Source organism: Rhodopseudomonas infernalis (assembly GCF_022271405.1).
Lineage (GTDB): Bacteria > Pseudomonadota > Alphaproteobacteria > Rhizobiales > Xanthobacteraceae > Rhodopseudomonas > Rhodopseudomonas infernalis.
This window is the reverse complement of the sequence record NZ_JAJNAL010000002.1, coordinates 286,692-343,318: the sequence shown is the minus strand read 5'-3', so window position 1 is coordinate 343,318 and position 56,627 is coordinate 286,692. Positions and strand designations below refer to the sequence as shown.

Genomic DNA, 56,627 nt, shown 5'->3' with positions numbered 1-56,627 from the left:
GCGTCCATCGGTGCGCCTTGGGCGCCTGCGATGGGAATGAAATGCCTGAGTTCGTGACGCTAACTCCCGAAAATGCCGACGCCAAACTTGTGGGGCTTCCCCGCGTGGTGCGGATGGCGCTGGCCTTCGGGGCGCGGCTGCGGCGCGGCACGCTGGATGTCACACTGCCCGATGGCCGCCGCTTCCGGATGGGCGGCGCCGAACCTGGCCCTGTCGCCGAGATGCGGCTGCATAATTACGCGTTCGCGGCCCGGCTGATCAACGGCGGCGACATCGGCATCGCCGAAGCCTATCTCGCCGGCGACTGGGATACGCCGGATCTGACCCAGTTCCTTTATCTGTTCTGCGTCAATCACGAGCTGATCCAGGCGATGCTCGGTGACAACCCGTTGATGCGGTTCGTCCAGATGATGCGGCACTGGTTCAACCGCAACACCAAGCGGCAGGCCCGCAAGAACATCTACGCCCACTACGACATCGGCAACGCCTTCTACTCGGCCTGGCTCGATCCGAGCATGACCTATTCGTCGGCGCTGTTCGAGGACCACACCCACGACCTCACCGCCGCGCAGATCAACAAATATCAGCGACTCGCCGAGGCGATCGATCTGCGGCCCGGACAGAAGGTTCTGGAAATCGGCTGCGGCTGGGGCGGCTTCGCCGAATACGCCGCCAAAAATTTCGATGCGCACGTCGTCGGGCTGACGATCAGCAGGGAGCAGCGCGATTTCGCCCAGGAGCGGATGCAGCGCGCCGGTCTCGCCGACAAGGTCGAGATCAAACTGCAGGACTATCGCGACGAGCGCGGCCGCTACGACCGGATCGCCTCGATCGAGATGATCGAGGCGGTCGGCGAGCAGTTCTGGCCGCGATATTTCTCACAACTGCGCGACCGGCTGCTGCCCGGCGGGCTGGTCGGCATCCAGGCGATCACCATCCAGGATCGTTTCTTCGAAGCCTACCGCCGCGAGGTCGATTTCATTCAGCGCTATGTGTTTCCGGGCGGCATGCTGCCGTCACCCGAGATCCTGAAATCCCTCGGCGAGAAATTCGGCGTGCCTGTCATCCGCGAGCGCATTTTCGGGGAAGATTATGCCAAGACACTGGCGACCTGGAGAGACAATTTTCGTGCGGCGTGGCCGACGCTGACGCCGCTCGGTTTCGATGATCGCTTCCGCCGGCTGTGGGAGTACTATCTGGCGTATTGCGAGGCCGGCTTCCTCTCCGGGAACATCGACGTCCGACAGGTGGTGTTCGCAAAAACGAACTGATCGCAGCGTTCACCACGCACGGCGCGGCTGCACGACAATGCGGCAGCGTGCCTTGTCTCGCGCCTTCCCCTCTCCTAGGTTGAGGGCCCGCAACCGACCTGCATGCTTTCGGACATCATGATCATCAAGAACGACGTCGTCGACGCCATCGGCAACACGCCCCTCATCAAGCTGAAGCGCGCGTCGGAAGCGACCGGCTGCACCATCCTCGGCAAGGCCGAATTCATGAACCCCGGCCAATCGGTGAAGGACCGCGCGGCGCTGTTCATCATCAAGGACGCTGTCGCGCGCGGCGCGCTGCGCCCGGGCGGCGTGGTGGTCGAAGGTACCGCCGGCAACACCGGCATCGGTCTCGCGCTGGTCGCCAACGCGCTCGGATTCCGCACCGTGATCGTGATCCCGAACACGCAGAGCCAGGAAAAGAAGGACATGCTGCGGCTGTGCGGCGCCGAGCTGATCGAAGTGCCGGCGGTCGCCTACGCCAATCCGAACAACTACGTGAAGCTGTCCGGCCGCCTCGCCGAGCAACTCGCCAAGGCAGAGCCGAACGGCGCGATCTGGGCCAATCAGTTCGACAACGTCGCCAACCGACAGGCGCATATTGCCACCACGGCGCCGGAGATCTGGCAGCAGACCGGCGGCAAGATCGACGGCTTCGTCGCCGCGGTCGGGTCCGGCGGCACGCTCGCTGGCGTCTCGATCGGATTGAAGCAGTTCGACCCGCGGATCCGCGCCGTGCTGGCCGACCCGATGGGCTCGGCGCTGTACAACTACTACAAGCACGGCGCGCTGAAGTCGGAAGGCTCATCGATCACCGAGGGAATCGGCCAGGGCCGCGTCACCGCCAATCTCGACGGCGCGATCGTCGACGACGCCTACCAGATCCCGGACAACGAGGCCGTCGCCATCGTCTACGACCTGCTCGAACACGAAGGCCTCTGCCTCGGCGGCTCGAGCGGCATCAACATCGCCGGCGCCATCCGCCTCGCCAAAGACCTCGGCCCCGGCCATACCATCGTGACCATCCTGTGCGACTACGGCAGCCGCTATCAGTCCAAGCTGTTCAACCCGGACTTCATGCGCAGCAAAAACCTGCCGGTGCCGGAATGGATGGAAACGAAGAGCAAGATCGACGTGCCGTTCGAAACGGTGTGAGCGGGAAAGCCCGTCCCGTAGCCTCGATGAAGCGAAGCGCAATCGAGGGCGGGCGGAGTAAACGGGTCGCTAGCGTGTGCAAGACCGCGCGCATCGTCCCGGATTTCGCTCCGCTCCATCCGGGCTACAACGCACCAGCCGAACGGCAGTGCGGCGAGTTTGACGTCGATGCACGATTATTGCCGGCAAGCGATGCATTCTCGAAATCAGGTTAACTGAACGCGAACCGCGTTCGAAACACCAGCCGCGCCATCAACCCAGCCTTCATCGCTGCCGACGTTTCCTTGTCCCAACAAGGAGCGCGTGATGCCCGTCTTCAGATACTTCGTCTCGGTCGGACCGGCCTTGCTGGCGCTGCTGGTGATCGTCGATGCGGTGTTCGGCGAAGGCCCGCCGCGGTTCAACGACGCCATCTACAACAGCGCCCTGTACGCGCCTCGCACGGCATTGAATGGCGCCCGGCAGCCGATCGACTTCGCCGATGTCACGCCAGCCGATCGCGTGAGAAAAGTGTTCGGGCAGTTCTCGGCGATCGATAGCAAACGTTTGAAGCGCTACTCGTCGGCCTCCACCGCGATCTGACGGGCCGGCGGCTCGGGCCGCTCGCAACTGTTCGGCGTCACCGCAAAATCTGACTCAGGAACAACTTCGTCCGCGCATGCTGCGGATGGGCGAAAAATTCTTCCGGCTCGTTGGCCTCGATGATCTGCCCGGCGTCCATGAACACGACGCGGTTGGCGACCTCGCGGGCAAAACCCATTTCGTGGGTGACGACCAGCATGGTCATGCCCTCTTCGGCGAGGTCGACCATGGTGTCGAGCACTTCCTTCACCATCTCCGGATCGAGCGCCGAGGTCGGTTCGTCGAACAGCATCACCTTCGGATTCATCGACAGCGCGCGGGCGATCGCGACGCGCTGCTGCTGGCCGCCGGAGATCTGACCCGGATACTTGTCCGCCTTGTCGGGAATCCGCACCCGCTCCAGGAACTTCATCGCGGTGGCTTCGGCGTCCTTCTTGGGGATGTTGCGCACCCAGATCGGCGCAAGCGTGCAGTTCTCCAGCACGGTGAGATGCGGAAACAGATTGAAGCTCTGGAACACCATGCCGACTTCGCGGCGGATGTCGTCGACGTGCTTCAGGCTCGGGCCGAGGTCGATGCCATCGACCACGATCTCGCCTTCCTGAAATTCCTCGAGCGCGTTGATGCAGCGGATCAGCGTCGACTTGCCCGAGCCCGACGGACCGCAGATCACGATGCGTTCGCCGCGGCCGACGTCGAGGCTGATGTCGCGCAGTACGTGGAAATCCCCGTACCACTTGTTCAGACCCGCGATCGAGACGATCGGTTTCTCGGCCATTGAAGTTCCTCTGTCAGGTGCGCCGGTGCGCATTGAGCCGATGCTCGACGAACAGCGAGTAGCGCGACATGCCGAAGCAGAACACGAAGTACACCAGCCCGGTGAAGGCGAAGCCGGTGAACAGCGTGGTCGGCGTCGACCAGTTCGGATCGGCGAAAGCGGCGCGGAGCTGGCCGAGCAAGTCGAACAGCGCGACGATCGACACCAGCGAGGTGTCCTTGAACAACGCGATGAAGCTGTTGACGAGGCCGGGGATGACGTGGCGCAGCGCCTGCGGCAATACGATCAACCCCGTCGTCTTCCAATACGACAGCCCAAGCGCGTTGGCGGCCTCCGCCTGCCCGCGCGGAATCGCGTTAAGACCGCCGCGAATGACTTCGGCATTGTAGGCGCCGGCGAACAGCGCGATGCCGATCAGCACGCGCACCAGCCCGTCGACGGTGAAATTGCCGGGCAGGAACAGCGGCAGCATGTAGGTGGCGAAGAACAGCACGGTGATCAGCGGCACGCCGCGCCAGAACTCGATGAAAGCGACCGAGAACACGCGGATCAGCGGGATCGACGAACGCCGCCCGAGCGCCAGCGCGATGCCGATCGGCATCGACCCGACGATGCCGGTGACGGAAACGACCAACGTAATCAGCAGGCCGCCCCATTGCCGCGTGCCGACGATCGGCAGCCCGCCGCGATCGAGCCGGAACAATGCGATCACCAACGCGATGCCGACGAACAGCCCCGCCACGACGACCAGCGGCCGCACGCCGTTGCGTAGGCCGCCGCTGAGCAAGAACACCAACACCAGCGTAACCACCGCCGTGAGGCCGAGATCGATCCACACCGGTTGGCCGGTCGCGGCGATCCAGTCGCGCAGCCAGATCAGCGGCGCGATCAGCCAGGACAATGCGGTCGCCAGCCACAACACCGGCTTGCCGATCGTCACCGCGACTGCGCCGCCGCGCGCGAGCTTGTCGCCGGCCTCAGTGAGGTTGCCGATCAGGCCCGACAGCAGATCGGCGGTCCAGGTGACGGCGAAGCCGTTCACCCCGCCGCCGTGCAGCAGGAAGAACGCGACGACCGGGAATGCGACAAAGAACAGCCCGGCGTTCAGCGTCTTCGCCGGCGCGCGCGGGATCAGCAGCGGCAGAAGCAACAGCGCGGCGATTGCGAAGGTCAGATCGACGCGCCAACGCTCCGGTTGCGGATAGAAGCCGTAGACGAATTGCGAGAATTTCGCCTGCACGAACGGCCAGCAGGCGCCGACGTCGCGCTGCAGCGTCTCGGCGAGGCACGCGGTGCGATTGCTGCCGGTCCACACCGCATCGACCAGCATGAATTTCAGCAGCGGCACGACGATGAAATACAGCAGCAGCACGCCGATCAGCGTCAGGACGATGTTGGTCGGCGAACTGAACAGCCGCGCTCGCACCAGCGCGACGAAGCCGGTGGTGCGCACCGGCGCGGGACGCGCCTGCACTTCCTGATCGCGCACGAACGCAGGCGTCATCGAACCGAGCTCGCTCATGCGCCCATGCTCCGGTTGATCCGCCAACTGTACAGGCTCATCAGTCCGCTGGTGATCAGCGAGATCACCAGATAGACGCTCATGGTGATGGCGATCACCTCGATCGCCTGCCCGGTCTGGCTCAGCGTGGTGCCGGCGAACACCGAGAACAGATCCGGATAGCCGATCGCCACGGCGAGCGACGAGTTCTTGGTCAGGTTGAGATACTGATTGGTCAGCGGCGGCAGGATCACGCGCATCGCCTGTGGGATCACGATCAGCCGCAGCGTCGCGCCGCGCGTAAGGCCGAGTGAGGCCCCCGCTTCCATCTGGCCCTTGTGCACCGACAGGATGCCGGCGCGCACGATTTCAGCGATGAAGGCCGCCGTGTAGGTCGCCAGCGCCAGCGTCAGTGCGACGAATTCCGGCGCCAGCCGCGAGCCGCCGGCAAAATTGAAGCCCTTCAGCACCGGGATCTCAAAGCCGAAAGGCCTGCCGAAGATCAGCATTGAGACCAATGGCAGGCCGACCAGCGCACCCACGATCCACGGCCACACCGTCATCGGCTTGCCGGTCGAAAATAGCCGCCGCCGCGCATAAATCGGCAGGACGATTGCGACCACGATGCCGATCAGCAGCGCGATCAGAAAGCCGTCGAGCCCGGCTTCGCCGACCGGGCGCGGCACGACAATGCCGCGATTGGACAGGAACACGCTGTCCAGCACCGACACGCTCTGGCGTGGACCGGGCAGCGCGCCGAGCACGGCGAGATACCAGAACAGGATCTGGAACAGCAGCGGCAGGTTGCGGATCAGCTCGACATAGCCGCCGGCGATCCGCGAGATCAGCCAGTTCGGCGACAGCCGGCCGAGCGCCACCATAAACCCCAGCACGGTGGCGAAGAAAATGCCGACCACCGACACCAGCAGCGTATTCGCCAGGCCGACCAGAAACACCCGCGTGTAGCTGTCGGATTCCGAATACGGGATCAGCGTCTGGCTGACACCGAAGCCGGCGGTCTGCGACATGAAGCCGAAGCCCGAGGCGATGCGCTGGTTGGCGAGGTTGTCGCGCGCATTGTCGACGATCGCATAGCCGATCCAGCACAGCGCCGCGACGAACAGCAGCTGGGCGATCAGCCCTTTCCACCCGGATCGTCCGCCGAGCGCGTGTCGCAGTTTGGCGGCGAGCTGCGCCGGCGGTCGTCGAGGCTCGATCGCCACGGCTGCGATCCGCGCGTCAGCGGATCGGCGGCGCGTACATGATGCCGCCCTTGTTCCAAGGCTTGTTCAGGCCGCGGGCGATCTCCAGCTTCGAGCCCGCGCCGACATTACGCTCGAAGGATTCGCCGTAATTGCCGGTCGCCTTGATGATGCGGGCGACCCAGTCCTTGGTGAGGCCGAGCTGTTCGCCGAGGTTCCCGTCAGTGCCGAACACCCGCTTCAGCTCCGGCTTGTCGGATTTGGCCTGCTCGGTGACGTTGGACTGGGTGATGCCGAGCTCCTCGGCATTGATCATCGCGAACAGCGTCCATTTGACGATATCGAACCACTGATCGTCACCGTGGCGAACCAGCGGGCCGAGCGGCTCCTTGGAGATGACTTCCGGCAGCACGACGTGGTCGGGCGGTGTCGTGAGCTTCAGCCGCATCGCATAGAGCTGGGAGACATCGGAGGTGAACACGTCGCAGCGGCCGGATTCGTAGGCCTTGATGGCCTCGTCCGCATTGGCGAACGCGATCACCTCGTACTTCATGTTGTTGCCCTTAAAGTAATCGGCAACGTTCTGTTCGTTGGTGGTGCCGGTCTGCACGCAGATCGAGGCGCTGTTGAGTTCCAGCGCGGAGTTGACCTTGAGGGCCTTCTTCACCAGGAAGCCCTGGCCGTCGTAATAGCTCACCCCGACGAAGTTGACGCCGAGCGAGGTGTCTCGCGACAGCGTCCAGGTGGTGTTGCGCGACAGCACGTCGATCTCGCCGGACTGCAGGGCGGTGAAACGATCCTTGGCCGACAGCGGCACGAACTTCACTTTGGTCGGATCGTCGAACACCGCCGCCGCGACGGCGCGGCACAGGTCGACGTCGAGACCGGTCCAGTTGCCTTTGTCGTCGGGCGACGAGAATCCCGGCAGCCCCTGACTGACGCCGCAGGACAGCAAACCACGGTCCTTGACGGTCTTGAGGGTCTGCGCATCCGCGCTCTGGGCCGCGAAGCAGGCGGCGAAAGCGAGGGCGACAAGGGATACGCGTTTCATGAAAGAACCTTTCAAGGGATGACCTGCCGCGTCAGTCGGCACTGATGGGATGTTGGCTTGTTGCGTCCTGCGGCGGAGCTGCCGTTGGATCGGCGCTTCACGTCCACTGGACCATCGCTGCGGCTCCGTCCGGGATGAACCCGAGGTCGACATCGGCGCGAGTCCCTCCGCACGGCGTCCAGATCAGCGTTGTTTGCATCACAGAACGAGTTGCGCGCCGGGTCAAGGGGTTGACGGCCATGTTCCCAAGGCTGCTATTAGACATATCGTCCCGCCGCCGCGGCGCCGATCCCGCGCAGATTCGGCGGCGGCCCCTCATCAGCGAGCCTGTTATGGATTCTTCGGATCACGGCGAGACCACGTCGCCCCTCAGCACACAGACCCTGCTGGTCACCTCGGGGCGCGATACCAGGGCACAGAAGGGCTTCGTCAATCCGCCGGTGGTACGCGGCTCTACGGTGCTGTACCCGACTGCGGACGATCTGCACGCCCATCGGGGCGAATTCTCGTATGGCCGTCACGGCACGCCGACCACCCAGGCGCTGCAGCAGGCGCTGATGACGCTGGAGGGCCCGCAATGCGCCGGCGTCGGGCTGACGCCATCGGGCGTATCGGCGATTTCGACCGCCCTGCTCGCGGTGTTGAAAGCCGGCGATCATCTTCTTGTGTGCGACAACTCGTATCGGCCGACCCGGCTATTCTGCGAGCAGACGCTGAAGCGTTTCGGCATCGAGACGACCTATTTCGATCCGCTGCTCGGCGCCGGCGTCGACGGCTTGTTCCGGCCAAACACCGCCGCCGTGATGGTCGAGGCTCCGGGGTCGCAGTCATTCGAGATGACCGATATTCCGGCGATCGCCGCAGTGGCGCATGCGCGCGGCGCGCTGGTGATCGACGACAACACCTGGGCGACGCCGCTGTATCATCGCTCGCTGGAGCAAGGCGTCGACATTTCGATACAGGCCGGCACCAAATATATCGGCGGCCATTCCGACATCATGTTCGGCACCATCGCGGCCAACAAGGCGGCGTGGCCGATGATCGCCGAAGGCATTCGCCAGCTCGGCGTCTGCGCGGGCCCGGACGATGTATTCCTGGCACTGCGCGGCCTGCGCACGCTCGCGGTCCGGCTGGCACAGCATCAGCAGTCCGGGCTGGAGATGGCGCGCTGGCTGGATCAGCGGCCGGAAGTTCAACGCGTGCTGCATCCCGCGCTGGAAAGCGATCCGGGCCACGCGATCTGGAAGCGCGACTTCACCGGCGCCTCCAGCCTGTTCTCGATCGTGCTGCAACCCGCGCCGCAGAAAGCCGTCGACGCCCTACTCGACACAGTCCGGCTGTTCGGCATGGGCTATTCGTGGGGTGGCTTCGAGAGCCTGGTGATCCCGTTCGATTGCGCCACCTATCGCAGCGCGACCAAATGGAATCCCGGCGGCCCGACGCTGCGGCTGCATATCGGGCTGGAAAGCACCGACGATCTCAAGGCCGATCTGGAGCGCGGCTTCGCGGCGTTCAACGCGGCGCGGTGACCTGACGAGCCACTTCGTATCCGCTCCGCCATTGCGAGCGAAGCGAAGCAATCCAGCGCAGTGCACGCCGCTCTGGATTGCTTCGCTCCGCTCGCAATGGCGTTGAGAGTTTGTGCTTGATCCGGGAGGTGAGCCGCGTCGAGAGAGCCTGCGCCCCAAGCGCTCAGTTCGGCAGACTCTCCGAGCCACGCGAGTGGTTCTTGATGATCAGCATGATGTTGCGGATGTAGATCACCGTGGCCATCGCCTGGCCGAGGATGATCACCGGCTCGCGCTTGGCGATGCCGTAGACCAGCGTCATCAGCCCGCCGCCCATCGAGAAGAACCAGAACGCCATCGGCACCACGCTCTTTCCGGCACGCTCGCTGGAGATCCACTGCACCAGGAAGCGCGCGGTGAACAGCAGCTGCGCCACCAGGCCGAAAGCGAGCCAGAAATCGAACTTGGCGACGAACACGTCGTACATGTAGTCGCCGAGCGCCTGGCCGTAAGAAATCAGCATCAAATCACCTCGGTCGCGGCCGATACGGCCTTCTTGCGGCGGATCAGCCACCAAACGCCGGCGAGATCCAGCAGCCCGACCCACAGCCGATCGAAGAAGCCGTAGTTCGAAACGCCCGACAGCCGCGGCCGGTCGGCGACGTCGACATAGGCGACGTCGTAGCCCTCGCGGCGGACGAGCGCCGGCAGGAAACGATGCAAGCCATCGAAATACGGCAGCGCCAAGAACACGTCGCGGCGGAACGCCTTCAATCCGCAGCCGGAGTCGCGGGTTCCATCCTTCAGGATGGCGCCGCGCACCTTGTTGGCGACCTTCGATTGCAGCTTCTTGAAGCCGGTGTCCTTGCGGCCGACGCGCTGACCGGCGGCCAGCCCGACGCGTTCGCCGCCCTGCTCGATCGCCCGGATCAGATCCGGAATGAAGGCCGGATTGTTCTGTCCGTCGCCGTCCAGCGTCGCGACGATCACGCCGCGCGCGGCGCGGACGCCGGTACGAACCGCGGCGGACTGGCCGCAGGATTTGGCGTGCCGTATCTGGCGCAGATTGGGGCACTGGCTGCGCAGGTCCGTCAGCCGTTGCGGCGTCGCGTCGGTCGAGCCATCGTCGACGTAGACGATTTCATAGTCCCAGCGGCCGTCGAGCGCGGCGGCGATCTCGGTAATCAGCGGCGCGACATTGTCGGCCTCGTTGCGCACCGGCACCACGATCGACACCGCCGGCGCCGCGCCGGATTTGGGCAGGATTTCAGGCATGGTTCGGAACAATCCGGGGGCCGACGGGAACTCGCGGCCGGCGCTAGGCGCGACCGCTTCTTATGGGGCCCGGTGACGCTGGGCAACCCCTTTGAGGCGGTCCCAGGACGGTCCGGGCAGCGGTTCGATGGTGCCGTCACGGCGGATCGTGAAACCCAGCCGGCGGGCGGCGAACCAATAGCGCACCGTCATGGCGCCGATCGTTCCGACCATGGCGCCGGCGACGACGTCGCTGGCGTGATGGGCGAGCAGCACCAGCCGGGTCAGCGCGATGATGACCGCATAGGCCAGCATCAGCACCCGCAACCGGGGAAACAGCGCGCCGATCGCGAATGCCAGCGCAAACGCAGTGATGGCGTGCCCCGACGGCAGGCTGGCATAGGCTTCGCTCCAGGCGAAGGTCGAGAAGTTGAACGGGTTGGCGTCGCCGCCCACGAACGGCCGGCCGCGTCCGATAACGCCCTTCAGCACCTCACCGGCGCAGACCGGCACCAGGACAGCCAGAAACACGAACTGGATCCGCGTGCCGACGCCGATCAACACCACCCGCGATACGCCCTTCACCAACGGCAGCAGCAGCGCGACGATCACCAGCAGCGCGATCAGCGTCCACAGCACATAGGACGACTTGCCTAAATCGGTCAGAATTCGAAGTGGCCACAGGCTGGCGGTGCCGCGCGCCGGCATCAGGTTGATCTCATAGGCGTCGATCAAGACCATCAGGATCACGACCGCGACGGCCAGCACGGCCGAGATCAGCAACGTCGCCCGCGCCCAGCGTCGCCCCGCTTCGGCCCGCAGCGAATGGCTCGGCTCGCGCACCAGCCGTGCCAGCGACTGGCCGATCAACGTCGCGAGTTCGGCGGGATAGCTGCGCGTCCCGGCGCGATCATCTGGCTTCATCTTACTGCGTGCCTTCCGACCGGAAGATCGCGATCGAAACCGGCTTGCCCTGCGAGAAGTTGTAGCCGTCGATGCGCAGCGCCACGTTGTAGCGCAGCCCGATCGCCTCGGCGCGGGCCGCGAAGGCGCGTTCGCTACGCGCCTCGATCAGCGCGAACCGGCAGCTGCCGCCGAGCAGGAAGTCGGCGGCGCCCGATCCGTCGGTCAGCAGCGTATCGGTGCCGACCATGAACACCAGGCTGGGCTCGTGATAGCCGACCGCGGCCGCCTTCGGACCGACGCACACCACCTTGCGCAGCGCCCCGGCGATCTCGACGCTGGGAAACACTGGTCGCAGCTTCGGCACCACGACGCCGAGCGTCGCCGTCATCAGAAACAGCGAGGCCAGCACCGCATTCAGCAGCGACGCCTCGGCGCGGTTCTCGTCGAACAGCCGCCAGGCGAACAGCCCGAAGATCAGCGAGGCCGCGATGAAAGGCCACGCCAGGAACACCGGCTGCCGCGTCAGAATGATCGCGCCGACGATCGCCAGCGACAGCAGCAGGACCGGGATCGCGAACCACCACGCCGCGCCCTTGGCGAGCCAGGACCGCGACAGCACGCTGCGCTCGATGGCACCGGCGGTCATGATGGCGATCGCCGGATACAGCGGCAGCACGTAGTGCGGCAGCTTGGTGATGACGATCTCGAACACAATCCAGGACGGGATCAGCCAGGCCAGCAGGAACTGCGCGCCCGGCTCGCGCCGCGCCCGCCACACCGCCGGCGCCGCCATCGCAGCAAGCGGCGCGCCGGGCCAGAACGTCACCCAGAACAGCAGGAAGTACATGCCGGGCGGCGCGCCGTGCGACTCTTTCGGGCTGGCAATCTTGCTCAGCATGTCGCCGCCGACGGAGTCGGCGAAGAAAGTGTCGCCGGCGCGCAGGAAGATGGCGATGAACCACGGCAGCACCAGCAGCAGCAGCCACGGAACGCCGATCAACGGCTTCAGCCGCCACAGCCATGCCGCCGAGCGATCGATAATCGCCAGCGGGATCACCGTCAGGGCGATGAACATCAAGATCAGCGGGCCCTTCAACAGGATGCCCGCCGCGAGCGCGGTCCAGAAGATCGCGGGTGTGAACCAGGATGTGGAACGATCGTCGCCGCGCTGCCAGGCGAGATAGACATGCGCCATCGCGCCCATCGCGGCGGTGACGGTGAACAGAAGGAACGCGTCGGTCTTGGCCAGCCGCGCTTCGACCCCGAGTAGAATGCAACTACACAGCAACAGGCCGGCGACCACGGCTCCTCGCCTGCCGACAAAAGCAAGCGCGGCCCAATAGGTCATCAGCACGGCGCCGATCGCGCCCAGCATCGACGGCACGCGGTACAGCCAGATCCGGACTTCGGCGCGCGGCAGGCCGAGCTTCGATGCGCCGTCGACGACTGCCGCCTGCAGCCAATAGATGCCGACCGGTTTCTTGTAGCGAACCTCGTCCTGGAACCGGATATCGATGAAGTCGCCGCTCTCGACCATCTGCTTGGTCGCCTGCGCGAAACGAGCTTCGTCGCGGTCGATCGGCGGGATGTTGAAGAAGCCCGGCAGGAAGAATACCAACCCGACCAGCGCCAGAAACGCCACCGCACGCAGATGGCTGACCGAGACGAAATCCAGCACGGCCACGAGCCCGCGACCGGGGTCCATGGTTGCTTTAGGCTCGCGCGGGGCGCCGAAGCGGGGTGATGCGGAGGACTGAATCATCGGCTTCGCATACGCTGAAACCGACACCCGGACAACCACTTGGCCGGGCTGCTACTGGATTCTCACAACGACTGTGTCTGCAGCGCCGACCGCGTCCATCACGGTGACGCGGACGAAGCCCGGGCCCGGCGGCGCGACCAGCCGCTGGCGTCGGCCATCGATCTCGCCGGCCGCGATGCCGTTGACCATTACGGTCATCGGCAGCACACCGCCCGCGACCTTGACGGGCAGCGCCCCGGTCGAAGCCTGGCTGATCGCATCGATCCGCGAGCCGTTCAGCGGAAACTGGATCCGCAGCGCCTGCTCGCTGCCGGTGCGGACGAGATCTCCCGCAGCGCGGAAGCGGCGCAGCGGCAGAGGCAGCTGGGCATTGCTGGCCATCAGCGCGCCGCGCGGCGGCTTCGCTAGCGGCGCTCGCAACTGCCCGGTGCGGGCGAAGGCGTCGAACAGCACCGGCGCGGCGGCGACACGGCCAATCAGGCCCGGCACCGGTGCCCCATCGGGCCGGCCCACCCAGACGCCGATCGTGATCTTGCCGTCGAACCCGACCGACCAGGCGTCGCGGTAGCCGTAAGAGGTTCCGGTCTTGAACGCGATCTGGTTGCGCGCGGCGTTCTCGGGCGGCGGCGTGCCGAGCAGAACGTTGCCGACCTGCCAGGCCGCGACTTTATCCATCAGACGCAGAGTCTCGCGTTCCGCTTTGGAATAGCTGGCGATTTCCCGGAGCGGCACGACCTCGCCGAGGCGCGCGACGCCGCTGTAGAGCTGCACCAGGTCGGCCAGCCGGATGCCGACGCCGCCGAGGCCCATGGCCAGGCCGGGCGCTTCGTCCTTCGGCAACACCAGCCCGGCACCGGCCTGTTTCAGCCGCGACGCCAGCCGGCTCGAGCCGACACGGTCGAGCAGTTCGATCGCCGGCACGTTCAGGGACAATTGCAACGCCTTGCGCACTGTGACGGTGCCCTGGAACGTCATGTCGAAATTCTCAGGCGCGTAGGCGCCGAACCTCACCGGCCGGTCGTCGATCAGGCTTTCCGGATGAACGAAGCCGTCCTCGAAGGCGAGCCCGTAGATGAACGGCTTCAGCGTCGAGCCGGGTGAGCGCACCGCGCGGGTCATGTCGACCTGCCCGGCGCGGCGGTCGTCGAAATAGTCCGCCGAGCCGACATGGGCGAGCACATCGCCGGTCTCGTTGTCCACAGCCAGGATGCCGATCGAGATGTCCGGGCCGAGCGCGAGCGCCCGGTCGCGCGCCAGCGACTCCAGCGCGCGCTGGATGCCGGAGTCGAGCGTCAGCCGGATCAGCGGCGTGTCCTTCACCGCTGAGGTCGCCTGATCGGCGGAATGCGGCGCCAGGATCGGCATCGGCTTGCGCTGGCGATGCACCGGCACCGCCCTCGCCTGCGCGGCATCCTCGGCGCTGACCACGCCGTCCTCGACCATCCGGGCCAGCACGCGGTTGCGCGCCGCCTGCGCGGCTTCGGGATGACGATCGAGCCGACGCGTCTCCGGCGATTGCGGCAGCGCCACCAGCAGCGCGGATTCGGACAGCGACAGCCGCTTCGGCTCCTTGCCGAAATACGCAATCGAGGCCGCGCGAATGCCTTCGAGATTGCCGCCATAGGGCGCGAGCGCCAGATACAGGTCGAGGATCTGCTGCTTGCTGAGCCGGCGTTCCAGTTCGACCGCGCGCACCATCTGGTGCAGCTTCGCGGTCAGCGAGCGCTCGCGCCGCGGCTCCATCAGCCGCGCCAGCTGCATGGTGATGGTCGAGCCGCCCGACACAATGTGCCCGCGGGTGACGAGCTGCAGCGCGGCGCGCCCGACCGCGAGCGGATCGACGCCGTGATGCGACCAGAACCGCTTGTCCTCATAGGCGAGCAGTTGCTGCAGGTAGCGCGGATCGACGCCGGTGGTCGCATCGACCGGCAGCCGCCACCGCCCATCCGCCATCGCATAGGCGCGCAGCAGCTTGCCGTGGCGATCGACCACCGTGACCGACGTCTTCCGCGCCTCGTCGAGCGGCAGCGGCCCGAGCGAAGCGACATAGGCCGCGAGGCCGCCGATCGCAGCAATGATCAGGACGGCCGAAACGATTGCGGTCGTCTTGATCCACCACCACCCTTTCCACCCGTCATTGCGAGGAGCGAAGCGACGAAGCAATCCACGCCGCGCGCGCGGCGCTGGATTGCTTCGCTGCGCTCGCAATGACGGAGGCGGTGTGGTGCCTTCTTGGCTCATTTCGCCGCCCGCACCTCGACGGTTCCGGTGTTGGTGCGGCCGTAGCGGGACGGGTTGTACATGTCCTCGACGACCGCTTGCGGCAGCACATATTTGCCGGGCGAGACCGCGCGGACCACATAGGCGACGGTGAACACCGCCTTGTCTTCGGCCTTGCGGTCGAGCGCGGCGGTGAAGCGGTCATCCCGGAATTCGGTGTTGACCGGCTCTTGGCCGTTCTGGATCCAGTCCAGCGTGCCGGCGTCCCCGGACGACACCAGATGCGGATTGTCGATCTCGAGGCCGGCGGGCAGATAGTCCGCCACCATCACATGCGCGAACTCCGGCTTGGCTTCGGTGATCGTCAGCACCACCGCGAAGCGATCGTTCTGCTTCGCCTTGGTGATGTCGGCCGGCTCGCCGGCGAGCGTGAAGTAAGCACGCTCGATCTTGAAGCCGTTGCTGGCAGCCGGCTCCGGCGTCACCGGCGAACCACTGACCGTCACCACCGCCTGCACCGGCGCATCGCCGGCATTGGCGATCCTGACCGGCTCGGCCCGAACCTCGTCGGCCTTGTAGCTACGATACAGCGCGGTCTTGATCGCACTGCCGTTGAGATCAAGGCTGATCGGCTCCTTGGCGAGCGCCCGTGCCGCCAGCACCAGCCACGCATTCTCTTGCGTCGAGGTGTAGGGCGTCAGGCCGCGCGCAGCTTCGACGCGCTGCACGGCGGTCGTCAGTGTCGCCTTCGGGGCGTTGCCTTCGCTGGCGAGCGACACCAGCGCGGCGGCGTCGCGCAGCGCCGAGCCGTAGTCGACGCGGCCGAACTGGATCACCGGCTTCGGCGCGAGGTCGCCAGCCGCTGCCGCATAGACCCGCTCGGCGCGGGTACGGTCGCCGACCAGCGCCAGCGCCGCCGCGAGCTGCGACTTGGCGATCGGCGTCGCCAGCTTGTCGAGCTTGGTGTCGGCGAGATAGCGCAGGTCGCCGATCGGAGCCGCGCCGTTGCGGGCCAGCACATACAGCCCGTAGGCGAGGTTGCGGCCGCCGTCCTTTTCCGGCTCCTCGGCGTTGACCACCGCGTTGCGGATGCGGTCGAGCGCGCTGCGGAAGGCTACGTCGGGCACGACGAAGTTCTTCTCGCGCGCCCGGGTCAGGAAGTCGGTGACATAGGCGTCGAGCCAGGCGTCGTCGCCGCCGGTCGACCACAGCCCGAAGGAGCCGTTCGAACCCTGACGGGCCAGCAGTCGGTCGATCGACGTCCTGATCCGCTCGTCCGCCGCCGTGTCCATCGCCAGATGCGCGCCGGCGGCGAGATCGTTGACGTAAAGCAGCGGCAGCGCGCGGCTGGCGATCTGCTCGGAGCAGCCGAACGGATAGCGATCGAGCGCCTTGAGGATCGTCGCAGCGTCGAGCGCGGTCGACTGGCTGACCGACAGCGACACGCCACCCGTGCCCGGCACCAGGTCGGAGAACATGTCCGCCGTCAGCGTCAGGCTCTCCTGCTTAGCGAGGGTCCGGATCGAACGCCGCGCCAGCGTCTGGTTGGCCGGCCGGACGTCGAGCGCGTAGTGCCGCGCCAGCGCCAGACCATTCGGACCGCTGATCGCCACGTCGAGCGCCGCGGTGCCGGCGCCTCCGGCATCGATCGCCAGCTGCGCCGAGCCGCGCTGCTTGGCGGCAAGCTTCATCGTGGTCGAAGCCGGCCCCGACAGCTTCACTGGACCGGTCGCGGTCACCTTGATGGTGAAGTCGCCCGGCGCGCCTTCGACATTGTCGAGGTCGAACGCCATGGTGCCGCGATCGCCGTTGCGCAGGAAACGCGGCAGCGTCGTGGTCAGCACCACCGGGTCGCGGACCGTGACGTCGACATTCGCGCGGCCGACCTTGGTGGCGGTCCACGCCACCGCCATCACCCGCGCGGTGCCGGCGAAGTCCGGAATGTCGAAGCTGATCTCGGCACTGCCGTCCGCACCGACGGTGACGATGCCGGAGTACAGCGCCAGAGGCTTCTGCGTGGGCGGGCTGCCCTGCAGCTCGGCGCCGGCGGAGTCGCCGCCCGACCGGATCTGGCCGCGGGTGCCCTGCATGCCGTCGATCAATTGGCCGTAGAGGTCGCGAAGCTCGGAGGTCATGCGGCGCTGGCCGAGATAGTAGTCGTCCGGCGCCGGCGGCTTGTAGCCGGTGAGGTTCAGGATGCCGACGTCGACCGCGGCGACCACGATCTTGGCGTCCTCGCCGGGCGCGAGCCCGCCGAGCTTGACCGGGAGCTTCATCGTGGTCGACGGCCGTACCAGCGCCGGCGGCGACAGCGTCACCGCGAGCGTGCGAGCCTTCTTGTCGATCGACACCCACTGCACGCCGATGGCGCGGCCGGGCATGCGTTGCGCCGCCGTGTCGAGCGGCCGGCGCAGCGTCGTCACCACATAGGCGCCGGTGCCCCAGTCCTTGCCGACCGGCAGCTTGACCTGCGACGAGCCCTGCTTCACCGCCACCGACTGCGTGGTCAGCAGACGATCACCGAGCACGTTGACGGTCAAGAGCCCCGCGGTCCGCGCGTTGACGGTCACCGTCATGGTGTCGCCGGAGGCGTATTCGGGCTTGTCGACCGAGGTCTCCAGCAGGTCCGGCGTGTCGGCCGAACCGTCCGAATACCAGCCGACATCGAACTGCACCGAGGTGATCGGGCCGTCGGCATCAGCGGTCTTGACGTCGAGACGATAGCGGCCGCTCTCGGTCTGGAACGACAGTTGGCCGGGCTTGCCGGGCGCCACCGCCACGTCACCGTCGGCGACGCGCTTGGTCGACTTCACCGGCTCGTAGTCCCAGGACGAGTTCTGCCGGTACCACTGATAATGCGACTCGATCTTGAGCAGTTCGTAGCGCAGGCCGGAGCGCGCCAGCGCGGTGCCGTCCGGGGCCACGAAGGCGACTTCGAACTTGGCGTTGTCGCCCTCGGCGACGTTCTTCTCGGTGAACAGCGGCTTGACGCCGATCATCGGGGAGGACGGCGCGATTGGCAGCACCAGCTTGCGCTCGACCGCACGGCCGCCGGCCTCGCGCATCCGGATGAAGATCTGCGCCTCCTGCGGCCGCGTCGAGGACGGCGGCTTCGGCAGGATCAACGGGAAGGTCGCACTGCCGTTGTCGTCGGCTTCCGGCAGGTTCTCGAGCGGCGTGCGCTCGTTGCTGGTGGTCTCCTCGTCGGCGACGCCGAACTGATAGCCGGCATAGCCCGGGCGGCCATCGGCCGGCGCGACCAGCAGGTCGCCTTCCAGCGCGAGGCCGGAGGCCGGCGCGCCGTACAGGAAGCGGCCGTCGACCTTAAGTTCCACAGGAGCATCAGCTTTGATCTGCTTGTCCTTGGTGGAGATATCGAATTCGATCCGGTCGGGGACGTAGTCCTCGACCATGAAGGTGGTGTCGCCGATGCTGGCGCCCTTCGGATCGGTGAAGGCGCGGACCCGCCAGGTGCCGGTCGGCACCGCCGAGTTCAGCGCCACGTCGAGGCTGCGGCCGCCGCTGCCCTGGTCGGACAGCACGGCGCGGCGGTATTCGACACCGTCCGGCCGCTCGACCACCAGCGTCATCGGTCCGCCGACCAGTGCATTGCCCTGGCCATCGCGCAGCAGCGCGGTGAGATGCACGGTCTCGCCGGAGCGATAGACGCCGCGCTCGGCATAAACGAAGGCGTCGGCCCCGGCCGGCACCGCGCGGCCGGAGACGCCGCGGTCGGACAGATCGAACGCGCTCGTTTTCAGGCTGAGGAAGGCGTAGTCGGCCTTCTCGCCGGTCACCGTCAGCAGCGCCGGCGACATGCCGCCCTCGCCGCGCGCCAGCCCGGCCTCGAACAGCACATGGCCGCTGTCGTCGGTTTTGCGGGTGGCGAGGATTTCGTTGTTGCGGGCGATCAGCCGGACCTCGGCCTTGCCGACCGGATCGGTCGAGGCCAGCGAATTGACGAAGACGTGGATGCCGTCATTGCCGGAGAACGCGGTGACGCCGAGATCGGAGACGATAAACCACTGCGTTGCGAGCTGGCCGTCGTCGTCCGAATTGGCGACCGGCCCCTTCGGCGCCGCCGTCATCACATAGACGCCGGGCTGCAGATCGCCGAGCACCTGGTCGACCGCGAAGGCCGTCGTCACGTCGGCATTGAGCGCCGCCGGCGCGGTGTCGAGCTCGCCCGACCACACCTTGGCGCCGCGCTGGCTGCCGAGATCGTCGAGCTGGTAGCGGCTCAGCGTACGCTGGAAGTCGCTGTCGACCACGGTGTTGATCAGGTTGCGGTCGCCGATCCGGAACACCTGCACGGCGACCGTCGGGGTGTTGACGCTGACCAGCGGGATGCCGCGCTGGCCGGTGCGCGGCAGCACATAGGCGCGGCCGGTGAAGCGCACTAGCGGCTTGCGGTCGCGGACGTAGATGTTGAACTCGGCCGATTTCGGCAGCGTCTCCTTGACGGTCGACGGCAGGCCGGCGCGCAGATTGATGTTGTAGCGCTCGCCGTGCTTGAGCCCCTCGACGCAGAGCTGCTTGTCTTCCGAGGTCAGCGCCGGCTTGTCGGTGCCGGCCAGCGCCAGATACGGCGCGAAGTCGGTGCGCTTGGCGAGGTCTTCGGAAAACTGGAAGCAGGCCCGCGGCGACGCCGAGTCAGAATCCACGGTGTAGTCGAGCAGACGGAAGCCGTGATCATCGCGCAGCTTCTCGTAGCGGCCGCGGACGTCCGCGACCTCGCGCAGGTCGAGCGACAGCCGCAGCGTATCGAGCGCCGGACGCCACAGCCGGCGGTCCGCCAGCGAACGGCCGAGCACCGCGAGCGCGTCGGCCTCCTCGCCGGCATTGCCGGCGCGCTGATAGGCGATGTAGGCGGCGGTCGAGGCCCGCTCGAGCAGGAACGTCTGTTCGGAACTGGTTGGTGCCTTGATCTGGAACACGGCCTTGGCGAGCCGCAGCCAGTTGCTGCCGTCGGCCGGATCGACCGCCGCGATCTGGCCCATGATCTGCAGCCCGCTGCGGTAATCCCCGCGCCGCAACGCGGCATCGGCATCGGCCCTCAGGCTCGCCGCCGGCCTGGCGACCGCCCCCGCCTCGCTCTTGATCTGGGCTTCCAGCTTGATCGCCGAATCCGCCAGGTCGTCCCGCTTGAAAGCCTTGTCGGCGGCGAAGGCGGAGGCGCTGCCGAGCGCCAGCGCCGTGCACAGCGCAATGGTGCGAACCCAACCGATCATGTCGAACTCCCCTGCCGCGGACGTGCGCCGCGTTCCGAGACGAAAGCAAATGCCTGTAAAATGACGCCCTGATGGCGCGGCCCACGGCGCGCCCGGCGTGCCGGTCTGCGCGCGCGGCCGTGACACTCAGACGTCGGTCGCCAATCCATCAGATTCGCATCTTCGCGTGCCGCGGCGCCGAACACAACGCACCGCCCCGGTTGGACGCGGCAGCGCGGCAAATGGTTCGGGGATGGGTCCGGGATTTCGGAGACGGCGATGGAAACGGCAATGGGAGATGTTGTCTCAGGGGCGGATTTTTTGTATCCGCGGTGCTAGAAAGCCCCCAACGGTCCCATAGCTCAACTGGATAGAGTAGCGGATTTCTACTCCGCGGGTTGCAGGTTCGAATCCTGCTGGGATCGCCAGTATCCGTGCTCATGCTCCTGTTGCACGAATTCATAATTACCATTTTTTCTCAAGTTCAGTCCTCCTCGGTTGATCAGGCTCGATCGATGCCGAAGATAATCCTCCGCTGCTTGCTGAATCATTTTAAACGAGAAGCCGCCCGAGTTGCCGGATAGGCGCTTTGCGAACGCGATGGCGAGCAGACCGCGATGGCCCCTCTCCTAACACGGCCATTCTCCTGACAAGTCACGCAGGCGCCTGGCCCAATTGATCACGGGGGCGCCCACCGAGATACCGCTGAATCCGCAGCAAAATACGCCATACCAACTGAACCGCCGATCGCAGTACTTTCACCGCACTTCACAAATCTAAGAGTATAAGCATAATCACAACTTAAAGTTCAAGGACACGCAGCTGAGTCTTGCGCTGCTTAGTCCCTTCGTAGATTGATTTCCACTCACACGAAGGAAAACACATTTGCTACACTCTACTACTAATTGGAAAGGTGCAGATAAAAGATGAGCAAGAACAAATTCCCGCAGCAGCGCGGTGCTATTTTTGTATCGCCTGGCAGTATTATGCACGACTTCACCATCATAAATAGCACATCGATCGGCGGACCAATGTTAGTCGCCGAGGGCGCCACGATTACCGGCTTAACGATGTCGTTCAATAAGGTCTATGGTGCGGAAAATGCCATTCGCCTAGGAGACGTATTTGGCGCAAAGATCGAGGGCCTTTTTCATGACACCCGACTACCGACGGGGCTAGTCAAAGAAATCGTCGAAGCGGGCTCCGCTGATGACACGAAAGCCGGCTTTCGCGCACGCCTAAAATCGATGATTGCAGAACCGGCGCAATTGGCGGCGTCGTACGAACTGGCGGAGAAGATTTGGCAAGCAGGTAAGCCTCTGATCGGACTTTGATTGCGGTAATGACATGCGACCCCAGCCCAACATTATCAACGAACCTTAGAATAGCTTTAGAAGTTGACGTGCCTTCGCTTTATCGAAGCCACAACTGACGCACTCGTACAGTTTCTTGATGACCGTGGCGCAGCGATCTATTCTCAGCTGATCAATTTTCACCGTCTGGTTCGGACGTGCCAGACTGATGTCCAAGTGCTTCCACTTGCCCTAATGATGTCGTCTTGGACCCATAGTCGCCATATCTAATACTGCACCGGGCTAGGGGTACGCGACCTGTTGCCGGTTAGGTGGAATGCCCTAGGGCAGGACCTCGTATCGATCCAGTTGAGGCACTCCTCTCCGCGTGTCGCTGACTCACTGCCTGGGGAGCCCTCACCCCAGCCCTCTCCCGCAAGCGGGAGAGGGAGCGCGCTGCGATCCGGTGTTGGCTTCTCGCTAGTCGCATCTATTTTTGTCTTCGTGCTTTCGGGACGGTTTCACACCGCGGCTAAACTCGGAGTTCCGCCCCCCCGCAACAACCGTCCGGTGCTAGACGCCTGTGCGGAAGAGACGCATAAGGATACCTTTCCGCGTCACGGAAGCTGCCAGTGAGCCGATCGCCACACGCGTGAGATGGTCGGCGCCGACGCTCCGCAAGCTCAGGGCCTCCTCATGTCGCAAAGCGAAACGCCGTCTCACCCGCACCCGATCGAGCTCGCGGATGCAAAGCGGCGCATCAAGGCTATCTTTATTGGATCCGTCGGCAATCTGGTCGAATGGTACGACTTCTACGCCTACACGGCCTTCGCGCTGTACTTTGCGCCGCAATTCTTCCCTTCGGCTGACCCGGTTGTGCAGCAGCTCAACGCGGCGACGCTGTTCGCCGCCGGGTTCATCGTGCGGCCGATCGGCGGCTGGCTGTTCGGGCATCTGGCCGATCGCTACGGGCGGCGGCTGTCGCTGACGCTGTCCGTGCTGATGATGTGCTTCGGCTCGCTGATCATCGCCTTTACGCCGACCTACGCCTCGATCGGTTTCGCCGCGCCCGCGCTGCTGGCGCTGGCCCGCATCATCGAGGGCCTGAGCCTCGGCGGCGAGTACGGCGCCAGCGCGACCTATCTCACCGAGATCGCCCACCCGGAGCATCGCGGCTTCTATTCGAGCTTTCAATACGTCACGCTGATCGGCGGGCAGCTCACGGCCATCCTCGTGCTCCTGCTGCTGCAAAACGTCTTCCTGACGCACGAGCAGTTGCTCGACTGGGGCTGGCGCATTCCGTTCGTGATCGGCGCCCTGCTGGCGGTGATCGCGCTGTTCATGCGCCGCCACATGGAGGAAACCGAGTCGTTCCAGCAGGCGAAGGGCGCCGGCAAGATCAAGCGCGAAAGCTCGCTGCGCGGGCTGGTGCGCTATCCGCGCGAGGTCGCGATCGTGGTCGGCCTGACGGCCGGCGGCACCGCGGCGTTCTACACCTTCACGACCTATATGCAGACCTTTGTCCGGCAGACCGTCGGCCTGTCCGACATCACTACGACCTACGTGATCGCCGGCTCGCTGATCTTCGCCTCGATCCTGCAGCCGATCTACGGGGCGATTTCGGACCGGATCGGTCGCAAGCCGGTGCTGATGTTCTTCGGCATCGCGGGCGCGCTGCTGACGGTGCCGATCCTGACGCTGCTGGCCGGCACCAAATCGCCCTGGATCGCCTTCCTGCTGATCTGCGGCGCATGGCTGTTCACCGCCGGCTACACCTCGATCAACGCGGTGGTGAAGGCCGAACTGTTCCCGACCGCGATCCGGGCGACCGGCGTTGCCGTCCCCTACGCGCTCACGGTGTCGATCTTCGGCGGGACAGCGCCGGCGATCGCGCTGTATTTCAAGCAGCAGGGCCACGAACAGTGGTTCTACTACTACCTTGCGGGCATGATCTTCATCTCGCTGCTGGTCTACACCACAATGCGCGACACCAAGCACCGCTCGGCGATCGACCGGCACGAGTGAGAAAACCGCGCGTCAGGGCGTCAGTCGAGCAACCATCGCAGCGAGCGCCGCAATCGTTCGGTGCCGCCCGAGTCGTACCAGCGGCCGTGGGCGAAGATGACGCGTTCGGGGGACCATGCCAGCATGTGCTGCGCGGCGGCTTTGACGGCGGCGCGACGGCGGTTCATGGCGAAGCGGTAGTGCGCCGGGGCCATACCGTCGGGTGCCGTGGCGCCGGCTAGCCTGGCGAGCGGGCGTGCCACCGGGCCGAGCTTGTCCGGCTCGAGGTTCTCGACGAAATCGGTCAGGATCAGCGTCCTGCTGGCGCGGTAAAAGAACGCGACCTCGGTGACGCCGAAGCCGCCGGCGATCAGCAGCTGGTCGAGCTGATCGGCCCATGCGGCGGGCGGCGATGCGCCGAGGTCGTGATCCAGCACCACGCCGGACTTGATGACCGGGGCGCGGCTGCGCAGGCCCGGAGCGGCCCATGTGGTGGCTTGCGGATAGTGGTCTTTCCAGTCCTTGACGAACTGCCAATGCGCGATGTTCGGCGCGACCAGATGCGCGATCGGGCCGAGACGTTCGAGCTCGATCCGCAGCCGATCGGAATAGCCTGTCGGCGAGTGCAGCCAGATCTCACCCGACCGCAGCCGGACCACGGTCATCCGCACCGGCACACTCAGACCCATGGCGCTGAGCGGCCCGCTGTCCACGATCCACACCCCGTCCGCCACGGATTTAAGGGTGTCGGTCGGAACGTAAGCGACATTGTCAGTCGAGGTCATCGCAAACTCATCCTGAAAGATCGTGATCAGCGTCGATCACCGCTGCATGGCGGCAAAGGGTCAAAGCCGACAAACTCTCGATCGTTCCTAATAGGGCAGACGCCACTCAGCGTGATCATGGTTTCTGGATTAGCCGGCGAGCAGCACGACGATCGACGTCGTCCGAAACACGTCGCTCGGAACGGGCTGGCGGAGTTGCTCTGCCTCAAAGACAGACTCCAGATTCATAAGGAACACTGCCGCCGCGCTGTGCTGATGGTCCAGCAGTCTGCTCCACTGTCAATCGCGTAGCTGATCAAGACACTGATCGCAGGTCTGGAGCGGAGTCCATCGGCGAACACTGCGAATGCAAATCGTCTGGCGCTTTGCCTGTGTGACCAGACTCAGACCGATGGACAGACATGTGAGCGACGCCGAAGACAACGCCCAGTTTCGCACCGCATTCTACTGGCTCGGTCTCGCTGCGATGGTGGTTGCGATCGTGATGCAGTTCGGATGGCTCGGCGTTCTGTTCTGCGTCGGCCTCATCCTGTTTGCCGCGGGCGCCAGCTGAGATAGCTGCATGGCCTTTCTCAGTGAAACAATGATGCACGTATTGTATTGCGATCGCACCGCGTCCGTTGTCGCTGGACGAGGTCAAATGCGTTCGCCGCTGATCAGAGCGACTCAGCAAGCGGTAATGACCTCGGCTCGCGACGCATATCGCGTGTCTTGCTGACCGTCCGGCCAACGACGGCGGCGTTTGGCCGCATGTTAGGATTGCGCCAGCGTGCCGGCCAATGGGCGACCAGTCCCGCGAAATACGCAGTCACGATCCCGGCGGTGATCGTCGCCGCACTCGCGTTGCTCGCAGTCCGAACGCCCGACGCTTTTCTCAACCCTCAATTCTGGGCAGAAGACGGCGTGATCTTCTGGCAGCAGATGGCGGATCACGGCGGCTGGGCCGCTGTCCAGATGCCATATGCGGGATACCTTCACGCCGCCCCGCGGCTGACCGCGCTTGTGGCGTCGTTGTTCGACCCTGCCTACGCGCCAAGGCTATACGCTTCCGCGGCGATCCTGCTCACGCTGTGGTCAGCCGCCACCGCTGCGACATGCGTTGAAGATCAGAGGCTCGGCTTCCTTCTCGGCGTCGGGCTGTTGCTGCCTCCCATGGCGGACGGTGAGATCTTCGGCAACATCACCAACATTCAGTGGCTGCTCGCACCAACCCTGGCGCTCTTGCTGGCGGCGCCGCCGTCGATAAACCGTGCTGCGTTCGCCGTTGTCGCCGGGCTCTCCGGACCGTTCAGCATCTTGATCGCACCGATCGCCGCCGTTCGCGCTGTCATCAAGCGCGACGTCGTCGCGGCGCTGATCGTCGTTACGGCATGCGTTCAGACATACATCCTGCTCACCTCGACGGCCGCGCCGATCATCGACGGACAACCCGATCTGCCGCACCTGCTGAACGTGGCTGTCTCCAGATCGTTCTCATCGCGGAAGTTGAGCATTCTGCTCGGAGTCGTCGTCATCGCCTATGCGCTGTGCTGGTCGAACTACCGCTGGCTACGCATATGCGTGCTGTTCCTTGCAGCGGGTGTGCTCGCGGGCATGATCCAGCGGTACTACCACGTACCGCACGGCCTCGACCTTGAAAGCAACGGGCCGCGCTACTTTTACGTCCCGCGCGTCGCCTTGCTCTGGTGCGCTGCGACGCTATTCTTCAAGGGCGACACCAAGGCGGCGGTCGTAGCGGCAGCTTTTCTCGCAGCACCATCCTACGAGACCGCGGGAGAGTTCATCAAGCCGATACAGCCCGAGATGAATTGGGCCGCCAAGATTCGATCTGGTGAAGAACGGATCACGGTTCTGCCCGATGGCGGATGGGTCGTGATCGTCCCGCCGCGTTTCAGACCCTGAAGAAGTTGCGTGCTGCTGCAGTTAGCCGCGCCGCCCCCTGACGCGCGATCGTCCCCGGCCAGGAACCACGCTGCTTCATCCGGGTTCCTGCTGAGGAACAGGAGAGCCCAGCATGTCGATCGATGACTTCCAGAACACATCCCCGGAGTTTTTGCCGGAGGAGTTTTTCAACGGCCGTTTGGAAGGCTGGGGCGTGGTCGAAAGCCTGATCGGCGGCTTGCAGAAGCGCAGCACGATCCAGGCCGAAGGCAAATGGGACGCGCAGACGCAAACGGTGCACTTCACGGAGACCTATCGGTTCGACGACGGACACGTCGACACGTTGCAGTGGACCATCCGCAAGCTCGGGCCGGGAAAATACAGCGGCGCCGAGCCAGGGCTCGACGGCGAAGCCGCCGGCGAACAGGCCGGCTGCGCCTTCCATTGGCAGTACACGCGCGAAACGCCACAGCCCGATGGCTCCACCACCAAGCTGAATTTCGACGACTGGTTCTACCGGATCGACGCGACAGGCTGCATGGTCCGCGGCAGCGCCGGCCGCGCCGGCCTGCCGTTCGCCACCGCCCACGTCACCTATCGCAAGCTGACCTGAGCGGACATGCGTTGCTAAGCGCTATGGCGCACCGAAGGCGCCCGCCCCCTGCCCGTCACCGCTCGCCGCCTGCAGATGCGGCGCCAGGATTTCTTTCACCACACGTCGCTTATCGCGCATGATCTCGGGCTCACCCATCTGGCCGACTTCGTGCAGCCAGCTGCCGCACCATTGCAGTGGGCCGTCATAGGTGGCGAGACCGTCGCGGTACGGCACGAAGCGAGACGGCGGCTTCTCAAGGAGATCGAGCGCGTAGTTGCTGTACACCGGCCCCCAATTGGCGCCGCCGGTGTCGAGTCCGATGAACCAGTCCTGACCGAAATCGAGATCGAGCTCGCAGACCGCGGCGAACCGCATCATCGTGTAGCCGGCCCATAAAAACCATCGGCCGTTGTCCGGTTCGGCATAGCGGACGTAGCCATAGATCTCCTGGCGCTGCAGCGGCGCGAAGGGATCTTCTGGCGCGGTTGGAAACAGGTCGTGATCGAGCAGCCCGAACGCCAGCGGCGCGCCGGGCCGGATGATGCTGGCCCAGATCCAGTTGAGCGCGATGCCGTGCGACCGGCTGCTCTTCTGCCACGGGTTCGGGGGCGCCCGCAGATACGGCACGCCGTGCGAGGCGGCGACGCGCGCGATCGCCTGCGCCGCCTCGTCCTCCGGCGAATTGTCGACGACGATGTAGGGATAGTCCGGAAAGAAATGCCGCAGCAGCGTCGCCTGCAGGTCGATCGCCTCCGGGTCCATGTAGGCGACGGTGATCAGCACGTTCTTGCCGCGGATCGCCCGTGCCGCCGCGGCCGGATCACCGACCTGCGCCGGCACGCTGCGATAGCGGCGGTCGATCCGCCGATAGCGCGCCGTCTTCAGCGCATGCGACAGCGGACGCAGTCGGCGCCAATCCGCCCAGGTGTATTCGCTCAGCGGTTTCGGCATGTCCGTCTGCTGTTCTTGTGATGGTTAGTTCGCCGCGCCGCGCCGCGGACGCTCGATCAGTTCGGCGGCGCGGTCGAGCCCGTCATACAGGCGCTCGGCGGCGCCGTAGGCGATGCCGTTGCGGCTCCAGCGGTTGCGCTTGCCTGCAGAGGTCGCGGCGCCGAGCGCGGCAGTCAGCGCCTCCTGCTCGAACGGGCTCGCGATCACGACGCCGGCGTCGGCCTTCACCACATGCGGCGCGTAACCGCATTCGGCCGTGGTGATCACCGGCAGGCCGTTGACCAGGCTTTCAACGATCACAGTGCCGGTGGTGTCGTAGCGCGCCGGATGCACCAGCAGGTCCGCCGCCGCCATCAGCTCGGGAATGTCAGCGCGGAAGCCGAGCATCTCCACGCGGTCGGCAACGCCGATGCCGCGCGCCCAGCCGCGCACCTGTCCGGCCTGCTTGCTGTTGGGCGGGATGCCGGCGATCGCCAGCCGCGCCTGCGGGATGCCCTTCATCGCCACCAGCGCACGGTCGATCCCCTTGACGCTGGGCTGGTTGGCGATCGCCAGCCACAGCAGATCCTGTTCGGCCATCCCGAGACTTTCGCGCAGCCGCTCGCGGGTGCCGTCAGTGCGAAACTCCGGATGCCGCCGCGCCTTGTCGATGGTCGGCGGCAGCACCTCGATTCGCTTCGGCTCGGTCGACCACGCGGTGCGGAAGTCGCGAGCCTGATTGGCGCTGAGCAACACGCAGGTCGTCTTCTGCCCCGGCTTGAAGCTTGCCGCCTCGAGCTGCATCTTCGTGCGCCGGCGCGATCCCCATTTCGCCAGCAAGCCGACACGGCGCGCCGCGAGGCACGGATCGGCGCAATAGATCACGTCGAGGTCGAGTAACTTGCCGAAGCCGACCAGGCGGTTGAACTCGCCGGCACAGCGCTTGGCGACCGCCTCGGCAAATTTCAGGTCGCGCTTGTGATTGCTGACCGCCCAATTCGGCAGCAGTTCGACCTTGAGGTCGGACGGGAGTTCGCCCTTCCGTCGTTCGGCAAAGATCGTCACGTCGTGGCCGCGCGCCGTCAGTCTGGCCGCCAGGGCCATGCAGTCGCGCTGCAGCCCTCCGGCCGAGAACAACGTCACGATGGCGAAGGCGATCTTCATGAATTCACTCTCGGAACCGCCGCGGCGGCAACGCCGCCACCCTTGCTCAGAACTGCCGGCTCCGCAACAAATAGGCCGGGATCGCCAGCCCTGCGCCGATCGCGCCGACGATCGACACCACGCGGATGAAGGCCTGCGCCGACGCGACCAGTTGGCCCATCGATTGGCCCGACGTATCGGCCGCGACCGACATATAGCCGAGCATCGCCTGGCCGAAGAACGCGCCCGGCACCATCGGGATGCAACCGGCCAGGGCGATCGCGTTGCAGGCCGGACCGAGCCAGCGCCGCGACAGGATCGCCACGCAGGAGGTGCCGGTCGCGGCGAGAAACGTCGCGGCCTCGAGGCTGACGCCGGATTTCTGGGAGACGGTGCGGATGCCGAGCGCGAGCGCGCCCGCGACCGTGCACCAAATCAGCGCCCGGCCGCCGAAGTTGAACAGCACGCCGAAGCCGGCGGCCGCGACTGCGCCGAACAGCGCCTGATGCGCGAGATAAGGCAGCGCGGCGAGAAGATCCTGCGTCACATTCTGATCCTCAGCACGAACTCGGCGAGCCACAGCCCGGTCACCGCGAACACCATGATCATGATCACCCACACCGCGCGCGCGCTGCCCATCGTCGGATAGCCGTCCAGCACGTCGGTCTGCGCGTTGGTCGAGGGCACGCCCGGTACCAGCAGCAGGATCGAGGCCATCATCGCCAGCTGCACCGTGCCGCTTCCCGCCAGCCGCGCGCCGAGGCCGCCGAGCGTCGCGGCGACGCAGCCGATGATCGCCGCGATCACGAATACATTGATGCGGCGGCCGAGCAGCCAGTGCCGCAGCGCCTGGCCGAGGCTCGCCGCCGCCAGCATCGGCCCGAACGACAGCCAATCGGCGCCGAGCAGCCGGCCGAACGCCGCACAGGCCGCACCGGTCGCGACCGCCACCAGCCACCACGGATGCTTCGGCGTATCGCGCAGCAAGCGGTCGAGATCGGCTTCGATCTCGTCCGGTGTCATCCCGCCGGTGGCGGCGCGCACCGCCAGATCGCGCACCGCGAAATCGAGCCGATGGTTCACGCCGTGGGGGCCGATCTGCATCATGCGGGTAATGGTGGCGCGGCCACGCTCCAGCGTGATCTCGAACGAGGCGTAGCCCGAACGCATCCCCATCACCTCGACGCCGAGGCCGTTGGCGATCATCCGCGCGCCCTCATGCGCCACGCGCACTGACGCCCCGCTCTGGGCCAAAATCGCACCGATGCGCAAAGTCACATGTGCGATGCGATCGAGTGCGAGATGCGGGTGGATCGGATCGATCGCAGAGGTATCAGGCTGACTATTCATGATGCGACGTCTGACTCATCCGCATTCAACACGAACTGATCGCACAGCGCCATGACGCCAGCTGGCCCAGCGCTGATGCTAACCACACGCAAACTGGATGATGTTACCACTTGGTAGTTCATTCATTGTGCCGAGACGGGTTTGATAGCAATCACTTCCAATTCATCCGCGCGGGACTATGCTGATTTCGTTCCGGGCGTAACGCCATTTCGAGGAATGAGGTTGACCATGAAAATTTCGGCCTTGGCTGTGGCGCTGGTCGCTGCCGCCGTGATCATTTTCGCCGCCAAAAGTTCGAAGCACGAAGGGTCCGTCACCGCACTGCCCGACAACATCGTGGCTCAGATCGCCGTCAGTCCGGTCAAGACTCTCACCTCCACGACCTGCGCCAAGGACGGTTGCCCGGTTGCGTGCGAAGCCGGCGACACGCTGCTGTCGGCGGTCTGCGTCAGCGGCACCAAGGGTCGTTTCGCCGACACGCTGCGCGTCGAGAAGGGTGCTCTTACCGCGACCTGCGCGACGACCGCCAGCAACATCCTGGTGTATTGCGGGCGTCCGTAACATCGCCGCCCCCGCCTTGCCGCCTCCGCGCAGCCGCCCGCCAGGGACGAGCGGCTGCCGAAGCAGACTGCGAACTCAGCCCTTCACGCCGAGCAGTTCGACCTCGAAGATCAGCGTTGCATTCGGCGGGATCACGCCGCCGGCTCCGCGCGCGCCGTAGCCGAGCTCCGGCGGAATGATCAGCGTGCGCTTGCCGCCGACCTTCATGCTGGCGACACCCTCGTCCCAGCCCTTGATGACGCGGCCCATGCCGATCGGGAATTCGAACGGCTCGTTGCGGTCGACCGACGAGTCGAACTTCGCGCCCTTGGCGCCGTTCTGATACAGCCAGCCGGTGTAGTGCATCACGCAGATCTGGCCGCGCGTCGGCGACGCGCCGGTGCCGACCTTGGCGTCTTCGATCTTCAGGCCCGACGGCGTGGTGACGGTGTTGGCAGGTTCGGACATGGCGCGGGTACTCGTTGTCAGGGTCGCGGCGCTGGACAGCATGGCGACAAGGGCGAAAGCCAGCGCAGCGCCGGCACGGGGAGCGAAAGGCATCGGGATATCCTCGGAAAGGTCGACGTCGGTCGCGAGCGAGGTCCCGTTCTAGACAGAACGGCCGGGCATCACAACCGCGGCGGCCGGCCCCGGAACCCGCCTGCCCCATTGCTGCTGTCCTCCTCGGATTGCGCGAGCCGATCGCATCTGTAAGCTGCGACCGGGACACTGGGCGCGCGCATGCGGAACGGGCTGTATTCCATTCACATTCGAATGTTGGACGGCGTGCGTGGCCGGGCCAACGGCATCATCCTGCTGCGCGATGGCCGGCTGCTGGGCGGCGACCCGTATTTCTGGAGCGAGGGCGCATACAGGGTAGGCGACGGCACCTGGAAAGGCGAATTGCTGACGCGGCAGCACACGCCTTATGCCGAGACCTCGACCCGCCCGGTGTTCGCCGGCCGTGAAGTCTCCACCGGCTTCAGCGGCACCTTCGCCAATGATCGTTCCGAAGTGTTCGCTACCTCGCTGGTCGGCAGCCGCAGCATCAGTTTTCGCGCGACGCTGCAATGGCTCGCCGACTAGCGCCGAATGTCGTTCTAAGTAACCGTCGGGAGCCAGCGAGGTCGGAGTAAATCCGCACGTGCGGCGCAACATCCGGGTCGCCCTCTGCTGCACCGCAACTAACAATTACTGCGTGAATCCCGGATGCGCGCGCTGCGGCGGCTTGACCGCGCCACGAAGTAAGCGGTAGCGATCACAATCAACGAACAAAATTCCGGGAGAGACAAAATGATCTCACGTCGCCATGTTCTGGCTTCCGCGCTCGCCGCCCCCGCGATCCTGCGACTGGGCACAGGCACCGCGCACGCCGCCACGACGCTGAAGATCTCGCATCAGTTCCCCGGCGGCACCATCGACAAAGGCGACTTCCGCGACCGGCTGTGCCGGATGTTCGCGGCCGAGATCAGCAAGCGCTCGGGCGGTGAGCTGGTCGGCGAGGTTTATCCCGGCTCGTCGCTGATCAAAACCAACGCGCAGTTCTCGGCGATGCGCAAGGGCGCGCTCGATTTGTCGCTGTATCCGATGCCGTATGCGGGCGGCGAAGTGCCGGAGACCAATATCGGCCTGATGCCGGGCCTGGTCGAGACCTATGATCAGGGCCTCGCCTGGAAGACCAAGCCGATCGGCAAGGCGCTGACCGACTTTCTTGCCGACAAGGGCATCATGCTGATCACCTGGGTCTGGCAGGCCGGCGGCGTCGCCAGCCGCACCAAGCCGCTGCTGGCGCCCGAAGACGCCAAGGGCCTCAAGGTGCGCGGCGGCTCGCGCGAGATGGACATGGTGCTGCAACAGGCCGGCGCCGCGGTGCTGTCGGTGCCGTCGAACGAAATCTACGCGGCGATGCAGACGGGGGCCTGCGACGCCGGCATCACCTCCTCCACCAGCCTGATCTCGTTCCGGCTCGAAGAAGTATCCAAGCATCTCACCTCCGGCGCCGATGCGTCCTACTGGTTCATGCTGGAGCCGCTGATGATGTCGAAGGCGATCTTCGACAAGCTGCCGAAGAACCACCAGGACATCATCCTCAGCGTCGGCGCAGAGCTTGAAGCGTTCGGCCGCAAGGGCGCGCAGGACGACGACATCGAGGTCGGCAAGGTCTATGAGAAGGCCGGTGCCAAGGTGCAGAAGCTCGACATCGCCACCGTCGAGAAATGGCGCGCGATCGCCCGCGAGACCGCGTGGCCGGACTACGCCAAGAAGAGCGCCAACTGCGCCAACCTGCTCAAGCTCGCCAACGACGCCGCATGATGCATGGTCCTGCCGCGGGTCAGGCCGACCCGACCAGCGCCGCCCATCGCGAGAGCGGCGGCGTGCTCGGCCATGCGCTGGCGCTGGTCAACCGCGCGATCCTGCTCGCGGCCGCGCTGGCGCTGATCGCCGCTTGCGGGATCCTCAGCTACAGCGTCGCGGTGCGCAGCCTGTTCCAAAGCGCCACTTACTGGCAGGACGAAGCCGCGGTGTTCCTGCTGGTCGGCGCCACCTTCCTCACCGCCGCCTTCGTGCAGAGCCAGCGCGGCCATATCGGCATCGAGGCCTTCACCGGACTGCTGCCGCCGTTGGTCAATCGCATCCGGCTGCTGCTGGTCGACGTCGCCAGCCTCGCCTTCTGCACGTTCTTCGCGTGGAAATCCTGGACGCTGACCCACGAAGCTTGGGTAGACGGTCAGGTCTCGAATTCGATCTGGTCGCCGCCGCTCGCCATCCCTTACGGTTTGATGGCCGCCGGCATGACGCTGCTGTGTGTGCAGATTGCGTTGCAGATCGCCCAAGCGCTCCAACGTTGGAATCGCCCGTGACAGTTCTCGGCATTGGTATCAGCTACGGCATCGCGACGCTGGTGGCGATGTTCTCCGGCATGCCGATCGCATTCGCGCTCGGCGCCGTGGCGCTCGTTTTCATGGCGATCTACATGCCGTCGGCGTCACTCGATACGGTGACGCAGAACGTCTATGAGGAGATGGCGTCGATCACGCTGTTGTCGATCCCGCTGTTCATCCTCAAGGGTGCGGCGATCGGCAAGTCCCGCGCCGGACAGGATCTGTACTCCGCGTTGCACGCCTGGCTGCATCGCGTGCCCGGCGGGCTCGGCGTCGCCAACGTGTTCGCCTGCGCGCTGTTCGCCGCGATGGCCGGCTCCTCGCCCGCCACGTGTTCGGCGATCGGTTCGGCCGGCATCCCGGAGATGCGCAAGCGCGGCTATTCCGGCGGCTTCGCGGCCGGCATCATCGCCGCCGGCGGCACGCTCGGCATCCTGCTGCCGCCCTCGATCACCATGATCCTGTTCGCGGTCGCGGCCGAGAAGTCGCTCGGCCGGCTGTTCCTGGCCGGCATCGGCCCCGGCCTGCTGCTGGTGACGCTGTTCGGCATCTACGCGGTGTTCCGCTTCCGCAAGGAATACGCCACCGCAAAGGCGGCATATGAAGCAACCGGCCAGACGTCCGCGATCCTGACCGACGAGAAGTTCACCATGGCGCAGCGCTTCGGCGCGCTGCCACGGGTGTTGCCGTTCATCATCCTGCTCACCGGCGTGATGATCGCGCTGTATGGCGGCTACGCCACTCCATCCGAAACCGCCGGGCTCGGCGGCCTGCTGGCGCTGCTGCTGATCGCGATGATCTACGGCGTGTGGCGACCGAGCGATCTCGCGCCGATCATGACGTCGACGGTGCGCGAGTCGACCATGCTGATGATGATCATCGGCATGTCGCTGCTATATTCTTACGTGATGAGCTATCTGCACATCTCGCAGTCGGCCGCCGAGGCGATCGTGGCGATGAACCTGCCGCGCTGGGAACTGCTCGCCGCGATCCTGCTGCTGGTGGTGATGCTCGGCTTCTTCCTGCCGCCGGTATCGATCATCCTGATGACCGCGCCGATCATCCTGCCGCCGCTGCGCGCCGCCGAATTCGACATCATCTGGTTCGGCGTGGTGATGACCATCGTGATGGAGATGGGCCTGATCCACCCGCCGGTCGGCCTCAACATCTTCGTGATCCGCAACGTCGCCCCCGACATCCCGCTCAGCGACGTGATCTGGGGCACCCTGCCCTTCGTGCTACTGATGATGCTGGCGGTGCTGTTGCTGTGCTTCTTCCCGGGGATTTCGACCTGGCTGCCCGACCTCGTGATGGGGCCGGAAAGCGTGCGGTGACGAGACGTAGGGTGGGTTAGCGCGAAGCGCGTAACCCACCAACTCATGTCGAAACGCGAAGACGGTGGGTTACGCGCCTGCGGCTCTAACCCACTCTACGGGTTTCCCTACTGGATCAATTCTCCGCTTCCGCCAGCCGCGGATCCTCGGCGAAGTAATCGATCAGCAAGTCGATCAGCGCCCGCACCTTGCGCTCGGGATGCTGCCCCGGTGGGCGGACCACATAGGCGCCGGCGGAGGGCGGCGGATGGCTGGTCATCACCGCCACGAGCTCGCCGGACTCGAGATAATCGTTGGTGACGCAATCCGGCAGCCAGGCGACGCCGAGGCCGGCGGCCGCGGCAACCGCGAGCACGGCACCGTTGTCGGCCTTGAAGCGCCCCTGCGGCCGAACCGTGACGACTTTTTCGCCGTCCATGAACTGCCAGGGTTCGGTGCCCTGCATCAGAGCCTCATGGGCCGCGAGCTCGTCCAGCGCTTCCGGAGCCCCGTGGGCCTTGATGTAATCCGGGCTCGCGACCAGCTTGCCGTACACCGCGCCGACGCGTCGCGCGATCAAATTGGAGTCCGGCAGATAGCCGACCCGGATGGCGCAATCGTAGCCCTCGGCGATCAGATCGACGAAGCGATCGGTGTAGAAGCTGTGGATGTGAAGCTGCGGATAGCGCCGCGCCATCTCCGCGAGCGCCGGCGCGAAATGGGTCGGGCCGAACGACAGCGGCACCGAAATGCGCAGGCGGCCGCGCAACTCGCCGCTCGGCAGAATGGCTTCACGGGCCGCATCGATCTCGGCACCGACCCGCGCGGCGTGGTCGCGCAGCGTCGTCCCCGCCTCGGTGAGCGCCGCGCCGCGCGTGGTCCGCGCCAGCAGTTGAACGCCGAGTTCGGCTTCCAGCCGCAGCAAGCGCCGGCTGACCACCGACTTGGCGACGCCGAGCCGGCGTGCGGCGGCCGACAAGCCGCCGGAATCGGCGACTTCGACGAATGTGGCGAGGTCTTCAATGTCCAATGCGGCGTTCCCCGTCCGGCGACACAGCTGCGCGCCCACGAGCGCTACCCTATCGCACATCCTGCTGACAATTTCCGCGGACACGGGGCCGCAGGCACGACCTGTTCCCGATGAAACCGACTGCTCTTACCGACAGCAAAGGATGCTTGATGACCCGTCGCAACGGCCTCGATTCGCTTCTCCGTCCCGAAGACTCGGTGCTGGTCCTGATCGACCACCAACCGTATCAACTCGCCAACGTGAACAGCCACGAACCGCAGATGGTGATCAACAACACCGCTGGTTTGGCAAAGGCCGCCAAGGCTTTTGGCGTGCCGACGATTTTGACATCGGTGATCGCCGAGCGCGGCGGGCTGCTGTTTCCGCAGATCACCGACGTGTTTCCCGGCCAGGAGGTGATCGACCGAACGTTCATCAACACATGGGAAGACAAGAAGGCGGTCGATGCCGTCAAGGCGACCGGCCGCAAGCAGCTGGTGATCGCCGGGCTGTGGACCGAAGTCTGCGTCGCGATGCCGGCGATCCAGGCGGTCGGCGAAGGCTGGGACGTCACGGTGATCACCGACGCATCCGGCGGCACCTCGGTCGAAGCCCATCAGGTGGCGATTCAGCGCATGCTCGAAGCCGGCGTCAACATGATGACCTGGCTGGCGATCGCCGCCGAATGGCAACGCGACTGGGCCCGGCTCGAACAGGCTGCCAAGATCACCGACGTGATCGTCCAGCACTCCGGCGGCAGCGGCATCGCCTTCCTGTGGGAGCAGCAGTTGCTGAACACGCCGGTGCCGAAAGCGGGTTAATCACTCTCGCTGGCGCGCGATATTCGTAGGGTGGGTTAGCGCGAAGCGCGTAACCCACCAATTTACGTCTCGTCGCAATGATGGGTTACGCGCCTTCGGCGCTAACCCATCCTAGGGCTTAAACGGTTCGCTTCTTCTTCGCATTCAGCGCATTGACGACGCGGCTCACCGGCGGGCGGCCGAGTAGCGATGCGATACTGTTAGTCGCGGCGATTAGTATATTCATGTCGACGCCCGTCGAAACGCCCATGCCTTCCAGCATGTACACCACGTCCTCGGTCGCGACGTTGCCCGTTGCGCCCGGCGCGTAGGGGCAGCCGCCGAGGCCGCCGGCGGCGCTGTCGATGACGCGGGCGCCCTCTTCCAGGCCGGCGTAGAGATTGGCGAGGGCCTGGCCGTAGGTGTCGTGGAAATGCATCGCCAGCGACGCCATCGGCACCGCGTCGGCGCAGGCGCGCAGCAGCTCGCGGACTTTCTTCGGCGTGCCGACCCCGATGGTGTCACCGAGCGAGACTTCGTAGCAGCCGAGGTCGCGCAACGTGGTGGTGATGTCGACAACGGCCTTAACCGGCACCTCGCCGTCGAACGGGCAGCCGAGCACGCAGGACACGTAGCCCCGCACCTTGACGCCATCGGCTTTGGCGCGGGCGATCACCGGCTTGAAGCGCTCGATCGATTCCGCGACCGTGCAGTTGATGTTAGCGCGCGAGAAGCCTTCCGACGCCGAGGCGAACACCGCGACGACCTGCGCGCCGGCGGCGCGCGCGGCCTCGTAGCCCTTCTCGTTCGGCACCAGCACGTGGAATTCGCCGGGCAGCTTCAGCGACGCGCGCAGCACCTCGTCGGAGCCCTGCATCTGCGGCACCGCCTTCGGCGACACGAATGCGCCGACTTCGACGGTGGTGAGTCCGCTCGCGACCAGCGCCTCGACGAAGGCGATGCGATCCGCAACGCTGACCGGGGTCTTCTCGTTCTGCAGCCCGTCGCGCGGGCCGACTTCGACGATGCGGATGGTGTCGGTCATGCGCCCTCCAAGTCGTACTTCGTCATGCCCGGCCTTGTCCCGGGCATCCACGCCTTTCACCGGATCAACGCCAGAAGGCGTGGATGGCCGGGACGAGCCCGGCCATGACGGCGTTGTTTATGCTTCTGCGTCAGGCTCAAGCTCCGCCAGCTCGGCGCCTTCCGCAACGATGTCGCCGACTTTGCATTTCAGCGCCTTGAGCGTGCCGGCGAACGGAGCGCGCAGAGTCTGCTCCATCTTCATCACTTCGAGCGTGAGGATGGCGGCGCCCTTGTCGAGCTTGGCGCCGACCTCGGCAAGCAGCGCCACGACCGTGCCAGGCAGCGGCGCGACGATCTTGTCTTCGCCGACGGCTTCTTCGCTCTCACCGCCGAACGGATCGACGAGATGGAGGTCGAAGCGGCCGTTCTTCGTCCGCACGTACACTTCATGCCCGTCGACCACTGCCGCACTACGCAAGCGCACGCCGTCGAGCTGCAGATCGATGCCGTCACCACTCGCCGACCACGCAAATGCGATCTCGCGACCAGCGATCGTCAGCGTCGACGCGCCACCGCCGTAGGTGAGCTGTGCCGTGTAGTCGGTGTGCTCAAGCCCCTGCCCGCGCCGGAGCAGGAAGCTGCGCTTGCGCCGGCCGACAGGCATCCAGCCCGACGCGCGCCACGGCGACGACGCTTCCGACTTCGCCGCATCGTCTTCGCTGCGCAGGACGGCCGCAACGGCGGCCGCTAATTCGAGGTCGCTCAGCGACTCGGCCGTCGCCGTCAGGGCCGCCAGATGACGCTCGATAAAGCCGGTGTCGATCGCGTTGGCGCGGACATCCGGATGCGTCACCAGCGCCGACAGGAACGGAATGTTAGTCGTGACGCCGCGGACGTCGGTTTCGTTCAGACCGCGGTCGAGCCGATCGATGGCGGCGGCCCGCGTCGGCGCCCAGGCGATCACCTTGGCGAGCATCGCGTCGTAATACGGCGATACGCTGTCGCCACCGCGATAGCCGGCATCGATGCGCAGCCCGTCGACCTCGTCCGGTGCCCGCCACGTCGTGATCTTGCCGACCGAGGGCATGAAATTCTTGGCCGGAATCTCGGCGTAGACTCGCGCTTCGATAGCGTGGCCATTGAGTACGAGCTGCCCCTGCGTCATCGGCAGCGCTTCGCCGAACGCGACGCGGAGCTGCCATTCGACGAGATCGACGCCCGAGATCAGCTCGGTGACCGGATGCTCGACCTGCAGGCGGGTGTTCATCTCGATGAAGAACACGTCCTTGCCGTCGGAGACGAACTCGATGGTGCCTGCGCCGACATAGTTCACCGCGCCGGCCGCGCGCCGCGCCGCTTCGCAGACTTTCTCGCGCCCGGCGGCGTCGAGCGTCGGCGACGGCGCCTCCTCGATCACCTTCTGGTGGCGGCGCTGCAGGGTGCATTCGCGCTCGAATAGCGAGACCAGATTGCCGTGGCTGTCGCCGACGATCTGCACCTCGATGTGGCGCGGGTTGTCGACGTATTTCTCGATCAACAGCGTGTCGTCGCCGAACGCCGCCTTGGCTTCGCGCTTGGCGCTGGCGATCGCGTCGGACAATTCCTCTGCCTTGCGCACCACGCGCATGCCGCGGCCGCCGCCGCCGGCCGAGGCCTTCACCAGCACCGGAAAGCCGATTTTGTCGGCGGCGGCGCCCAGCGTCGCGTCGTCCTGCGCGGCGCCATGATAGCCCGGCACCAGCGGCACGCCGGCCTTTTCCATCAGCGCCTTGGAGCCCGACTTCGAGCCCATCGCGGTGATCATGTCCGGCGTCGGGCCGACGAAGACGATGCCGGCGTCGGCGCAGGCCTGCGCGAATTCGGCGCTCTCGGACAGGAAGCCGTAACCGGGATGAACCGCCTCAGCGCCGGTCTGTTTGGCGGCCTCGATGATGCGCGCGATGTTCAAGTAACTGTCGGCGGCCTTGGCCGGGCCGAGCAGCACGGCCTCGTCGGCATCGCTGACATGCAGCGCGCCGGCATCGGCTTCGGAATAGACCGCGACGGTGCGCAGGCCCATGGCGCGGGCGGTGCGAATGACGCGGCAGGCGATCTCGCCGCGGTTGGCGATCAGCAGCGTGCGAAAGCGACGATACAGGGCTTTCTCGGTCATCATCAGATCCTGCTCATCACATCCGGAACAGGCCGAACTTGGTCGGCTCGATCGGCGCATTGCTCGACGCGGACAAACCGAGCCCCAGCACCAGGCGGGTGTCGGCGGGGTCGATCACGCCGTCGTCCCACAGCCGCGCCGTCGCGTAGTACGGGCTGCCCTGGGTTTCGTACTGGGCGCGGATCGGCGAGCGGAATTCCTCCTCCTCCTCCGTGCTCCACGAGCCGCCCTTGGCCTCGATGTTGTCGCGGCGAAGCTGGCTCAGCACCATCGCGGCCTGCTCGCCGCCCATCACCGAGATGCGCGCGTTCGGCCACATCCACAAAAAGCGCGGCGAGTACGCGCGGCCGCACATGCCGTAATTGCCGGCGCCATAGGAGCCGCCGATCACCACGGTGAATTTCGGCGCGTTGGCGGTCGCGACCGCCGTCACCAGCTTGGCGCCGTCGCGGGCGATGCCGCCGGCTTCGTACTTCTTGCCGACCATGAAGCCGGTGATGTTTTGCAAAAACACCAGCGGAATGCCGCGCTGGCAGCACAGTTCGATGAAGTGAGCACCTTTCAGCGAGCTTTCGCTGAACAGGATGCCGTTGTTGGCGATGATGCCGACCGGGAAGCCCCAGATATGGGCGAAGCCGCACACCAGCGTGGTGCCGTACAGCTTCTTGAATTCGTCGAATTCGGAACCGTCGACAATCCGGGCGATGATGTCGCGCACGTCGAACGGCTTGCGGCTTTCCGCCGGCACGATGCCGTAGAGCTGCTCGGCCGGATACAGCGGCTCGCGCGGGTCGCGCATGTTGAGCGCCGCGCGCTGCGGCGGCTTCAGCGTGCCGACGATTTTTCGCGCGATGCCGATCGCGTGGGCGTCGTTCTGCGCGTAGTGATCGGTCACGCCCGATTGGCGAGAATGGACGTCGGCGCCGCCGAGTTCTTCGGCGCTCACCACCTCGCCGGTCGCAGCCTTCACCAGCGGCGGGCCGCCGAGGAAGATGGTGCCCTGGTTGCGCACGATGATGCTCTCGTCCGACATGGCTGGCACATAGGCGCCGCCGGCGGTGCACGAGCCCATCACCACGGCGATCTGCGGGATGCCCTGCGCCGACATGTTGGCCTGGTTGAAGAAGATCCGGCCGAAGTGGCGTTCGTCGGGAAACACCTCGTCCTGCTGCGGCAGGAAGGCGCCACCGGAATCGACCATGTAGATGCACGGCAGATTGTTCTGCCGCGCAATGTCCTGCGCACGCAGATGCTTCTTCACCGTCAGCGGATAATAGGTGCCACCCTTCACGGTGGCGTCGTTAGCGACGATCATGCACTCGCGGCCATTGACCCGGCCGACGCCCGTGACAATCGAGGCCGAATGAACGTCGCCGCCGTAGAGGCCGTTGGCGGCCAGCGGCGACAATTCGAGAAACGCGGTGCCGGGGTCGAGCAGCAGGTCGACCCGGTCACGCGCCAGCAGCTTGCCGCGCGCGGTGTGCTTGGCGCGGGACGCCTCGCCACCGCCGCCGGCGACGGCCGCGAGCTTGTCCTTCAGCTCCGCCACCAGTGCGCGCATGCTCTCGGCATTGCGCGCGAAATCGGCCGAGCCGGGATCGATCTTGGAGTGTAGGGACATGGCGTTTCCGGCAGTGCAGTTATGGCTCGCTTCGGGCGAAGCGTTCGGCACATGGTGTCATCCCGCGGGCGCGGGACGCAACCCTAACCTCTCGTAATCCGATTGAAGCGTCGACGATAGCAATTGGCCGCCCGGTCCGCTTGTGCCGAGAGGTCATGAGGCAGGACCAATGACCTACACGGCCGGACAATCCCCCGCCGACCGTCGTCCCCAACCGCCCGCTTGCAGCACAATCAGGCGACCAATCGAGGCGCGGCGTCGCGTTCGGCTTAACCCCAGTCGAACCCGGTTTAATCTGCGATGCAAGCGCCATCCACAAGCCCCGCTCTTTCGCGATGTGGGACCGAATGCACGTGACAAACGACATATCGGCTCCAGATTGTTTTGGCGACTACGCCTGCTGCTGCCGATTCCGGCGCGGAAACGCGACACCGGCACTGTGCGCGGTAGCGCCACCATCGACCGGCACCACTGCCCCCGAGACGTACGACGCTTCCGGTGAAGCCAGGAATCCGATGACCTGCGCGACTTCGTTCGGACTGGCCAATCGTTGCTGGGGCAACTCGATTCCCTGTGTCCCGACATGGCTGTCGCGGATGTCGGCCATCATCGCCGTATCGGTCGGCCCGGGCGCGACGCAATTCACACGCACGCCGTCCCGGCTGTAGTCCACCGCCCAACTCCGGGTCAGCGCCGTGATGGCACCTTTACTGGCCGTATAGGCGTCGGACCGCGGCATCGCGCGCAGAGCCGCGACGCTGCCGACCACGACGATCGCGCCGTCCGGCCGGATATTCGGTCGAAACACGCGAACGGTCAGCATCGTGCCGGTCAAATTGACCGCGATCGTCTGATCCCAGGCAGCGAGACTGAGACGCTCCGCCGCATTGTCGTGCGGCCGCAGATTGATCCCGGCTGCGGTCACCAGCGCATCGAGCGGCCCGATGGACTGCGCCGCCGAGCACAACGCGGCCTCGTCGGTCACGTCGCATGAATGGCCGATCGCGCCATCAATCCCGGGGCGCGTTTTGTCAAGCGCATGGACGGTCCAGCCGCGGCTCAGGAAGTGCTGCGCGGTCGCGAATCCGATCCCGCCGGCCGCGCCGGTGATCACCACGACAGGCTTCGTCATGACGCCTTCACCCACCGGAACGAACCGGCTCGTACGCGGACGGCATCTCGCGAAACAGCCCTTGCGTCAGCAGCTTTTCGTAAACCGCGAGCACACGCTCCAGCGACGCCGTGCCGCGATCGATGAAATTGTACTGATACATCGTGGACAGATAGCTGCGAACACCGAACAGAATGAACACGACGATATCCAGATCCTCCGCGGAATAGTCTTTCAATTCGCCATGACTGCTGGATCGCATCAACGCGCGCTGATAACTCTCGTAGAAGCGACGGACGTGGCTCATATATGCCTCTGGCGCAAACACTTCCGCCTCGTTCAGGATGCGCAGAAACCCGGGCGTCCTCCGGCAGAAATCGAAATACGCCCTGATCCGTGCCAGTTCGCGCGCAATCCCGCGCGCATCCTCCGGCACCTGGGCGCGCAGGTGCGCGAGCAGTCTCTCGCCCAACACCGGAAGCAATTGATCGAACAGATCCTGCCGGGTCTCGAAGCAATTGTAGAATGTTCCCGTGGCGATCTTGGCGCGCTCTGCGATCTTGACGATGGTGGCGTTCGCGTAGCCCTCTTCGCCGACCACCTCGATCGCCGCCGTGTAGATCGCGCGCCGCGTGTCGTCCAGTTTATCACCCCTGGAGCGCTTGAATTTGAGTAGCGGCGACCGACTCATCCCGAAGCTTTCGATTGAGGTGAAGGTTCGCCAGACATATAGGAGATCGATGGGGCGCGAAAGACGAGAGTAGCGCCGGCGCCGGGCCCACCCGCTGGTCGCATGGGCCCGGCGCGATATCACTGACCGACCAGCGGGCAGCCGCCCTGCTCGATCGGACGGAAGGCTTCGGCTGCGGGGATCGTCGTGATCTTTTTGTAGTAGTCCCACGGCGCTTTCGACTCCTGCGGCGTCTTCACCTGGAACAGGTACATGTCGTGCAGTTTGCGGCCGTCGGCGCGGATCGTGCCCTTGCCGAACAGCACGTCGTCGGTGCCGATGTCCTTCATCTTCTGAATCACCTTGGCGCCGTTTTCACGATCGGCTTCAGGCAAAGCCTCGACGGCTTTCAGATAGTGCAGGACGCTGGCGTAGACACCGGCCTGGACCATGGTGGGCATCTGGGCACGGTATTTTTCGGCAAATCGCTTCGACCAATCGCGCGTCTCGGGGGTCAGATCCCAATAGAACGCCGAAGCCAACAGCAGACCCTGCGTCGAATTCAGCCCCAGCGCGTGCACGTCCGAAATGAACATCAGCAATGCGGCGAGCTTCTGGCCGCCGTTCGACACGCCGAACTCGGCACTCTGCTTGATCAGATTGATCAGGTCGCCGGAAGAGGTCGCCAGGCCGACGATGTCCGACTTCGAGGCTTGAGCCTGCAGAATGAAGGATGCGTAGTCGGCCGTGCCGAACGGGTGAAGCACGTGGCCTTTGACCGTTCCGCCGTTCTTGAGCACGACGCTGGTCGTATCCTTTTCCAGCGCATGGCCGAAGCTGTAGTCCGCCGTGATGAAGAACCAGGATTTGCCGCCGGTTTTGACGATCGCGGAACCGGTAGCATTCGCCAGGGCCCAGGTATCATAGGTCCACTGAACGGTGTTCGGAGAACATTTCACGCCCGTGAGATCGGCGGAGCCAGCGCCAGACGCGATAAAGGCCTTGTTCTGCTGCCGCGTCAGCTCGCTCACCGCCAATGCGACCGAGGACGTCTGCACGTCGAAAATCGCGCTGACGCCGTCGCGCTCGTACCACTGCCGCGCGATCGACGAGCCGACGTCCGGCTTGTTCTGGTGATCTGCGGAAATCAGCTCGATCTTGGAACCCGGATGAGCCTTTTCGTAGTCTGCAATTGCGAGCTGGGCGGCAACGACCGATCCCGGTCCTGCAAGTGCGACACCGATGCCGGATTGGTCGTTGAGAACGCCGATCTTGATCTTCACCGGCGCGCTTTGCGACCAGGCCGAGCCGGCCGAGAACGCAAGCGCCAAAGTTGCTGCGAGAGTCTTCCATCGTTTCGAACGCATCCAGGCCTCCTCCTTAGTTTGTTATTTTCTTGGTGAGACGGCGGTCAGGAAAACACGAGACCACCGTTGATATCGATCACGGCACCGTTCATGTATCCGGCCGCCGGTGAGCACAGGAACGCAATGGGCCACGCCACCTCGTCCACGGTGCCCATCCGCCGCATCGGCACGCGCGCGGCATCGAATGGCTGCCCATCGAGCATCTCCGTCGCGATGCTTCCCGGCGCGACGCCGTTGACGCAGACGCCGAGCGGAGCGGCACGCTTCGCGTACCACCGGACCAAGGAATGCACCGCCCCCTTCGACGCGGCGTAGTGAGGTCCGGCCTGCATCCCGCCCATCCGACCGGACGCCGAACCGACGAACACGACACGGCCGCTTCGCCGCTCGCACATGCCCGGGAAATAAGCCCGGACGAGATTGATGCAGCCGCGCACGTTCACCGCCATCACGCGGTCGAACGACTGATCCCAGTCGTCATCCATCCAGTTGTCGAAGGGCAGGATTCCGGCGGCGAGCACCAGCCCGTCGACCTTGGGAAAAGCGCTGTGCAGGTCCTCGACGCCGCTCCTGGAGGTGACGTCGCAAACAGCGAATGTCGCGCGAGCTCCGAGCCGGCGCAGCCTTTCATCCTCAATCGGGCGGCGATCGCACAGCACCACACGTGCGCCCTGCGTCGCCAGCGCCACCGCCGCGGCATAGCCGATGCCGCCTGCGGCGCCGCTGACGAGGATGGTCTGATCGGTGAGATCGAACGGTGTGCTCATGGTCTACCGCTCCGATCGAGACGACGCGTCGCGCTTCTTGAGCGCGCGCAGGTCAATTGCGTTGGGATGATGCCGCGGCTCCTCGCCGCTGGCGAAGATGGTCGATTTCTGCACCTTCTGGGTGGAGGTCACCGGTATGTCGTCGAGGAACACGATCCACCCCGGCGCCTTGTAGTAGGCCAGCCGTTCCTTGCACCAATCGAACAGCTCCTCCGCCAGAGCGGCGTCGGCGGAACCATCTTTCACGACGATGCAGGCGAAAACTTCCTCGTCCCGGATTTCGTCCTTGACGGCGATGACCGCCGTGCGGGCGACGCGTGCATGGTCGAGAAGCACCGTTTCGACTTCCGCCGCCGCGATATTCTCGCCCGAACGCCGGATGATGTTCTTGCGTCGCTCGACGAAGAAGAGCGTACCCGCGGCGTCTTGCCGGAAGGCGTCGCCGGTGTGAAACCAGCCGCCCTGCCAGGCCGCCGCCGTCGCCGCCGGGTCCTTCAGATAGCCGGCGAACATGTCCTTCGACGGATCGGCACCGGGCTTTCGCACCAGCAATTCGCCGGTTTCGCCGACCGCGACATCGTTGCCGCCATCGTCCACCAGGCGAACCTCGAACTGATCGGGATCGCTGGTTTTTACCGTGCCCACCGCGCGGCTGCCGACCTGACGCGGCTCGTCTGATGCGATGAAGCCGCAGCCGACTTCGGTCATCCCCCACAACTCGATGAGCGGAAAACCGAAGCGCTGCTCGAACGGTTGATGCAAGGACGGCTCGACGCCGGCCCCGATGCCGAAGCGTACGCCGTGGCTGCGCTCCTCCGGACACTTCGGCAATTTGAGCAGAATGGCCGGCATCACTCCGAGATAGTGAATGATGGTCGCCCGACTGTGGGCGACCTGCTGCCACCAGGTCGAGGCATGGAATCGATCGGTCAGCAGAATGCAACTTCCGCTGAGCACCGCGCACATGAAGGAGAAGATGCCTGCATTCTGGTGCGAGACCGGAAGCGGATTGAGAATCCGCTCCTCGCCCGCTCGAATGGTCGCCGCACCGCCCGCTTCCACGTACGCGCGGCCGAGCCGAAGGTAATAGGCATTGGTCAGAATGCAGCCCTTGGGCCGCCCGGTCGTCCCCGAGGTGTACAGCAGACTTGCTTCAGTCAAAGCGTTGGGACGCGCATCGTTGCGCGCCTTGCCCGCTGCGGGACACGAGACATCGCCCTTCAACATTGTCGGAGGAGGACTCGTCAGTCGCGAGAGCGTCTCCGTGACGTGCGCCGTCCAGGCGTCACCATGGACGATCAAAGCCGCTTCCGAATGGTCGATGACGTAGGCCAGTTCGTGGCTGGTAGCATCGAGGCTCAGCGGCACAATCGACGCACCGATCGCGTTGAGCGCGAGGTTGATGACGAAATGATCGGGATCATTGCCGAGCAACACCCCGACGCGGTGGCCGCCTCCGTAACCCGCTTGTTCGAAGCGCTCAATCCACTCGTCCACACGCCGGCGGGCGGCCGCGAACGTTACCTCCCCAGTTACCCCCGATCGCGCCCGCGAAATGTCGGCAAGGAAGGGCCGATCGGGCCACGATTCGCAGGCGCGAATGAACGCGTGATAGGCGGTTTCGATCTGCGCCACAGCTTTCCTCCCACGCCATGCAGGCGCGCTATTTCCCTCCCATTATTGAATGACAATTCATGTTGCAATAGTTTTTTTGTTTTTTTACATGGTGTTGATTGAATATTGGAATGCAATAAATGGAAATTCTAATTCACCTCGAAGCGCTTGAGGCGACAGGCTGGCTCGATGCGGAGCGTGCTCGCGTTGCCCTCGCGACGCGGAGGCGCCACCGCCGGGCAGCGCAAGCCTTCGACCAGCCCGTCGTCTCACCCGGAGAAAGGCCGTTCGAATCACCGGCGACGCGCCGGACAGTCGCGGCTGGCCGCTGATTTAAAGACCATCGCAGCACGAGACGCCGACTAATCAGACCAGACCTTGGAGAGGACCAACGATGTGGCAGGATAAGTACAAACTAATCACCTTCGAAACGATCGATCACGTCATGGTCGTCCGCTTCGCGCGTCACGACCGACTGAATGCGATCGATGCCCGGCTGCACACCGAGATGTCATGGCTGTTCAGAGACATCACCGAACACGCCGTATGCCGATCGGTGGTGTTGACGGGCGAAGGTCGCGCATTCTGCGCCGGTGGCGATATCGAATGGTTCGCCGACATGCCGGAGGGCGATCTCGATCGCCTGTTCATCGAGGCCAGGAGGATCATCGTCGATCTGCTCGAGGTGCCGCAGCCGATCATCACCGCGGTCAATGGCCCGGCCGTCGGATTGGGGGCGACGCTCGCGCTGTTCGGCGACATCATTTACATGAGCGAAAGCGGCGTCATCGCCGATACGCACGTTCTGGCGGGCATTGCAGCCGGGGACGGTGGCGCCGCGATCTGGCCGTGGATCGTGGGGATGCCACGCGCCAAGGAGTTCCTGTTCACGGGCAAGAAGATCAACGCAGCGCTGGCGAAGGAAATGGGCCTCGTCAACCACGTCGTGCCCGACGGCGAACTGCTGCCGTCAGCCCTGGCGATGGCCAAACGACTGGCCGACGGGGCTCAGATGGCGATCCGCGCCACCAAGGCGTCCCTCAACAAGATCCTGCGCGACACGGTCAACCTCAACCTCGACACGTCGCTTGCGATGGAAAAGGAATGCTTCGGCTCTGAGGAGCACAAGAGCCGTGTTCGCTCGTTCCTGAAAAAATGAGGAAGGGCGGCCGGGCAGCTCCGCCGCGTGACGCTTTGTCGTCCGCAGCGGTGCTGGACCTTGCCCGAGTTCTTCCGGTCGAAACGGCGGCGGGGCCCCCCTCGCCCGCCACTCGGCGTTCCGGATCGGAGGTGTCCGGAATCAGTGCGTCCACGGCTCCGGACGACGGAACGCGAAATTGTCCGCATAGGCCGCGCGGCGGCGCGCGGAAGGCTTGGGCTCGATAACTTGGTATGGGATGCCCTCGCGCTCGCAATAGGCGATGGCTTCCTCGCGGGTGTGGAAATGCAGGCTGATCTGCTGCTGCATATCGCTGGACGAGGTCCAGCCCATCAGCGGCTCGATCTGCCGGGCCACCTCGGGCTCGTAGTCGAGCTGCCATTCCCGCGTCTTCGCGGTGCCGGACTGCATGGCGTTCTTGGCGGGCTTGAAGATTCGTGCGGTCATCGAAGGTTCTGGCCTGTCAGGTGCGGCATTGCGGTGGTTTGGTGAAAGCGCGGCTCATCGTGTAAAGTTCCGAGGCGCGACCGTGGTCAGGCCCCCGCACGCGTGATCCATCGCTTGGCGATTTCTTTTCCTGATTGGGTATATTCCGTCCCCGCCCCCGTGACAATCGAGCCGTCTCGCACCAGATAGGCTTCCCGAACGAAACGGACGAACCGCTTCATGCAAATTCAGGCCATTCTTCCTGGAAAAGGGCGCGACCTGCGGCTGGACCTGTTCCGGGGTGTCGCCAACTGGGCGATCTACCTGGATCACATCCCCGACAACGTGGTGAACTGGATCACCACCCGGAACTACGGCTTCAGCGACGCTGCCGACCTGTTCGTTTTCATCTCCGGCTACACGGCCTCGTTCGTCTACGCCAAGATGATGCTGGAGCGCGGTTTCATCGTCGGCGGCACGCGGCTGACCAAGCGGGTCTGGCAGCTTTACGTCGCGCACATCGTGCTGTTCGTGATCTACATCGTGGCGATCGGCTATGTCGCGCAACGCTTCAGCGATCCCGACATCATCAACGAGTTCAACGTCGCCGGCCTGGTCGACAGCCCGATCGAGACGCTGAAGCAAGGCCTGCTGCTGAAATTCAAGCCGGTCAATCTGGACGTGCTGCCGCTCTATATCGTCCTGATGGGGCTGTTTCCGCCGGTGCTGTGGCTGATGCTGCGCAGACCCGACGCGGTGATGATCGCGTCGTTCGCGCTGTACTTCGCCGCACGGCATTTCGGCTGGAACTTGCCCGGCTACCCCGGCGGCAGCTGGTACTTCAACCCGTTCTGCTGGCAGTTGCTGTTCGTGTTCGGCGCCTGGTGCGCGCTCGGCGGCACCATGCGGTCCAAGTCGATCATCAACTCCCGCGCCATGCTGTGGTTCTGCGTCGCCTACATGCTGTTCGCGCTGGTGATGACGATGGCGGGCCGATTCCCGGCACTCGGTGAGTTGCTCCCGGTCTGGCTCAACGACGCCTTCAACCCCAACGACAAGACCAACCTGGCGCCCTACCGCTTCCTGCATTTCGCCGTGCTGGTGGTGCTGGTGATCCGCTTCGTGCCGAAGGAGTGGAAGGGGCTGGAGTGGCCGATTTTCGATCCGCTGATCAAATGCGGCCAGCAGTCTCTGGCGGTGTTCTGCGTCGGCGTTTTTCTGTCGTTCGTGGCGCATTTCGAGCTGCTGCTGAGCTCGGGCTCGCTGCTGGTCCAGATCGTGGTCAGCGTCGCCGGCATCACGCTGATGACGATCGTCGCCTATTACATCACCTGGTCGAAGCAGCAGGACAAGCCGAAGAAGCCGACCGCGAAGCCGTCAGCCGCGCAGCCTGAAGGCATGGCCGCACCAGCTTCGACGGTCGCCGCAGCCGGCATCGAGACGCCGGCAGGTCCATCTGCGGCAGCGCTGCCCTCGGCGGGTGGCGCCGGGAGCTGAAATCGGGGGCGCCTGCGAAAGTGGATGCGATTGGCGGGCTGAGCCAAATGGGATGGTCGGGGCACACGGATTCGAACCGTGGACCTGCAGTACCCAAAACTGCCGCGCTACCAGGCTGCGCTATACCCCGGGACGTGTCGATGCGCGGTGGATACACGCTTCAGCGCAGCCCGACAAGCGGCCGCTTCAGCGGCCCTTGAACATCGGGTGGCCGACCCGGTCGCCGGGCGCAATGCCGAGCTTTTTGGCGGTGCCGCCGATTACCTCGAGCACGCCAGTCACCGGACCACCCGAGGGGATGATCCGGGTCGACAGCGGCTCGGTGTTCTCGGCGATCCGAAGGATCCGGCCATCGGCCTGGATGAAGATCATGTCCAGCGGGATGTAGGTGTTCTTCATCCACATCGACACCGGCTGCTCCGGCCGGAAGTCGAACAGCATGCCCAGCCCGTCCGCCAGCTCCTTGCGATACATCAGGCCGGTTTCCCGCTCCTTGTCGCTGGTGGCGATCTCGACCGTAAAGACGTGCACGCCGGTCTTGCTGGCGATCTCGAGCGTCTCCATCTTGGCCGCACGCGCCTCGTTCACCGCGAAGGCACAGAGCATCAGCACAGCGGCGAGCGCGCTCCACGCGCGGGTCCATCCAAGTCGTAAGCCAATCATCGGGCAGCCTGTTTCCATGCGGGGAGTGATCGGCCGAACCTAGCCCGGCCACGATGCCGAATGCCAGACCACGCGACGCAGATCCGCCGATCGAGGCGTGCAGCGGATCACAACTTGGCGATGGCTGCTGTCGCGGCGGTGGTCTCCGTTTGATGAATGTAGGCTAAAGGCTTCCGATGCCTCGCAAAAAAATCGGGCCGGAAGAGAAGCTGCGATAAAGAATGAAGCTGCGATAAGGAAAGAATGTCGAGTGCTGGGATAAGCCAAATCGCGCCAGGCTGAGAGCTGATGCGAGCGCTCGCGCCCCGCGTCGCGGGGATTAATGCGACGACAGTCCCGGCGCGCCGTTTTCCGGTTGGATCTCGGCCGCCATCATACCCTTGGAGCCGGGCCCGAATCGCACCAGCACATATTGCCCTGGGCGCAGCTCGGTCATGCCGTAGCGGCGCAACGTTTCCATATGGACAAAAATGTCGGGCGTTCCCTCGCCGCACGTCAGGAAGCCGAAGCCGCGCAGCCGGTTGAACCATTTCACCTGCGCACGCTCCAGACCACTGGTCGGCGTCACGCTGACATGGGTGCGCGGCGGCAACATCTGGGCCGGGTGAATCGCAGTCGACTCGTCCATCGAAACGACGCGGAATGCCTGATAGCCCTTGGCGCGCTGCATGCATTCGACGACGATCCGCGCGCCCTCATAGGCGGTCTGGAAACCATCGCGACGCAACACCGTGACGTGTAGCAACACGTCGGCGGAACCGTTGTCCGGAACGATGAAGCCGTAGCCTTTCGATGCGTCGAACCATTTGATCACGCCGGTGATCTCGACCAGGTTCGCGGACTCGCCGAGGCCGGTGAAGGCGCCGCCGATGCCGTCGCGGTGCGTATACTCCACCACAGCTGGCCGCCCTGCTCCGATTGCCGGGATGCCACCCGGCTTCTTGGACTCAAATCCGTCCGACCCCATGACCCCGGACCCCGTGCGTCAAAACAATAACTGTCGTCGCTTCTGCGACGCCAATGATCCGCGGGCCTCAGTTCCGTCACTAATCAGGATTGCGCCGCCGCGAATCTCTTGATTCGAAGATAACATCCCGATGCCTGTGGCAAAGATAAAAAACGAGCCACGCTACGGCTATGAACAGGGTTGATTACCTGCGAATCATACGGGACTCAGTTGCCGACGAACGGTCCGAGCGCTTCGCCGATGTCGTGCCGGATCACCAGATCGGCGATCTCGTCTTGATCAGTTGGCTCGTTGTTGATGATCACCAGCTTCGCGCCGCACTCTTTCGCCAGAATCGGAATGCCCGCAGCCGGCCACACCACCAGCGACGAACCGATTGCCAGAAACAGATCGCAGTTCTGTGCCAGATCGGTGGCGCGACGCATCTCGTCCGGCGGCATCGCCTGGCCGAACGAAATCGTCGCCGTCTTCACCGGCTCATCGCACGCCGTGCAATGCGGCGCGTTGCCGGTGCGCTCGAACCAATGCCGCACCCAGTCGAGCTCATGACGTTTGCCGCAGCCGATGCAGCGCGCGTAGGTGGTGTTGCCGTGCAGCTCGACGACATCGTGCGGTGCAAAGCCGGACGCCTGGTGCAGATTGTCGATATTCTGGGTCACAACCGCCGGAATCTTCCCGGACTTGTACAACGCCGCCAGCGCGCGATGTCCGCGGCTGGGCCGCGCCGCCGCGAAGGTGGCCTCCATCGCGAAGCGGCGACGCCAAGCCTCGTCGCGGGCGTCCTGCCGGGCCACGAACTCCTCGAACGGGATCGGGCGGTTGCGGGTCCACAGCCCACCCGGCGAGCGAAAATCCGGAATGCCGGACTCGGTCGAGATCCCGGCGCCGGTGAATGGCACGATCACTGAGGCCTGCGCGATCATGTCGCCGAGTTGGTCCACTCCGCTGCGAAGGTCGGTCGCGATCATGGCTGCTGCATTCCAGGGATCGTCCATTGACTTGGGCGCTCCGCGCAGGATCGACGAGCTCGCACGCGAGGCGCGGGTCTGAGGCGAACAGGGCGTGCTCGGAGCAGTTCCCTATGCATCAATTCGACCCCACATTTTTTTGAATTGCAACCGCGCACCACCGCGCCGATAGTCTGAGTGTCTCTACGGATGACCTCCCCCGAAAGAGCCCCGTACCCTCCAAGGCGGGGCTCTTTTTCGTCGGACGCGGTCACCGCGCGATACGATCCCTTTCGCCGCATTCCCCTGCACGCGATCATCGACAAGAGCGGGCTCCGCAGCATAGCTGCGGGGCCCGATTTGTTTGACGCGGCAGTGGCACGCCCCTACGCGGCCTTGATCGGACGGCGCGCCGACCTGTGCGCTTTCCATTTGGTCGCTTTCGTCGCAAGATCGACCCTATCATCCCCTCGGAGACAACGACCCAATGCGTTACCTGCACACCATGCTGCGCGTCCGGAATCTCGATGCCGCGCTGAAATTCTTCGGCGACGCGCTCGGCCTCGAGGAGGTCGCCCGCATCGACAACGACAAGGGCCGCTTCACGTTGGTGTTTCTCTGCGCTCCCGACGACATGGAGCTGGTCAAGCAATCGAAGGGGCGCCCTGCTCCGACGGTCGAGCTGACCTACAATTGGGACGAAGAGAGCTATGGCGAGGATCGCTATTTCGGCCATCTCGCCTACGAGGTCGACGACATCTACGCGACCTGCGAGCGTCTGATGAAGCTCGGCATCACTATCAACCGTCCCCCGCGCGATGGTCAGATGGCCTTCGTCCGCTCGCCCGATCTGCATTCGGTCGAGTTTCTGCAGAAGGGCGCCGCGCTGCCGCCGCAAGAGCCGTGGCTCTCGATGCCGAATACGGGCCATTGGTAAGCGTCGCCCGGATCGCGGACTAATCGTCCCGTTCCGGGCATACAAAGATGAAATGTTCCACCACCCATAGGTTTTAAAACTGAGCGGCTTCTCGGAACCAGCTCATCGGGCTGGCGTTGATTGGGAAATTAACGGAGGCCGACAGATGGGACGCGGACTACTTCTTTGGATGCTGGGTGTACCGATCCCGGTGATCATTCTTCTCTGGCTGTTTTTCGGTCGCTGATCGAGACGCCAGAGACGCAAAAGGCCCCGCTTCGTCGGGGCCTTTTCTGTTGTGTGATTGCTCGTCGAGCCACGGCCGCGCTGGTCTCAGCCGACGAATTTGACCCCGACAGTCGTGCCGCGGCGCCAGATCACCTCGCAATTGCGACCGGTGCGGGAGTCGCGCGAGAACGCAAGCCGGAGCTTCGGCCCGAGCGAGATCGCATTCTCCATCGTCAGTTTAGCCCCGGTCTTCGATAGATCCACCACCTCGCAAGGCCGCGCCGCGAATCCACCGTCCAGGGTGATCCAACCGCTCTGCCGGACCGATCGCCGGACATCCCGTTTATTTTGCTCTTTGGCCATCCGCTGTGCTCCGTTGCGCTGGGTCTAGGCCCGATCCCTTGAAGGAACCGTTGCAAATTGATCGAAAATTCGGGGTATCCAATGTTGTTGGCGCGACGGACTTGCCCACCCGGAAAAACGCCATTATACGTTCGCCCGCTGCTGCCGCCGCGACCACCGGCGCGGTAGTCGCAGCTCCGGCCGGTCGGCACATCGTGTTGATTCGGCTGAAGATTGCGCAAACGACCAAAGCGTCCTGCCGGCCCGATCCAACTTCGGACCGCAATCCCGGCAGCTTCGCTCCCTTCGTCTATCGGTTAGGACGCCACCCTTTCACGGTGGAGAGAGCGGTTCGATTCCGCTAGGGAGCGCCACCCCCTGCGATCATTGACGAAAAATGGCGGGCCGCCCGAGAGGAAGCCCGCTAGATCGCTATTGGGGAGTCCTGCTCTCAATCGGAGCGGCGGTCACGCGACCGATGAAACAGCGCATCTCCGAACCGCTGCTTCTGTTGATCGTCGAGGGATGCGTAAAGAGGCTGGGACGCATCGGCGAGCTTCTTCAGATCGTTGCCGCGTTCGATCCGGTCGTCGCCATCCTTGCGCATCTGCTCGATCAGATCGGCGCTGCCCGCTTGTTTGGCGCGTGCATTCCGCCAGGATTGTCGCTGCTCGCTCTGCTTCTTCCAGACGTTGACCAGTTCGGCCTGGACACCTGACCAGTTTTTGTCCTGCTCCGGCGTGAGCCTCAGGTCCGCCTTGAGCTGGGCGGCACGGGCCGCCGCGTGATCGGTGAGCTGGCTCGCTGTCAATTCCACACGGTCGGATCGATCCCGCGCCATTGCGGGCCCGATTGCCGCCGCCCCGATCAACACAGCAGCGGTCGCCAAGGACGTGATGGTTCTTCGCATGGTGTAGTCCTTCTTCTGGAGTGGAGTTCCGAGTTCATAGCTTTCCGCGCAACAGCAAGATCAGCCGAATGACGACCACTAGGCCAAGACCGCCGCCGTCATATCCAGTGCCGTATACGCGCCCGCCCCTATGCCGCTGAAGCCACCCAGCTGCGCGATATCCAGGATGAGGTGAATGATCACGCCCAGTGACATCTCGCAGTCCTGTGTGGTGTCACTCCAACACATGTCGGCAAGTCGGAAGGCGATTTGTCGATCTCAATTTCGGGTCTGCGCGACGCGGCTCGCACGCTGCGCTCGCCGAGAATAAGTCATCAATGGCGTTGAGGATGTACTCGCTGCGAGAGCAGGCATCGTCACTCGCGACGACGCGCTTGGAACTCGATAGTTCCACTCAGACAGAACTAATCGCGAAGGCGGCTCTGTTGCGAACAAGTCCCAGCCATGAAAGCCCGCGGTTCGCCACTCGTGCATCAGCGAGCGTTGTGCATCGAGAGCACGAAGGAAAGGACCGGCAGGCCACCAAGTGGGTGGCGCTCGCTGGACAGTTTTGCTTCCGATAGAAGCACAGCCGTCATCCTGAGCCACCGCTGGGCCGCGCTGTGGCTCAGCGCTGCGGGCCTCGAAGGATGAGCCGCAAGCGCCTTTGGACACGTCACTTGGCCGCATCCTTCGAGGCGCGCTACGCGCGCAACTCAGGATGACGAGTCTGCACTTGAAGAGACGGATTCGCTTCAATCAAACAATGAAGCGCTCTTGAGCCGAAATATTTCAACGTGGACTGTTCAAACGTCGTCCAACATCAGTAAAGCCATAGCGTCTGTGATCGATCTTTCGTCGTAGGGCTTTGAAAAGAATCGGCTCCCTGCCGGCAAACTGCTCTCTTCAAGAATGGCCTCGCCGGACGCAATGATCAGCCTAACAGGCGGCCATCGACTGCGGATGTAGTGCGACAGCTTGATGCCGTCCATCGTGCCCGGCATCTGCACATCTGTAAAAACGAGATCGACGTCATTGCGCGACTCGAGGATGCGAATTGCCTCGTCCGCATCGCTCGCCTCCAGCGCTTCGTAGCCGGCCGACAGTACCAGGTCGACGGCCCCCATTCGAATGATCGTGCTGTCCTCCACCACGAGGACAACTGCTTTTCCATCCTTCATGAATGACTCGGGTAAGTGAACGATACGCCGTCCGTGAGGAGATTGGATGCCGCCATCTACGAGGCCCGCGAGAGGCTGCTTTTGCTGACGGCGCCCTCCCGATGGCTGATCGTTACGATGGTGCCGGGGTTTGCCTCCGTCAACTTGATCGTCCCCGCAA

General features: G+C 64.8%; 51 protein-coding genes, 3 tRNA genes and 1 pseudogene (1 of these 55 only partly in view). 20 read left to right on the top strand and 35 right to left on the bottom strand.

Annotated elements, in window-relative coordinates; all coding sequences use genetic code 11:
- Window positions 1-41: 41 nt before the first annotated feature.
- The 3 genes from LPW26_RS03275 to LPW26_RS03265 all read left to right on the top strand — a co-directional run bounded on the left by LPW26_RS03275 (window position 42) and on the right by LPW26_RS03265 (window position 3,008).
- Window positions 42-1,271, top strand: coding sequence for an SAM-dependent methyltransferase (locus tag LPW26_RS03275; protein WP_238732837.1), 1,230 nt, complete (start codon window positions 42-44; stop codon window positions 1,269-1,271).
- A 117-nt stretch (window positions 1,272-1,388) separates the two neighbouring features.
- Complete coding sequence (locus LPW26_RS03270) at window positions 1,389-2,426, top strand: cysteine synthase A (RefSeq protein ID WP_238732882.1); 1,038 nt, start codon at window positions 1,389-1,391, stop codon at window positions 2,424-2,426.
- Window positions 2,427-2,732: 306 nt separating this feature from the next.
- Window positions 2,733-3,008 (top strand): hypothetical protein, encoded by a 276-nt coding sequence (locus tag LPW26_RS03265; RefSeq protein WP_238732836.1) that lies wholly within the window; start codon window positions 2,733-2,735, stop codon window positions 3,006-3,008.
- Between the two features lie 37 nt (window positions 3,009-3,045).
- Here LPW26_RS03265 and LPW26_RS03260 read toward each other — a convergent pair whose 3' ends face one another.
- Genes LPW26_RS03260 through LPW26_RS03245 form a run of 4 tightly spaced genes read right to left on the bottom strand, consistent with a single transcriptional unit; the run spans window position 3,046 to window position 7,540 of the window.
- Window positions 3,046-3,786, bottom strand: coding sequence for an amino acid ABC transporter ATP-binding protein (locus LPW26_RS03260; RefSeq protein ID WP_249785015.1), 741 nt, complete (start codon window positions 3,784-3,786; stop codon window positions 3,046-3,048).
- 13 nt (window positions 3,787-3,799) lie between these two features.
- Window positions 3,800-5,308, bottom strand: a complete 1,509-nt coding sequence (locus LPW26_RS03255; RefSeq protein ID WP_238732835.1) for an amino acid ABC transporter permease — start codon at window positions 5,306-5,308, stop codon at window positions 3,800-3,802.
- Window positions 5,305-6,510 carry an amino acid ABC transporter permease gene (locus LPW26_RS03250; RefSeq protein WP_238732834.1) on the bottom strand — a complete coding sequence of 402 codons (1,206 nt, stop codon included), beginning with the start codon at window positions 6,508-6,510 and terminating at the stop codon, window positions 5,305-5,307. The genes LPW26_RS03255 and LPW26_RS03250 overlap by 4 nt, the downstream gene beginning before the upstream one ends.
- A gap of 16 nt (window positions 6,511-6,526) precedes the next feature.
- Window positions 6,527-7,540, bottom strand: a complete 1,014-nt coding sequence (locus tag LPW26_RS03245) for an amino acid ABC transporter substrate-binding protein (protein WP_238732833.1) — start codon at window positions 7,538-7,540, stop codon at window positions 6,527-6,529.
- Between the two features lie 332 nt (window positions 7,541-7,872).
- On the opposite strand from LPW26_RS03245, the gene metC reads away from it, so the two are divergent.
- Window positions 7,873-9,069 (top strand): cystathionine beta-lyase, encoded by a 1,197-nt coding sequence (gene metC / locus LPW26_RS03240; RefSeq protein ID WP_238732832.1) that lies wholly within the window; start codon window positions 7,873-7,875, stop codon window positions 9,067-9,069.
- A gap of 163 nt (window positions 9,070-9,232) precedes the next feature.
- Here metC and LPW26_RS03235 read toward each other — a convergent pair whose 3' ends face one another.
- From LPW26_RS03235 to LPW26_RS03210, 6 genes are read right to left on the bottom strand one after another with little or no spacing between them, the layout of a single operon-like run.
- Window positions 9,233-9,571 carry a lipid-A-disaccharide synthase N-terminal domain-containing protein gene (locus LPW26_RS03235; RefSeq protein ID WP_238732831.1) on the bottom strand — a complete coding sequence of 113 codons (339 nt, stop codon included), beginning with the start codon at window positions 9,569-9,571 and terminating at the stop codon, window positions 9,233-9,235.
- A complete protein-coding gene (locus tag LPW26_RS03230) occupies window positions 9,571-10,323 on the bottom strand; it encodes a glycosyltransferase family 2 protein (RefSeq protein ID WP_238732830.1) in 753 nt (250 codons plus the stop codon). The genes LPW26_RS03235 and LPW26_RS03230 overlap by 1 nt, the downstream gene beginning before the upstream one ends.
- Before the next feature lie 60 nt (window positions 10,324-10,383).
- Entirely contained in the window at window positions 10,384-11,226 is an 843-nt protein-coding gene (locus LPW26_RS03225) for a phosphatase PAP2 family protein (RefSeq protein ID WP_238732829.1), read from the bottom strand.
- A 1-nt stretch (window position 11,227) separates the two neighbouring features.
- Window positions 11,228-12,970, bottom strand: a complete 1,743-nt coding sequence (locus tag LPW26_RS03220) for an ArnT family glycosyltransferase (RefSeq protein WP_238732828.1) — start codon at window positions 12,968-12,970, stop codon at window positions 11,228-11,230.
- A 51-nt stretch (window positions 12,971-13,021) separates the two neighbouring features.
- Complete coding sequence (gene pbpC, locus LPW26_RS03215; protein WP_406676899.1) at window positions 13,022-15,211, bottom strand: penicillin-binding protein 1C; 2,190 nt, start codon at window positions 15,209-15,211, stop codon at window positions 13,022-13,024.
- Window positions 15,208-20,421 carry an alpha-2-macroglobulin family protein gene (locus LPW26_RS03210; protein WP_238732827.1) on the bottom strand — a complete coding sequence of 1,738 codons (5,214 nt, stop codon included), beginning with the start codon at window positions 20,419-20,421 and terminating at the stop codon, window positions 15,208-15,210. Before LPW26_RS03210 ends, pbpC begins: the two co-directional genes overlap by 4 nt.
- 330 nt (window positions 20,422-20,751) lie before the next feature.
- Between LPW26_RS03210 and LPW26_RS03205 the strand changes: the two genes are divergently transcribed.
- The 3 genes from LPW26_RS03205 (at window position 20,752) to LPW26_RS03195 (ending at window position 23,717) form a co-directional block, all read left to right on the top strand.
- A tRNA-Arg gene (locus tag LPW26_RS03205) sits at window positions 20,752-20,828 on the top strand.
- A gap of 498 nt (window positions 20,829-21,326) precedes the next feature.
- The gene (locus LPW26_RS03200) at window positions 21,327-21,734 is read left to right on the top strand and encodes a hypothetical protein (protein ID WP_238732826.1); all 408 of its coding nucleotides are present in this window, start codon (window positions 21,327-21,329) and stop codon (window positions 21,732-21,734) included.
- Between the two features lie 654 nt (window positions 21,735-22,388).
- Window positions 22,389-23,717, top strand: a complete 1,329-nt coding sequence (locus LPW26_RS03195; RefSeq protein ID WP_238732825.1) for an MFS transporter — start codon at window positions 22,389-22,391, stop codon at window positions 23,715-23,717.
- A 20-nt stretch (window positions 23,718-23,737) separates the two neighbouring features.
- Here the strand turns inward: LPW26_RS03195 and LPW26_RS03190 are convergent, their stop codons facing one another.
- Complete coding sequence (locus LPW26_RS03190; RefSeq protein WP_238732824.1) at window positions 23,738-24,481, bottom strand: DUF4336 domain-containing protein; 744 nt, start codon at window positions 24,479-24,481, stop codon at window positions 23,738-23,740.
- Between the two features lie 403 nt (window positions 24,482-24,884).
- On the opposite strand from LPW26_RS03190, the gene LPW26_RS03185 reads away from it, so the two are divergent.
- From LPW26_RS03185 to LPW26_RS03175, 3 genes are all read left to right on the top strand, one after another.
- A complete protein-coding gene (locus LPW26_RS03185; RefSeq protein ID WP_238732823.1) occupies window positions 24,885-25,034 on the top strand; it encodes a hypothetical protein in 150 nt (49 codons plus the stop codon).
- A 158-nt stretch (window positions 25,035-25,192) separates the two neighbouring features.
- Window positions 25,193-26,383 (top strand): hypothetical protein, encoded by a 1,191-nt coding sequence (locus LPW26_RS03180; RefSeq protein ID WP_238732822.1) that lies wholly within the window; start codon window positions 25,193-25,195, stop codon window positions 26,381-26,383.
- A gap of 112 nt (window positions 26,384-26,495) precedes the next feature.
- A complete protein-coding gene (locus LPW26_RS03175; RefSeq protein ID WP_238732821.1) occupies window positions 26,496-26,975 on the top strand; it encodes a DUF3833 family protein in 480 nt (159 codons plus the stop codon).
- A 21-nt stretch (window positions 26,976-26,996) separates the two neighbouring features.
- On the opposite strand, the gene LPW26_RS03170 is transcribed toward LPW26_RS03175, so the two are convergent.
- Genes LPW26_RS03170 through LPW26_RS03155 form a run of 4 tightly spaced genes read right to left on the bottom strand, consistent with a single transcriptional unit; the run spans window position 26,997 to window position 30,380 of the window.
- Window positions 26,997-27,908 carry a hypothetical protein gene (locus LPW26_RS03170; protein WP_238732820.1) on the bottom strand — a complete coding sequence of 304 codons (912 nt, stop codon included), beginning with the start codon at window positions 27,906-27,908 and terminating at the stop codon, window positions 26,997-26,999.
- A gap of 24 nt (window positions 27,909-27,932) precedes the next feature.
- Entirely contained in the window at window positions 27,933-29,051 is a 1,119-nt protein-coding gene (locus LPW26_RS03165) for a glycosyltransferase family 4 protein (protein WP_238732819.1), read from the bottom strand.
- Window positions 29,052-29,097: 46 nt separating this feature from the next.
- The gene (locus LPW26_RS03160; RefSeq protein ID WP_238732818.1) at window positions 29,098-29,577 is read right to left on the bottom strand and encodes a threonine/serine exporter family protein; all 480 of its coding nucleotides are present in this window, start codon (window positions 29,575-29,577) and stop codon (window positions 29,098-29,100) included.
- Window positions 29,574-30,380 (bottom strand): threonine/serine exporter family protein, encoded by an 807-nt coding sequence (locus LPW26_RS03155; protein WP_238732817.1) that lies wholly within the window; start codon window positions 30,378-30,380, stop codon window positions 29,574-29,576. The genes LPW26_RS03160 and LPW26_RS03155 overlap by 4 nt, the downstream gene beginning before the upstream one ends.
- A 228-nt stretch (window positions 30,381-30,608) precedes the next feature.
- Between LPW26_RS03155 and LPW26_RS03150 the strand changes: the two genes are divergently transcribed.
- Window positions 30,609-30,941: a hypothetical protein gene (locus LPW26_RS03150; RefSeq protein WP_238732816.1), complete on the top strand. Its 333-nt coding sequence runs from the start codon at window positions 30,609-30,611 to the stop codon at window positions 30,939-30,941.
- A 75-nt stretch (window positions 30,942-31,016) separates the two neighbouring features.
- Here the strand turns inward: LPW26_RS03150 and LPW26_RS03145 are convergent, their stop codons facing one another.
- On the bottom strand, window positions 31,017-31,430 hold the full coding sequence (locus tag LPW26_RS03145; protein ID WP_238732879.1) for an FKBP-type peptidyl-prolyl cis-trans isomerase: 414 nt from the start codon (window positions 31,428-31,430) through the stop codon (window positions 31,017-31,019).
- A gap of 231 nt (window positions 31,431-31,661) precedes the next feature.
- On the opposite strand from LPW26_RS03145, the gene LPW26_RS03140 reads away from it, so the two are divergent.
- From LPW26_RS03140 to LPW26_RS03125, 4 genes are all read left to right on the top strand, one after another.
- Complete coding sequence (locus LPW26_RS03140; RefSeq protein ID WP_238732815.1) at window positions 31,662-32,006, top strand: GrlR family regulatory protein; 345 nt, start codon at window positions 31,662-31,664, stop codon at window positions 32,004-32,006.
- Window positions 32,007-32,213: 207 nt separating this feature from the next.
- Window positions 32,214-33,233 carry a TRAP transporter substrate-binding protein DctP gene (gene dctP, locus LPW26_RS03135; RefSeq protein ID WP_238732814.1) on the top strand — a complete coding sequence of 340 codons (1,020 nt, stop codon included), beginning with the start codon at window positions 32,214-32,216 and terminating at the stop codon, window positions 33,231-33,233.
- Window positions 33,230-33,781: a TRAP transporter small permease gene (locus tag LPW26_RS03130; RefSeq protein ID WP_238732813.1), complete on the top strand. Its 552-nt coding sequence runs from the start codon at window positions 33,230-33,232 to the stop codon at window positions 33,779-33,781. Before dctP ends, LPW26_RS03130 begins: the two co-directional genes overlap by 4 nt.
- On the top strand, window positions 33,778-35,136 hold the full coding sequence (locus LPW26_RS03125) for a TRAP transporter large permease (protein ID WP_238732812.1): 1,359 nt from the start codon (window positions 33,778-33,780) through the stop codon (window positions 35,134-35,136). Before LPW26_RS03130 ends, LPW26_RS03125 begins: the two co-directional genes overlap by 4 nt.
- Before the next feature lie 115 nt (window positions 35,137-35,251).
- Here LPW26_RS03125 and LPW26_RS03120 read toward each other — a convergent pair whose 3' ends face one another.
- Window positions 35,252-36,145 carry a LysR family transcriptional regulator gene (locus LPW26_RS03120; RefSeq protein WP_238732811.1) on the bottom strand — a complete coding sequence of 298 codons (894 nt, stop codon included), beginning with the start codon at window positions 36,143-36,145 and terminating at the stop codon, window positions 35,252-35,254.
- Window positions 36,146-36,294: 149 nt separating this feature from the next.
- On the opposite strand from LPW26_RS03120, the gene LPW26_RS03115 reads away from it, so the two are divergent.
- Window positions 36,295-36,945: a hydrolase gene (locus tag LPW26_RS03115; protein WP_238732810.1), complete on the top strand. Its 651-nt coding sequence runs from the start codon at window positions 36,295-36,297 to the stop codon at window positions 36,943-36,945.
- A gap of 118 nt (window positions 36,946-37,063) precedes the next feature.
- On the opposite strand, the gene LPW26_RS03110 is transcribed toward LPW26_RS03115, so the two are convergent.
- The 8 genes from LPW26_RS03110 to LPW26_RS03075 form a co-directional block, all read right to left on the bottom strand.
- Window positions 37,064-37,969, bottom strand: coding sequence for a hydroxymethylglutaryl-CoA lyase (locus tag LPW26_RS03110; protein ID WP_238732809.1), 906 nt, complete (start codon window positions 37,967-37,969; stop codon window positions 37,064-37,066).
- Window positions 37,970-38,086: 117 nt separating this feature from the next.
- Window positions 38,087-40,102, bottom strand: coding sequence for an acetyl/propionyl/methylcrotonyl-CoA carboxylase subunit alpha (locus LPW26_RS03105; protein ID WP_238732808.1), 2,016 nt, complete (start codon window positions 40,100-40,102; stop codon window positions 38,087-38,089).
- Between the two features lie 16 nt (window positions 40,103-40,118).
- On the bottom strand, window positions 40,119-41,723 hold the full coding sequence (locus LPW26_RS03100; protein ID WP_238732807.1) for a carboxyl transferase domain-containing protein: 1,605 nt from the start codon (window positions 41,721-41,723) through the stop codon (window positions 40,119-40,121).
- Between the two features lie 391 nt (window positions 41,724-42,114).
- The gene (locus LPW26_RS03095) at window positions 42,115-42,855 is read right to left on the bottom strand and encodes an SDR family NAD(P)-dependent oxidoreductase (protein ID WP_238732806.1); all 741 of its coding nucleotides are present in this window, start codon (window positions 42,853-42,855) and stop codon (window positions 42,115-42,117) included.
- Window positions 42,856-42,862: 7 nt separating this feature from the next.
- A complete protein-coding gene (locus LPW26_RS03090; protein ID WP_238732805.1) occupies window positions 42,863-43,648 on the bottom strand; it encodes a TetR/AcrR family transcriptional regulator in 786 nt (261 codons plus the stop codon).
- Entirely contained in the window at window positions 43,645-44,871 is a 1,227-nt protein-coding gene (locus tag LPW26_RS03085) for an ABC transporter substrate-binding protein (RefSeq protein ID WP_238732804.1), read from the bottom strand. Before LPW26_RS03085 ends, LPW26_RS03090 begins: the two co-directional genes overlap by 4 nt.
- 44 nt (window positions 44,872-44,915) lie before the next feature.
- Window positions 44,916-45,638: an SDR family NAD(P)-dependent oxidoreductase gene (locus tag LPW26_RS03080; protein WP_238732803.1), complete on the bottom strand. Its 723-nt coding sequence runs from the start codon at window positions 45,636-45,638 to the stop codon at window positions 44,916-44,918.
- A 3-nt stretch (window positions 45,639-45,641) separates the two neighbouring features.
- Window positions 45,642-47,273 (bottom strand): AMP-binding protein, encoded by a 1,632-nt coding sequence (locus tag LPW26_RS03075; RefSeq protein ID WP_238732802.1) that lies wholly within the window; start codon window positions 47,271-47,273, stop codon window positions 45,642-45,644.
- Between the two features lie 373 nt (window positions 47,274-47,646).
- On the opposite strand from LPW26_RS03075, the gene LPW26_RS03070 reads away from it, so the two are divergent.
- Window positions 47,647-48,411 (top strand): enoyl-CoA hydratase/isomerase family protein, encoded by a 765-nt coding sequence (locus LPW26_RS03070; RefSeq protein ID WP_319942156.1) that lies wholly within the window; start codon window positions 47,647-47,649, stop codon window positions 48,409-48,411.
- A 141-nt stretch (window positions 48,412-48,552) separates the two neighbouring features.
- On the opposite strand, the gene LPW26_RS03065 is transcribed toward LPW26_RS03070, so the two are convergent.
- Window positions 48,553-48,858, bottom strand: coding sequence for an ETC complex I subunit (locus LPW26_RS03065; RefSeq protein WP_238732801.1), 306 nt, complete (start codon window positions 48,856-48,858; stop codon window positions 48,553-48,555).
- A gap of 219 nt (window positions 48,859-49,077) precedes the next feature.
- On the opposite strand from LPW26_RS03065, the gene LPW26_RS03060 reads away from it, so the two are divergent.
- Complete coding sequence (locus LPW26_RS03060; protein WP_238732800.1) at window positions 49,078-50,334, top strand: OpgC domain-containing protein; 1,257 nt, start codon at window positions 49,078-49,080, stop codon at window positions 50,332-50,334.
- A 53-nt stretch (window positions 50,335-50,387) separates the two neighbouring features.
- Here LPW26_RS03060 and LPW26_RS03055 read toward each other — a convergent pair.
- The 4 genes from LPW26_RS03055 to LPW26_RS03040 form a co-directional block, all read right to left on the bottom strand.
- Window positions 50,388-50,464 (bottom strand) — tRNA-Pro (locus LPW26_RS03055).
- 56 nt (window positions 50,465-50,520) lie between these two features.
- Window positions 50,521-50,997 carry a DUF192 domain-containing protein gene (locus LPW26_RS03050; RefSeq protein ID WP_238732799.1) on the bottom strand — a complete coding sequence of 159 codons (477 nt, stop codon included), beginning with the start codon at window positions 50,995-50,997 and terminating at the stop codon, window positions 50,521-50,523.
- A gap of 319 nt (window positions 50,998-51,316) precedes the next feature.
- On the bottom strand, window positions 51,317-51,964 hold the full coding sequence (locus tag LPW26_RS03045; protein ID WP_238732798.1) for a cold-shock protein: 648 nt from the start codon (window positions 51,962-51,964) through the stop codon (window positions 51,317-51,319).
- A 206-nt stretch (window positions 51,965-52,170) separates the two neighbouring features.
- The gene (locus LPW26_RS03040; protein ID WP_238732797.1) at window positions 52,171-52,932 is read right to left on the bottom strand and encodes an SIR2 family NAD-dependent protein deacylase; all 762 of its coding nucleotides are present in this window, start codon (window positions 52,930-52,932) and stop codon (window positions 52,171-52,173) included.
- Window positions 52,933-53,398: 466 nt separating this feature from the next.
- On the opposite strand from LPW26_RS03040, the gene LPW26_RS03035 reads away from it, so the two are divergent.
- On the top strand, window positions 53,399-53,848 hold the full coding sequence (locus LPW26_RS03035) for a VOC family protein (protein ID WP_238732796.1): 450 nt from the start codon (window positions 53,399-53,401) through the stop codon (window positions 53,846-53,848).
- A 312-nt stretch (window positions 53,849-54,160) separates the two neighbouring features.
- On the opposite strand, the gene LPW26_RS03030 is transcribed toward LPW26_RS03035, so the two are convergent.
- The gene (locus LPW26_RS03030; protein WP_238732795.1) at window positions 54,161-54,418 is read right to left on the bottom strand and encodes a PilZ domain-containing protein; all 258 of its coding nucleotides are present in this window, start codon (window positions 54,416-54,418) and stop codon (window positions 54,161-54,163) included.
- 278 nt (window positions 54,419-54,696) lie between these two features.
- On the opposite strand from LPW26_RS03030, the gene LPW26_RS03025 reads away from it, so the two are divergent.
- Window positions 54,697-54,771, top strand: a tRNA-Glu gene (locus LPW26_RS03025).
- A gap of 77 nt (window positions 54,772-54,848) precedes the next feature.
- Here LPW26_RS03025 and LPW26_RS03020 read toward each other — a convergent pair.
- The 4 genes and pseudogenes from LPW26_RS03020 to LPW26_RS03005 form a co-directional block, all read right to left on the bottom strand.
- The gene (locus LPW26_RS03020) at window positions 54,849-55,307 is read right to left on the bottom strand and encodes a Spy/CpxP family protein refolding chaperone (protein WP_238732794.1); all 459 of its coding nucleotides are present in this window, start codon (window positions 55,305-55,307) and stop codon (window positions 54,849-54,851) included.
- Window positions 55,308-55,341: 34 nt separating this feature from the next.
- A pseudogene (locus LPW26_RS03015) lies at window positions 55,342-55,502 on the bottom strand (DUF3309 family protein).
- A 590-nt stretch (window positions 55,503-56,092) separates the two neighbouring features.
- Window positions 56,093-56,467: a response regulator gene (locus LPW26_RS03010; protein ID WP_238732793.1), complete on the bottom strand. Its 375-nt coding sequence runs from the start codon at window positions 56,465-56,467 to the stop codon at window positions 56,093-56,095.
- Window positions 56,468-56,523: 56 nt separating this feature from the next.
- Window positions 56,524-56,627, bottom strand: partial view of a sensor histidine kinase gene (locus LPW26_RS03005; protein WP_238732792.1) — the end only. The gene runs 949 nt beyond the window's last position; 104 of the gene's 1,053 nt are visible here — the last part of the coding sequence; its start codon lies off the right edge, out of view; the stop codon is at window positions 56,524-56,526.

Bases quoted from the DNA above. Each gene is read 5' to 3' on its own strand.
- pbpC (WP_406676899.1), bottom strand. From the start codon at position 15,211: ATGAGCCAAGAAGGCACCACACCGCCTCCGTCATTGCGAGCGCAGCGA.
- LPW26_RS03245 (WP_238732833.1), bottom strand. From the start codon at position 7,540: ATGAAACGCGTATCCCTTGTCGCCCTCGCTTTCGCCGCCTGCTTCGCG.
- LPW26_RS03140 (WP_238732815.1), top strand. From the start codon at position 31,662: ATGCGGAACGGGCTGTATTCCATTCACATTCGAATGTTGGACGGCGTG.
- LPW26_RS03050 (WP_238732799.1), bottom strand. From the start codon at position 50,997: ATGATTGGCTTACGACTTGGATGGACCCGCGCGTGGAGCGCGCTCGCC.
- LPW26_RS03255 (WP_238732835.1), bottom strand. From the start codon at position 5,308: ATGAGCGAGCTCGGTTCGATGACGCCTGCGTTCGTGCGCGATCAGGAA.
- LPW26_RS03070 (WP_319942156.1), top strand. From the start codon at position 47,647: ATGTGGCAGGATAAGTACAAACTAATCACCTTCGAAACGATCGATCAC.
- LPW26_RS03040 (WP_238732797.1), bottom strand. From the start codon at position 52,932: ATGATCGCGACCGACCTTCGCAGCGGAGTGGACCAACTCGGCGACATG.
- metC (WP_238732832.1), top strand. From the start codon at position 7,873: ATGGATTCTTCGGATCACGGCGAGACCACGTCGCCCCTCAGCACACAG.
- LPW26_RS03200 (WP_238732826.1), top strand. From the start codon at position 21,327: ATGAGCAAGAACAAATTCCCGCAGCAGCGCGGTGCTATTTTTGTATCG.
- LPW26_RS03020 (WP_238732794.1), bottom strand. From the start codon at position 55,307: ATGCGAAGAACCATCACGTCCTTGGCGACCGCTGCTGTGTTGATCGGG.
- LPW26_RS03265 (WP_238732836.1), top strand. From the start codon at position 2,733: ATGCCCGTCTTCAGATACTTCGTCTCGGTCGGACCGGCCTTGCTGGCG.
- LPW26_RS03060 (WP_238732800.1), top strand. From the start codon at position 49,078: ATGCAAATTCAGGCCATTCTTCCTGGAAAAGGGCGCGACCTGCGGCTG.
- LPW26_RS03145 (WP_238732879.1), bottom strand. From the start codon at position 31,430: ATGCTGTCCAGCGCCGCGACCCTGACAACGAGTACCCGCGCCATGTCC.
- LPW26_RS03190 (WP_238732824.1), bottom strand. From the start codon at position 24,481: ATGACCTCGACTGACAATGTCGCTTACGTTCCGACCGACACCCTTAAA.
- LPW26_RS03130 (WP_238732813.1), top strand. From the start codon at position 33,230: ATGATGCATGGTCCTGCCGCGGGTCAGGCCGACCCGACCAGCGCCGCC.
- LPW26_RS03100 (WP_238732807.1), bottom strand. From the start codon at position 41,723: ATGTCCCTACACTCCAAGATCGATCCCGGCTCGGCCGATTTCGCGCGC.
- LPW26_RS03235 (WP_238732831.1), bottom strand. From the start codon at position 9,571: ATGCTGATTTCTTACGGCCAGGCGCTCGGCGACTACATGTACGACGTG.
- LPW26_RS03155 (WP_238732817.1), bottom strand. From the start codon at position 30,380: ATGAATAGTCAGCCTGATACCTCTGCGATCGATCCGATCCACCCGCAT.
- LPW26_RS03270 (WP_238732882.1), top strand. From the start codon at position 1,389: ATGATCATCAAGAACGACGTCGTCGACGCCATCGGCAACACGCCCCTC.
- LPW26_RS03195 (WP_238732825.1), top strand. From the start codon at position 22,389: ATGTCGCAAAGCGAAACGCCGTCTCACCCGCACCCGATCGAGCTCGCG.
- LPW26_RS03175 (WP_238732821.1), top strand. From the start codon at position 26,496: ATGTCGATCGATGACTTCCAGAACACATCCCCGGAGTTTTTGCCGGAG.
- LPW26_RS03165 (WP_238732819.1), bottom strand. From the start codon at position 29,051: ATGAAGATCGCCTTCGCCATCGTGACGTTGTTCTCGGCCGGAGGGCTG.
- LPW26_RS03210 (WP_238732827.1), bottom strand. From the start codon at position 20,421: ATGATCGGTTGGGTTCGCACCATTGCGCTGTGCACGGCGCTGGCGCTC.
- LPW26_RS03170 (WP_238732820.1), bottom strand. From the start codon at position 27,908: ATGCCGAAACCGCTGAGCGAATACACCTGGGCGGATTGGCGCCGACTG.
- LPW26_RS03080 (WP_238732803.1), bottom strand. From the start codon at position 45,638: ATGAGCACACCGTTCGATCTCACCGATCAGACCATCCTCGTCAGCGGC.
- LPW26_RS03065 (WP_238732801.1), bottom strand. From the start codon at position 48,858: ATGACCGCACGAATCTTCAAGCCCGCCAAGAACGCCATGCAGTCCGGC.
- LPW26_RS03035 (WP_238732796.1), top strand. From the start codon at position 53,399: ATGCGTTACCTGCACACCATGCTGCGCGTCCGGAATCTCGATGCCGCG.
- LPW26_RS03275 (WP_238732837.1), top strand. From the start codon at position 42: ATGCCTGAGTTCGTGACGCTAACTCCCGAAAATGCCGACGCCAAACTT.
- LPW26_RS03045 (WP_238732798.1), bottom strand. From the start codon at position 51,964: ATGGGGTCGGACGGATTTGAGTCCAAGAAGCCGGGTGGCATCCCGGCA.
- dctP (WP_238732814.1), top strand. From the start codon at position 32,214: ATGATCTCACGTCGCCATGTTCTGGCTTCCGCGCTCGCCGCCCCCGCG.
- LPW26_RS03150 (WP_238732816.1), top strand. From the start codon at position 30,609: ATGAAAATTTCGGCCTTGGCTGTGGCGCTGGTCGCTGCCGCCGTGATC.
- LPW26_RS03110 (WP_238732809.1), bottom strand. From the start codon at position 37,969: ATGACCGACACCATCCGCATCGTCGAAGTCGGCCCGCGCGACGGGCTG.
- LPW26_RS03230 (WP_238732830.1), bottom strand. From the start codon at position 10,323: ATGCCTGAAATCCTGCCCAAATCCGGCGCGGCGCCGGCGGTGTCGATC.
- LPW26_RS03105 (WP_238732808.1), bottom strand. From the start codon at position 40,102: ATGACCGAGAAAGCCCTGTATCGTCGCTTTCGCACGCTGCTGATCGCC.
- LPW26_RS03085 (WP_238732804.1), bottom strand. From the start codon at position 44,871: ATGCGTTCGAAACGATGGAAGACTCTCGCAGCAACTTTGGCGCTTGCG.
- LPW26_RS03220 (WP_238732828.1), bottom strand. From the start codon at position 12,970: ATGATTCAGTCCTCCGCATCACCCCGCTTCGGCGCCCCGCGCGAGCCT.
- LPW26_RS03010 (WP_238732793.1), bottom strand. From the start codon at position 56,467: ATGAAGGATGGAAAAGCAGTTGTCCTCGTGGTGGAGGACAGCACGATC.
- LPW26_RS03225 (WP_238732829.1), bottom strand. From the start codon at position 11,226: ATGAAGCCAGATGATCGCGCCGGGACGCGCAGCTATCCCGCCGAACTC.
- LPW26_RS03260 (WP_249785015.1), bottom strand. From the start codon at position 3,786: ATGGCCGAGAAACCGATCGTCTCGATCGCGGGTCTGAACAAGTGGTAC.
- LPW26_RS03115 (WP_238732810.1), top strand. From the start codon at position 36,295: ATGACCCGTCGCAACGGCCTCGATTCGCTTCTCCGTCCCGAAGACTCG.
- LPW26_RS03095 (WP_238732806.1), bottom strand. From the start codon at position 42,855: ATGACGAAGCCTGTCGTGGTGATCACCGGCGCGGCCGGCGGGATCGGA.
- LPW26_RS03030 (WP_238732795.1), bottom strand. From the start codon at position 54,418: ATGGCCAAAGAGCAAAATAAACGGGATGTCCGGCGATCGGTCCGGCAG.